This is a genomic window from Pseudomonas sp. P5_109, from assembly GCF_034009455.1.
In the GTDB taxonomy this organism is placed as follows: Bacteria; Pseudomonadota; Gammaproteobacteria; order Pseudomonadales; family Pseudomonadaceae; genus Aquipseudomonas.
This window is the reverse complement of the sequence record NZ_CP125380.1, coordinates 842,672-900,342: the sequence shown is the minus strand read 5'-3', so window position 1 is coordinate 900,342 and position 57,671 is coordinate 842,672. Positions and strand designations below refer to the sequence as shown.

47 protein-coding genes, 2 tRNA genes and 1 other RNA gene (2 of these 50 running past the window's edge) are annotated in these 57,671 nt (G+C 58.0%); 17 read left to right on the top strand and 33 right to left on the bottom strand.

Going from position 1 to position 57,671, the window contains the following annotated elements; translation table 11 throughout:
• The 13 genes from truB to rlmE all read right to left on the bottom strand — a co-directional run.
• On the bottom strand, positions 1–424 hold the start of the coding sequence (gene truB / locus QMK54_RS03855) for a tRNA pseudouridine(55) synthase TruB (protein ID WP_223590049.1). The gene continues 494 nt to the left of window position 1, outside the view; 424 of the gene's 918 nt are visible here — the first part of the coding sequence; it begins with the start codon at positions 422–424; the stop codon falls past the left edge of the window.
• 3 nt (positions 425–427) lie between these two features.
• Positions 428–829, bottom strand: a complete 402-nt coding sequence (gene rbfA / locus QMK54_RS03850; protein WP_007973108.1) for a 30S ribosome-binding factor RbfA — start codon at positions 827–829, stop codon at positions 428–430.
• A gap of 159 nt (positions 830–988) precedes the next feature.
• Positions 989–3,514, bottom strand: a complete 2,526-nt coding sequence (infB, locus tag QMK54_RS03845; protein WP_223590047.1) for a translation initiation factor IF-2 — start codon at positions 3,512–3,514, stop codon at positions 989–991.
• A gap of 27 nt (positions 3,515–3,541) precedes the next feature.
• Positions 3,542–5,023: a transcription termination factor NusA gene (nusA, locus tag QMK54_RS03840; RefSeq protein ID WP_007900474.1), complete on the bottom strand. Its 1,482-nt coding sequence runs from the start codon at positions 5,021–5,023 to the stop codon at positions 3,542–3,544.
• A gap of 59 nt (positions 5,024–5,082) precedes the next feature.
• Positions 5,083–5,541 carry a ribosome maturation factor RimP gene (rimP, locus tag QMK54_RS03835; RefSeq protein WP_064387885.1) on the bottom strand — a complete coding sequence of 153 codons (459 nt, stop codon included), beginning with the start codon at positions 5,539–5,541 and terminating at the stop codon, positions 5,083–5,085.
• Between the two features lie 138 nt (positions 5,542–5,679).
• Positions 5,680–5,756, bottom strand: a tRNA-Met gene (locus QMK54_RS03830).
• Between the two features lie 97 nt (positions 5,757–5,853).
• Positions 5,854–5,939, bottom strand: a tRNA-Leu gene (locus QMK54_RS03825).
• 22 nt (positions 5,940–5,961) lie between these two features.
• Entirely contained in the window at positions 5,962–6,345 is a 384-nt protein-coding gene (gene secG / locus QMK54_RS03820) for a preprotein translocase subunit SecG (RefSeq protein ID WP_017336473.1), read from the bottom strand.
• A gap of 4 nt (positions 6,346–6,349) precedes the next feature.
• Positions 6,350–7,105 carry a triose-phosphate isomerase gene (gene tpiA / locus QMK54_RS03815; RefSeq protein ID WP_223590044.1) on the bottom strand — a complete coding sequence of 252 codons (756 nt, stop codon included), beginning with the start codon at positions 7,103–7,105 and terminating at the stop codon, positions 6,350–6,352.
• A 66-nt stretch (positions 7,106–7,171) separates the two neighbouring features.
• Entirely contained in the window at positions 7,172–8,509 is a 1,338-nt protein-coding gene (gene glmM / locus QMK54_RS03810) for a phosphoglucosamine mutase (protein ID WP_110657833.1), read from the bottom strand.
• 16 nt (positions 8,510–8,525) lie between these two features.
• The gene (folP, locus tag QMK54_RS03805; RefSeq protein ID WP_110657830.1) at positions 8,526–9,377 is read right to left on the bottom strand and encodes a dihydropteroate synthase; all 852 of its coding nucleotides are present in this window, start codon (positions 9,375–9,377) and stop codon (positions 8,526–8,528) included.
• 8 nt (positions 9,378–9,385) lie between these two features.
• Complete coding sequence (ftsH, locus tag QMK54_RS03800) at positions 9,386–11,296, bottom strand: ATP-dependent zinc metalloprotease FtsH (RefSeq protein ID WP_015093436.1); 1,911 nt, start codon at positions 11,294–11,296, stop codon at positions 9,386–9,388.
• 202 nt (positions 11,297–11,498) lie between these two features.
• On the bottom strand, positions 11,499–12,128 hold the full coding sequence (gene rlmE / locus QMK54_RS03795; RefSeq protein ID WP_110657828.1) for a 23S rRNA (uridine(2552)-2'-O)-methyltransferase RlmE: 630 nt from the start codon (positions 12,126–12,128) through the stop codon (positions 11,499–11,501).
• A gap of 101 nt (positions 12,129–12,229) precedes the next feature.
• Here rlmE and QMK54_RS03790 point away from each other — a divergent pair, with 101 nt between their 5' ends.
• Positions 12,230–12,538: a YhbY family RNA-binding protein gene (locus QMK54_RS03790; RefSeq protein WP_007942889.1), complete on the top strand. Its 309-nt coding sequence runs from the start codon at positions 12,230–12,232 to the stop codon at positions 12,536–12,538.
• Positions 12,539–12,547: 9 nt separating this feature from the next.
• Here the strand turns inward: QMK54_RS03790 and QMK54_RS03785 are convergent, their stop codons facing one another.
• The 8 genes from QMK54_RS03785 to grpE form a co-directional block, all read right to left on the bottom strand.
• Positions 12,548–12,952 carry an MFS transporter gene (locus tag QMK54_RS03785; protein ID WP_320402886.1) on the bottom strand — a complete coding sequence of 135 codons (405 nt, stop codon included), beginning with the start codon at positions 12,950–12,952 and terminating at the stop codon, positions 12,548–12,550.
• Positions 12,953–12,980: 28 nt separating this feature from the next.
• Positions 12,981–13,457, bottom strand: coding sequence for a transcription elongation factor GreA (gene greA, locus QMK54_RS03780; RefSeq protein ID WP_056728592.1), 477 nt, complete (start codon positions 13,455–13,457; stop codon positions 12,981–12,983).
• Positions 13,458–13,459: 2 nt separating this feature from the next.
• A complete protein-coding gene (gene carB / locus QMK54_RS03775) occupies positions 13,460–16,681 on the bottom strand; it encodes a carbamoyl-phosphate synthase large subunit (RefSeq protein ID WP_110657824.1) in 3,222 nt (1,073 codons plus the stop codon).
• A gap of 115 nt (positions 16,682–16,796) precedes the next feature.
• Positions 16,797–17,933, bottom strand: a complete 1,137-nt coding sequence (carA, locus tag QMK54_RS03770; protein WP_110657822.1) for a glutamine-hydrolyzing carbamoyl-phosphate synthase small subunit — start codon at positions 17,931–17,933, stop codon at positions 16,797–16,799.
• A gap of 259 nt (positions 17,934–18,192) precedes the next feature.
• On the bottom strand, positions 18,193–18,996 hold the full coding sequence (dapB, locus tag QMK54_RS03765; RefSeq protein ID WP_110657820.1) for a 4-hydroxy-tetrahydrodipicolinate reductase: 804 nt from the start codon (positions 18,994–18,996) through the stop codon (positions 18,193–18,195).
• A gap of 10 nt (positions 18,997–19,006) precedes the next feature.
• Positions 19,007–20,131 carry a molecular chaperone DnaJ gene (gene dnaJ, locus QMK54_RS03760; RefSeq protein WP_110657818.1) on the bottom strand — a complete coding sequence of 375 codons (1,125 nt, stop codon included), beginning with the start codon at positions 20,129–20,131 and terminating at the stop codon, positions 19,007–19,009.
• A 296-nt stretch (positions 20,132–20,427) separates the two neighbouring features.
• A complete protein-coding gene (gene dnaK, locus QMK54_RS03755) occupies positions 20,428–22,344 on the bottom strand; it encodes a molecular chaperone DnaK (protein WP_110657816.1) in 1,917 nt (638 codons plus the stop codon).
• 102 nt (positions 22,345–22,446) lie between these two features.
• The gene (grpE, locus tag QMK54_RS03750) at positions 22,447–23,013 is read right to left on the bottom strand and encodes a nucleotide exchange factor GrpE (RefSeq protein WP_056728221.1); all 567 of its coding nucleotides are present in this window, start codon (positions 23,011–23,013) and stop codon (positions 22,447–22,449) included.
• Positions 23,014–23,253: 240 nt separating this feature from the next.
• Between grpE and recN the strand changes: the two genes are divergently transcribed.
• Positions 23,254–24,927: a DNA repair protein RecN gene (gene recN, locus QMK54_RS03745; protein WP_320402094.1), complete on the top strand. Its 1,674-nt coding sequence runs from the start codon at positions 23,254–23,256 to the stop codon at positions 24,925–24,927.
• A 75-nt stretch (positions 24,928–25,002) separates the two neighbouring features.
• On the opposite strand, the gene fur is transcribed toward recN, so the two are convergent.
• Positions 25,003–25,407, bottom strand: coding sequence for a ferric iron uptake transcriptional regulator (gene fur / locus QMK54_RS03740; RefSeq protein ID WP_003197684.1), 405 nt, complete (start codon positions 25,405–25,407; stop codon positions 25,003–25,005).
• Between the two features lie 97 nt (positions 25,408–25,504).
• On the opposite strand from fur, the gene QMK54_RS03735 reads away from it, so the two are divergent.
• The gene (locus QMK54_RS03735) at positions 25,505–26,032 is read left to right on the top strand and encodes an outer membrane protein assembly factor BamE (protein ID WP_110657812.1); all 528 of its coding nucleotides are present in this window, start codon (positions 25,505–25,507) and stop codon (positions 26,030–26,032) included.
• 61 nt (positions 26,033–26,093) lie between these two features.
• Here the strand turns inward: QMK54_RS03735 and QMK54_RS03730 are convergent, their stop codons facing one another.
• From QMK54_RS03730 to QMK54_RS03720, 3 genes are read right to left on the bottom strand one after another with little or no spacing between them, the layout of a single operon-like run.
• Positions 26,094–26,408: an RnfH family protein gene (locus tag QMK54_RS03730; RefSeq protein ID WP_110657810.1), complete on the bottom strand. Its 315-nt coding sequence runs from the start codon at positions 26,406–26,408 to the stop codon at positions 26,094–26,096.
• Positions 26,401–26,835, bottom strand: coding sequence for a type II toxin-antitoxin system RatA family toxin (locus QMK54_RS03725; protein WP_046038689.1), 435 nt, complete (start codon positions 26,833–26,835; stop codon positions 26,401–26,403). Before QMK54_RS03725 ends, QMK54_RS03730 begins: the two co-directional genes overlap by 8 nt.
• Before the next feature lie 7 nt (positions 26,836–26,842).
• Positions 26,843–28,246 carry a sodium-dependent transporter gene (locus QMK54_RS03720; protein WP_320402093.1) on the bottom strand — a complete coding sequence of 468 codons (1,404 nt, stop codon included), beginning with the start codon at positions 28,244–28,246 and terminating at the stop codon, positions 26,843–26,845.
• Between the two features lie 118 nt (positions 28,247–28,364).
• Here QMK54_RS03720 and smpB point away from each other — a divergent pair, with 118 nt between their 5' ends.
• Positions 28,365–28,847: an SsrA-binding protein SmpB gene (gene smpB, locus QMK54_RS03715; RefSeq protein ID WP_027619335.1), complete on the top strand. Its 483-nt coding sequence runs from the start codon at positions 28,365–28,367 to the stop codon at positions 28,845–28,847.
• A 139-nt stretch (positions 28,848–28,986) separates the two neighbouring features.
• Here the strand turns inward: smpB and QMK54_RS03710 are convergent, their stop codons facing one another.
• Positions 28,987–29,754 (bottom strand): FCD domain-containing protein, encoded by a 768-nt coding sequence (locus QMK54_RS03710; protein WP_110657593.1) that lies wholly within the window; start codon positions 29,752–29,754, stop codon positions 28,987–28,989.
• Positions 29,755–30,015: 261 nt separating this feature from the next.
• On the opposite strand from QMK54_RS03710, the gene QMK54_RS03705 reads away from it, so the two are divergent.
• The 13 genes from QMK54_RS03705 to QMK54_RS03645 all read left to right on the top strand — a co-directional run bounded on the left by QMK54_RS03705 (position 30,016) and on the right by QMK54_RS03645 (position 44,470).
• Positions 30,016–31,710 (top strand): lactate permease LctP family transporter, encoded by a 1,695-nt coding sequence (locus QMK54_RS03705; RefSeq protein ID WP_320402092.1) that lies wholly within the window; start codon positions 30,016–30,018, stop codon positions 31,708–31,710.
• A 151-nt stretch (positions 31,711–31,861) separates the two neighbouring features.
• A complete protein-coding gene (locus QMK54_RS03700) occupies positions 31,862–32,686 on the top strand; it encodes a (Fe-S)-binding protein (protein ID WP_110657597.1) in 825 nt (274 codons plus the stop codon).
• On the top strand, positions 32,683–34,137 hold the full coding sequence (locus QMK54_RS03695) for a LutB/LldF family L-lactate oxidation iron-sulfur protein (protein WP_320402091.1): 1,455 nt from the start codon (positions 32,683–32,685) through the stop codon (positions 34,135–34,137). Before QMK54_RS03700 ends, QMK54_RS03695 begins: the two co-directional genes overlap by 4 nt.
• Positions 34,137–34,808: a lactate utilization protein gene (locus QMK54_RS03690; RefSeq protein WP_320402090.1), complete on the top strand. Its 672-nt coding sequence runs from the start codon at positions 34,137–34,139 to the stop codon at positions 34,806–34,808. Before QMK54_RS03695 ends, QMK54_RS03690 begins: the two co-directional genes overlap by 1 nt.
• Positions 34,805–37,615 (top strand): FAD-binding and (Fe-S)-binding domain-containing protein, encoded by a 2,811-nt coding sequence (locus QMK54_RS03685; protein ID WP_320402089.1) that lies wholly within the window; start codon positions 34,805–34,807, stop codon positions 37,613–37,615. Before QMK54_RS03690 ends, QMK54_RS03685 begins: the two co-directional genes overlap by 4 nt.
• Positions 37,616–37,816: 201 nt before the next feature.
• Entirely contained in the window at positions 37,817–38,089 is a 273-nt protein-coding gene (locus QMK54_RS03680) for a hypothetical protein (RefSeq protein ID WP_223590032.1), read from the top strand.
• A 229-nt stretch (positions 38,090–38,318) separates the two neighbouring features.
• Entirely contained in the window at positions 38,319–38,597 is a 279-nt protein-coding gene (locus QMK54_RS03675; protein WP_223590028.1) for a hypothetical protein, read from the top strand.
• A gap of 94 nt (positions 38,598–38,691) precedes the next feature.
• Positions 38,692–39,085, top strand: a transfer-messenger RNA (tmRNA) gene (gene ssrA / locus QMK54_RS03670).
• Between the two features lie 188 nt (positions 39,086–39,273).
• Positions 39,274–40,530, top strand: a complete 1,257-nt coding sequence (locus tag QMK54_RS03665) for an integrase domain-containing protein (RefSeq protein ID WP_320402088.1) — start codon at positions 39,274–39,276, stop codon at positions 40,528–40,530.
• A gap of 966 nt (positions 40,531–41,496) precedes the next feature.
• Complete coding sequence (locus tag QMK54_RS03660; RefSeq protein WP_320402087.1) at positions 41,497–42,897, top strand: YfjI family protein; 1,401 nt, start codon at positions 41,497–41,499, stop codon at positions 42,895–42,897.
• On the top strand, positions 42,881–43,240 hold the full coding sequence (locus QMK54_RS03655; RefSeq protein WP_223554126.1) for a hypothetical protein: 360 nt from the start codon (positions 42,881–42,883) through the stop codon (positions 43,238–43,240). Before QMK54_RS03660 ends, QMK54_RS03655 begins: the two co-directional genes overlap by 17 nt.
• Entirely contained in the window at positions 43,218–44,198 is a 981-nt protein-coding gene (locus QMK54_RS03650; RefSeq protein WP_223554151.1) for an integrase domain-containing protein, read from the top strand. Before QMK54_RS03655 ends, QMK54_RS03650 begins: the two co-directional genes overlap by 23 nt.
• Entirely contained in the window at positions 44,195–44,470 is a 276-nt protein-coding gene (locus QMK54_RS03645; RefSeq protein ID WP_223554128.1) for a hypothetical protein, read from the top strand. The genes QMK54_RS03650 and QMK54_RS03645 overlap by 4 nt, the downstream gene beginning before the upstream one ends.
• 58 nt (positions 44,471–44,528) lie before the next feature.
• Here QMK54_RS03645 and QMK54_RS03640 read toward each other — a convergent pair whose 3' ends face one another.
• From QMK54_RS03640 to zorD, 7 genes are all read right to left on the bottom strand, one after another.
• The gene (locus tag QMK54_RS03640; protein WP_223554130.1) at positions 44,529–45,245 is read right to left on the bottom strand and encodes a M48 family metallopeptidase; all 717 of its coding nucleotides are present in this window, start codon (positions 45,243–45,245) and stop codon (positions 44,529–44,531) included.
• Complete coding sequence (locus tag QMK54_RS03635; RefSeq protein WP_223554132.1) at positions 45,245–48,397, bottom strand: type I restriction endonuclease subunit R; 3,153 nt, start codon at positions 48,395–48,397, stop codon at positions 45,245–45,247. The genes QMK54_RS03640 and QMK54_RS03635 overlap by 1 nt, the downstream gene beginning before the upstream one ends.
• Positions 48,398–48,415: 18 nt before the next feature.
• The gene (locus QMK54_RS03630) at positions 48,416–50,389 is read right to left on the bottom strand and encodes a DUF262 domain-containing protein (RefSeq protein WP_223554134.1); all 1,974 of its coding nucleotides are present in this window, start codon (positions 50,387–50,389) and stop codon (positions 48,416–48,418) included.
• Complete coding sequence (locus tag QMK54_RS03625) at positions 50,382–51,791, bottom strand: DUF262 domain-containing protein (RefSeq protein ID WP_320402086.1); 1,410 nt, start codon at positions 51,789–51,791, stop codon at positions 50,382–50,384. The genes QMK54_RS03630 and QMK54_RS03625 overlap by 8 nt, the downstream gene beginning before the upstream one ends.
• The gene (locus QMK54_RS03620) at positions 51,788–52,942 is read right to left on the bottom strand and encodes a restriction endonuclease subunit S (RefSeq protein WP_223554138.1); all 1,155 of its coding nucleotides are present in this window, start codon (positions 52,940–52,942) and stop codon (positions 51,788–51,790) included. Before QMK54_RS03620 ends, QMK54_RS03625 begins: the two co-directional genes overlap by 4 nt.
• On the bottom strand, positions 52,933–55,416 hold the full coding sequence (locus QMK54_RS03615) for a type I restriction-modification system subunit M (protein WP_223554139.1): 2,484 nt from the start codon (positions 55,414–55,416) through the stop codon (positions 52,933–52,935). The genes QMK54_RS03620 and QMK54_RS03615 overlap by 10 nt, the downstream gene beginning before the upstream one ends.
• A gap of 445 nt (positions 55,417–55,861) precedes the next feature.
• Positions 55,862–57,671 carry the 3' portion of a type I Zorya anti-phage system protein ZorD gene (zorD, locus tag QMK54_RS03610; protein ID WP_223554140.1) on the bottom strand. The gene runs 1,439 nt beyond the window's last position, so the window shows 1,810 of its 3,249 coding nt (coding positions 1,440–3,249); its start codon lies beyond the right edge, outside the window; it ends in the stop codon at positions 55,862–55,864.

The window sequence follows — 57,671 nt, the reverse complement described above, 5'->3', positions numbered from 1 at the left end:
CACGAGCCAGCTTGTACAGCGGCTGGCCATCGCGCTTGAGCGCCGAGTACATTGGCGGTATCTGACTGATTTGCCCACGAAATTTCGGCAGCACAGCTTCGACTTCGGTGCGACCAACGGTCACCGGACGTTCCTGCAAAACTTCACCCTCGGCATCCGCCGTGGTGGTGGTCTTGCCCAATTGCGCCAGGGTTTCATAACCCTTGTCGGAATCGAGCAGGTATTGCGAGAACTTGGTCGCCTCGCCGAAGCACAGCGGCAACACGCCGGTGGCCAAGGGATCGAGACTGCCGGTATGACCTGCCTTTTCGGCGTTCAGCAACCAGCGAACCTTCTGCAAGGCCGCGTTGGAGGTGAACCCCAGCGGCTTGTCGAGAAGGATAATGCCGCTGACGTTACGACGGATACGTTTGACCTGAGCCACCGATTACTCCTTGGTGTCTTCGGCTTCTGCCGCAACCGGATGCTGATTGTCTTCAGCCACTGCGCGCTCGATCAATGCCGACAGGTGCGCGCCACGCACGACGCTTTCGTCGTAGTGGAAGTGCAGCTGTGGAACGCTGCGCAGCTTCATCTCGCGAGCCAGCTGCATGCGCAGGAAACCGGCGGCGGAGTTGAGCACCTTGATGCTTTGTGCGATTTCCTCGGCGCTGTCCTGCCCCATCACGGTGATGAAGATCTTGGCGTGACCGACGTCACGGCTGACTTCCACTGCGGTAATGGTGACCAGGCCGACGCGCGGGTCTTTTACTTCACGACGGATCAGTTGTGCCAGCTCACGCTGCATCTGATCGCCGATGCGTTGGGTACGGCTATATTCTTTTGCCATGTCCTGTTACCTGTTACTGCCCCACGGTGAAACCCGTGAGGTCTGAAAGCGGCAAACGCCCGGCCTGACAAAAGCCAGACCGGGCGTTGCGTTTAGAGTCCTGGTGGCGAGCTGCGCACTTGCATGCGGCTACCCGTCACGGCTCTTGAAGTGCGCGAATTAGAGGCTGCGAGCAACCTGCACCTTCTCGAAGACTTCGATCTTGTCACCGACCTTGACGTCGTTGTAGCTCTTCACGCCGATACCGCATTCCATGCCGGCACGTACTTCGGAAGCGTCATCCTTGAAGCGACGCAGGGATTCCAGCTCGCCTTCGAAGATAACGATGTCTTCACGCAGTACACGGATTGGACGGTTACGGTGAACAACACCTTCGATAACCATGCAACCGGCGATCGCGCCAAACTTCGGCGAACGGAACACGTCACGCACTTCGGCGATACCCAGGATGTTCTCGCGAACGTCGCTGCCGAGCATGCCGGTCAGGGCTTTCTTGACGTCTTCGATGATGTCGTAGATCACGTTGTAGTAACGCATATCCAGACCTTCCTGCTCGACGATCTTGCGCGCACCGGCATCGGCACGCACGTTGAAGCCGAACAGTACAGCGTTGGAGGCCAGAGCCAGGTTGGCATCGGATTCGGTGATACCACCGACGCCGCCACCGACCACACGCACTTGCACTTCGTCGTTACCCAGGCCGTTCAAGGCACCGTTCAACGCTTCCAGCGATCCACGGACGTCGGATTTGAGGACGATGTTGAGCGTCTTCTTCTCTTCCTGGCCCATGCTTTCGAAGATGTTTTCCAGCTTGCCTGCGTGAGCACGAGCCAGTTTGACTTCGCGGAACTTGCCTTGACGGAACAGAGCCACTTCACGGGCTTTCTTCTCGTCGGCAACCACGCTCATCTCGTCGCCAGCGTCCGGGGTACCGTCCAGGCCGAGGATCTCGACAGGGATGGCCGGACCGGCTTCCTTGATTGGCTTGCCGTTCTCGTCGAGCATGGCGCGAACGCGGCCATAGTTCGAACCGACCAGGACCATGTCGCCCTGGCGCAGGGTACCGTCTTGAACCAGAACGGTAGCCACCGGGCCACGGCCCTTGTCCAGGCGGGACTCAACCACTACGCCACGACCAGGAGCCGATGGAGTTGCAGTCAGTTCCAGGACCTCGGCTTGCAGCAGTACCGCTTCGAGCAGTTCGTCGACGCCAGTACCCATCTTCGCCGAAACCGGTACGAATGGCGTGTCACCACCCCACTCTTCCGACGTCACGCCGTGTACCGACAGTTCGCTACGAATGCGATCGAGGTCAGCACCTGGCTTGTCGATCTTGTTCACAGCCACGACCAGCGGAACACCCGCAGCCTTGGCATGCTGAACAGCTTCGATGGTCTGCGGCATTACGCCGTCGTCCGCTGCAACCACCAGGATCACGATGTCGGTCGCCTTGGCACCACGGGCACGCATTGCGGTAAACGCGGCGTGACCAGGGGTATCGAGGAACGTCACCATGCCACGGTCGGTTTCAACGTGGTATGCACCGATGTGCTGGGTGATGCCGCCGGCTTCGCCAGCTGCAACCTTGGCACGACGGATGTAGTCGAGCAGGGAAGTCTTACCGTGGTCAACGTGGCCCATTACGGTCACGACTGGTGCACGGGAAACTGCCTCGCCTTCAAACTTCAGGGACTCGGCCAGGGAATCTTCCAGGGCGGTGTCGCTGACCAGGGTCACTTTGTGGCCCAGCTCTTCGGCAACCAACTGGGCAGTTTCCTGATCCAGTACCTGGTTGATGGTCGCTGGAGTACCCAGTTTGAACATGAACTTGATGATTTCAGCAGCCTTCACCGACATCTGTTGAGCGAGGTCGCCAACAGTGATGGTTTCGCCGATCTTCACTTCGCGCACGACAGGGCCGGTTGGGCTCTGGAAACCGTGGGCGTTACGCTTCTTCAGCTTGGCCTTGCCGCGACCACCACGACGGAAGCCATCGCTTTCTTCGTCGGTAGTACGTGGGGCAACGCGTGGCGCAGGCGCCTTTTCCTTGACCGAAGCACGATGCGGAGCGTTTTTGCGCTCGCCATCGCCGCTACCGCGACGATTGTTGTCGTCGGCACGTGGCTTGTCCGGACGACGCTGTTCGTCACGCTTGCGAGCGTCTGCCGCAGGAGCCGGAGCAGCTGCCACAACCGGTGCGCTTTCACGCACAGGTTCGGCTACCACAGCAGGCGCTGCAACAGGTTCGGCTGGAGCGGTCTGCGCAGCAGCAGGCTGGCGACGCGCTTCTTCTTCGGCGCGACGCTTGGCTTCTTCTTCAGCCTTCTGACGTGCAGCATTTTCTACTGCGCGACGTTCATCCAGTTCACGCTTGCGCTCGGCTTCGATTTCTTCCGGGCTGCGCTGTACGAAGACTTTCTTCTTGCGTACTTCAACGCTGATGCTTTTGCTGCCAGCAACCCGCAGGGTGCTGGTGGTTTTACGCTGCAGCGTAATCTTGCGTGGTTCTTCCACTTTCGCCTTGTGGCTGCTTTTCAAGTGAGTCAGCAACGATTGCTTCTCACTGTCAGTCACACTTTCTTCGGCGGCGGTGTGCGGCAGACCTGCCTCACGCATCTGCTGCAACAGGCGCTCTACCGGTGTTTTGACCTCATCGGCCAGTTGTTTCACCGTGACTTGCGTCATGCACTTCTCTCCTCAGGCCGCGCCTAATTACTCGAACCAGTGGGCTCGGGCGGCCATGATCAACTTGCCGGCACGATCATCGTCAATGCCGTCGATGTCGAGCAGGTCGTCAATAGACTGCTCGGCCAGGTCTTCGCGGGTAATTACGCCGCGCACCGCCAGTTCCATCGCCAAATCCTTGTCCATACCCTCAAGCGAGAGCAGGTCTTCGGCCGGATGGGCGTCTGCCAGCTTTTCCTCAGTAGCGATGGCTTTGGTCAACAAACGATCCTTGGCACGAGCACGAAGCTCGTTGACGGTTTCTTCGTCAAAGCCGTCGATGTTGAGCATTTCTTCCAACGGTACGTAGGCAATCTCTTCCAGGCTGGTGAAGCCTTCATCTACCAGCACCTGCGCCAGGTCTTCGTCGACTTCCAGCTCGTCGATGAAGTTGCGCAGGATGTCGCCGGTTTCTGCTTGCTGCTTAGCCTGGATGTCCGATTCGGTCATCACGTTCAGGGTCCAGCCAGTCAGCTGGCTGGCCAGACGCACGTTCTGACCACCGCGACCAATGGCCTGAGCCAGATTGTCTGCGCCAACGGCGATGTCCATTGCGTGGGCATCTTCGTCAACAATAATTGCCGCAACCTCGGCCGGGGACATGGCGTTGATCACGAACTGAGCCGGGTTGTCGTCCCACAGAACGATATCAACACGCTCACCGCCCAACTCACCCGACACTGCCTGGACGCGCGAACCGCGCATACCGATGCAAGCGCCCTGCGGGTCGATGCGTTTGTCCTTGGAGCGGACGGCGATCTTGGCGCGGGATCCCGGATCACGGGACGCAGCCATCACTTCGATCAGGCCTTCGGCAATTTCCGGCACTTCGATGCGGAACAGCTCGATCAGCATTTCCGGCGCGGTACGCGACAGGATCAGCTGCGGGCCGCGGTTCTCTGTGCGGATTTCCTTGAGCAGCGCACGCAAACGCACGCCAACCCGGAAAGTTTCGCGAGAAATGATGTCTTCACGGGCCAGCAACGCTTCAGCGTTGTTGCCCAGATCAACGATCACGTTGTCGCGGGTGACTTTTTTCACGGTGCCGGAGATGATTTCACCCAGGCGCTCGCGATAAGCGTCAACAACCTGAGCGCGCTCGGCTTCGCGAACTTTCTGCACAATGACCTGCTTGGCAGTCTGTGCAGCGATGCGCCCGAACTCGATGGACTCGATTTTCTCTTCGACGACGTCACCGACCTTGGCGCCAGGGTGCGTTTCAGCAACCTTGCTCGGCCAGGTTTCGATGGCCGGATCGTCCAGGTCTGCTTCCTCGACGACCGTCCAGCGACGGAAAGTCTCGTAGGCACCCGTGTGGCGATTGATTTCCACACGCAGATCAACTTCGTCTTCGAAACGCTTTTTGGTCGCAGTGGCCAGGGCCAGCTCCAGCGCTTCAAAAATAACGTTTGCCGGTACACCCTTTTCGTTGGATACCGACTCAACAACCAGCAGTACTTCTTTGCTCATCGTACGCCTCGCCTTTCGCAAGCCATTGGATCCGCGGGATCCGCAGTATCTGGCACGCCTCAGTCAAAACTGGGAATAATGTTGGCCTTGTCGATCATATCGATCGGCAACAGGAACTCGTGGTCTTCCACCTGCACCACGACATCCTGCTCTTCTACGCCGCGCAGAAGGCCCTGAAAGTTGCGTCGTCCTTCAAAAGGCGAGCGCAGCTTGATCTTCACTTGTTCACCGGCAAATTTTGCAAACTGCTCAAGAGTGAACAGAGGGCGTTCCATGCCAGGCGAGGAAACTTCAAGGGTGTACTCAACGGTGATTGGATCTTCAACATCCAGCACACCGCTGATCTGACGGCTGACGATGGCACAATCGTCCACCAGCACGCCGCCCTCTTTATCGATATAAACGCGCAACATCGAGTGACGACCCTGAGCCGAAAACTCGATACCCCAGCATTCATAGCCTAGGGCCACGACCACCGGGGCCAGCAAGGCCTGCAACTCTTCTAGCTTGCTCGACACCTGAACCCCCTAGTGCATGTATGTGCATGCTATGCAAAATAAAAAAATGGGCGAAACGCCCATCCTTGAAACGCCGTCGAACAGCGGCGTAGAAAGTGTCCAGCTAACAAAAAGCCCCTTAAAAGGGGCTCCTTAAACTGGTTGCGGGGGCCGGATTTGAACCGACGACCTTCGGGTTATGAGCCCGACGAGCTACCAGACTGCTCCACCCCGCGACAAAGCTGGGGCGGAAGTATACGACCGATCCCCTACAGGGTCAATGTAACCTTCCACCTGCAAGAAAGCCCGCAACAGCGGGCTCTCCTGACTAATTGGTACCGAGAAGGGGACTCGAACCCCTACACCCTATGGGCACAACCACCTCAAGGTTGCGTGTCTACCAATTCCACCACCTCGGCAATACTACGTTTGAAACCCTTCTTACTTCTGCTCTTGAGCTGGAGGTACGTCAGTCGCTGGAGTAGCCGACTTTTGCTCTTGAAGCACCGGGACATCATCAGAAGCCGGTTGTTGCTTTGGAACTTCCAGTACCGCTGGGTTTGGCAGACCTACTTGAGTCAGCTGGTGAGCCTTCTCTTTAGCAAAGTAACCTAACCCCAAGCTGGTTATGAAAAAACCTGCGGCAAGTATAGCAGTAAACTTACTAAGAAAGGTAGAGGAACCTTGGCTTCCGAACACAGTATTTGAAGCACCTGCTCCGAAAGACGCGCCAGCGTCCGCACCTTTACCCTGCTGCAGCAAAACCAGAGCTACTACGCCCAATGCACCCAGCAGATGAAAAACGACTACGACTGTTTCCAGCATTTTTTCAGTTTCCCGCGGCGCGACAAATCGCACCGAACTCATCTGCATTCAGGGAAGCCCCACCAATGAGACCCCCATCGATATCCGGCATGCCGAACAGTTCGACCGCATTGGCCGCCTTCACGCTGCCGCCGTATAGAAGCCGCACACCTTGTGCGACCTCAGAATTCTCTGCCGCCAACTGAGCGCGAATGGCTGCATGCACATCCTGCGCCTGTTGCGGCGTTGCAGTCAGCCCGGTACCAATGGCCCAGACCGGCTCGTAAGCGATCACTGCCTTGGCAAAGGCACCGACACCCAGCTCCTCAATGATACTGCCAAGCTGACGCGAGACAACCTCAAGAGTCTTTCCAGCTTCACGCTGCTCAAGGGTTTCCCCAATGCACAACACCGGAATCAAGCCACATGCCTGTGCCGCTGCGAACTTGCGAATCAGCACCGCGTCCTGCTCGCCCATAATCTGGCGGCGTTCGGAGTGCCCGACAAGTACCAGGGAACAACCTGCATCCACCAACTGACTCGGTGCAACTTCACCGGTCAACGCACCTTGTCCGGATTCCACCGCAGCATTCTGCGCGCCGACCGAAATCGACTTTCCTTCCAGGCCATCAATCACTTGATTGATATGCAGGAAAGGCGGGAATACCGCGACATCAACACCGCTCGGCAAGGCCAAGTCACGAAGGCCGTTGATCAGCTCAGCGACGCTGGCGCGGGTACCGTGCATCTTCCAGTTACCAGCTACCATAGGGCGACGCATGCTGTACCTCGTCGGTCAAAGTGGGCGCAGATGTTACCCAACACAATCAAGGCTGGCAAGCCGAATTCAGGCAGAAACTTCAGTAACCAGTTTTGCCAGCTCTTCGGCATAGCCGCGAACCAGGGTTTCGTCTTCGCCTTCGACCATGACACGCACCAGCGGCTCGGTACCGGACTTGCGCAACAGCACACGCCCCCGACCTGCCATGGCCTTGGTCACACGCTCGCTGGCTTCCTTGACCGACGGGTGTTCGAGAGGGTTTGCACCGCCACCGAAACGCACATTGATCAGCACCTGAGGGCACTTGCGCAACGCCTGACGCGCTTCAGCCAAACCTTGCCCGCGGGTTTTCAACGCCATCAGCACCTGCAACGCGGCAATAATCGCATCACCAGTGGTGGTGTGATTGAAGCAAACGATATGACCCGAATTTTCGCCACCGACCAGCCAGTTGCGCTCCAGCAGATCAGCAATCACATAACGGTCACCCACATTGGCGCGAACAAAGGGGATCGCCAGGTCGGCCAAGGCCAACTCCAGCCCCAAGTTGCTCATCAGCGTACCGACTACACCACCTTGCAGCTTGTCTCGCTCATGCAGGGCGCGAGCAATGATGAACAGCAACTCATCACCATCGACGATGGCTCCCGTGTGATCCACCATCAACACCCGGTCGCCATCACCATCGAAGGCGATACCCAGATCGGCGTGCTCAGCCAGCACAGCCGCCTGCAGCTGCCCCATATGGGTCGAGCCGCAGTTGTCATTGATATTCAAACCATTGGGCTGCGCGGACAAGACCACGACCTCGGCACCCAACTCACGAAACACACTCGGCGCCACTTTATAGGTCGCACCATGGGCGCAGTCGATCACAATCTTGAGGCCGGTAAAGCTGGTACCGGTCGGCACACTGCTCTTGCAGAATTCGATATACCGACCCGAGGCGTCATTGATTCGCGACACCTTGCCGATCTTGCTCGACTCAACCACAGTCATCGGGGTATCGAGCAGCTCTTCGATCATGTGCTCGACTTCATCCGGTAGCTTGGTGCCCTTGCCGGAGAAAAACTTGATGCCATTGTCATCATGCGGATTGTGCGAGGCACTGATGACGATGCCCGCTTCGGCATGAAAGGTACGCGTCAGGTAGGCAATCGCCGGGGTTGGCATCGGACCAAGGAGCATGACATCGGCACCCGCCGAGGTCAGCCCTGCTTCAAGCGCAGACTCGAACATGTAGCCGGAGATACGGGTGTCCTTGCCTACCAATACCTTGCAGGCGCCCATCTTGCGGAACGCCATACCTGCAGCCCAGCCGAGCTTGAGCATGAAATCAGGAGTAATCGGGTATTCACCGACACGCCCACGAATACCATCGGTACCAAAATATTTTTTGCTCATAAGTGCTCCATCATTCTTATTCGGCTGATTCCACTGCGGCGATCATCCGCACCACATCCACTGTTTCGGCTACATCATGGACGCGCAATATACGCGCACCTTTCGCCGAAGCCAGCGCTGCGAGCGCCAAACCACCATACAGCCGGTCTCCCACCGGACGATTCAATGCCTGACCAATCATGCTCTTTCGCGAAACCCCGACCAACAGGGGCCGCCCCAAGGCATGCAGGGCTTCCATATGCTTGAACAAGCTTAGGTTGTGCTGCAAGGTTTTAGCGAAACCAAAGCCGGGATCAAGAATGATCCGCTCAGCGGCAATTCCCGCCAATGAACATTGATGCATGCGCTCGGCAAGAAACTCACCGACCTCCCTTGTAACGTCCTGGTACTGCGGATCGTCCTGCATATCGCCGGGCTCCCCCAGCATATGCATCAGGCAAACCGGCAAGCCAGTGGCCGCCGCCGCATCCAGGGCACCATCGCGACGCAACGAACGTACGTCATTGATCAATCCGGCGCCCAGGCGCGCGGTTTCACGCATGACAGCCGGCGTTGAGGTGTCGACCGAGATGATGACGTCCAGCTCGCGAGCAATGCGCTCGACGATGGGCGCCACGCGCTCCAGCTCCTCCAGGGGCGACACCGCCCTGGCGCCAGGCCGGGTGGACTCGCCACCGACATCGATCAGCGTCGCGCCGGCCGCCACCATGGCTTCGGCGTGGCGCATGGCCGCGTCGAGCTGGCTGTATTGGCCACCATCGGAGAAAGAGTCAGGAGTGACATTGAGAATACCCATGACATGCGTCTGGGCCAAATCAAGAACCCGGTTGCCGCAAGGCAACCGGGTCGAGGACTGAACAGAAGTCATTTCAAACCTTATACGTCAGCAGCAGGACCGCCGATCGGTGTTTCCGGACGCTCGTCCTGCACCACCGGAGGGGTGCCGGAGGTACCTGTGCCACCCGACCAGTCGCGCGGCTCGCGCGGCGTACGCCCTGCCATGATGTCGTCGATCTGCTCGGCATCGATGGTTTCGTACTTCATCAAGGCATCGGCCATCGCGTCGAGCTTGTCACGGTTGTCCGTGAGAATCTGCTTCGCCGTGCCATAGCACTGATCGATGATGCTGCGCACTTCGGAGTCGATCAGCTTGGCTGTCTCACCGGAGAAGCTCGCACTCTGACCGCCACCGCCGCGACCAAGGAACACTTCGCCTTCTTCTTCGGCATACATCAACGGACCGAGTTTTTCCGAAAGACCCCACTTGGTCACCATGTTCCGCGCAATCTGGCTGGCGCGCATGATGTCGTTGGAAGCACCGGTGGTCACGCCATCGAAGCCCAGGGTCATTTCTTCAGCGATACGACCGCCGTACAGCGAGCAGATCTGGCTGATCAATGCACGCTTGGACAGGCTGTAACGGTCTTCTTCCGGCAGGAACATGGTCACACCCAGCGCACGACCGCGCGGGATGATCGACACCTTGTACACCGGATCATGCTCAGGTACGACACGACCCACAATGGCGTGGCCCGCTTCGTGATAAGCCGTGTTCTGCTTTTCTTTCTCGGACATGACCATGGATTTGCGCTCGGCGCCCATCATGATCTTGTCTTTGGCCAATTCGAATTCTTTCATCTCGACGATGCGCTTGCCGGCACGGGCAGCGAACAACGAGGCCTCGTTCACCAGGTTAGCCAGGTCGGCACCGGAGAAGCCTGGAGTACCACGAGCGATCACGGCCGGGGCAACGTCGTCGCCCATCGGCACTTTGCGCATGTGAACCTTGAGAATCTGTTCGCGACCACGGATGTCCGGCAGACCCACAACAACCTGGCGGTCGAATCGGCCCGGACGCAGCAGCGCAGGGTCCAGTACGTCAGGACGGTTGGTCGCGGCAATCACGATGATGCCGTCGTTCATTTCGAAGCCGTCCATCTCGACCAGCAACTGGTTGAGAGTCTGCTCGCGCTCGTCGTGACCACCACCCATGCCAGCACCACGATGGCGACCGACCGCATCGATTTCGTCGATGAAGATGATGCATGGAGCGTGTTTCTTGGCCTGCTCGAACATGTCACGAACACGGCTGGCACCGACACCGACGAACATTTCGACGAAGTCGGAACCGGAAATGGTGAAGAACGGTACTTTGGCTTCGCCGGCGATAGCCTTGGCCAGCAAGGTTTTACCGGTACCTGGAGGACCAACCATCAGCACGCCGCGAGGAATGCGACCACCCAGGCGCTGGAATTTGCCCGGATCGCGCAGGAACTCGACCAACTCACCGACTTCTTCCTTGGCTTCGTCGCAACCGGCAACGTCAGCCAGGGTGGTTTTCACCTGATCCTCGGAGAGCAGGCGCGCCTTGCTTTTACCAAAGCTCATCGGCCCGCCCTTGCCACCGGCACCGCCCTGCATCTGCCGCATGAAGAACATGAACACGGCGATGATCACGAGGATAGGGAAGCTGGCGACCAGAAGCTGAGTCCAGATGCTTTGCTGCTCAGGCTGCTTGCCTTCGACCACGACGTGGTTATCCACCAGGTCGCCGATCAGGCCGTTGTCCTGGATCGCCGGGCGAATGGTCTTGAAGCTGTCGCCATCGTTGCGCTTGCCGGTAATCACGTAGCCATCAACCGCGACGCGCTCGACCTTGCCATCCTTGACCTGCTGGATGAAGTCGGAATAGTTGAGGGTCTGCGGCTCGTTAGGGCTGGAGAAGTTGTTCATCACCGTCACCAGGACAGCCGCGATGATCAACCACAGGATCAGATTCTTTGCCATATCGTTCAATTAACTACCCTCTGAAGCAAGCTCCGCTACTGGCGCGCGCTTCGCATGATATTCACCGGCCTAACTTACTACATTACCTACGACTTGGCAGGCGCCGTCTGTAACCCTTTGTGAAACACTTTCTACACAATATTCGCTTATGCACGCGAGGCGAAATACGAAAAACCTATCGCCCCGGCCAAAAAAGCTCGTTTTATTCACTGCGACCGCGATAGCCCCAAGCCAGCATGTATTGCTCGCGAGAGCTGCCACGAGAAGAATCCGGCTTGATCATCTGGATCTTGTCGAATTTCTTACGGGCGTCCTTCAGGTAAACATCGAAACCTTCACCCTGAAAAATCTTGATCACGAAATTACCACCAGGCTTGAGTATCCGCTCCGCCAGGTCAAGCGCCAGCTCACACAGGAACATGGCTTTGGGCATGTCCACTTCAGGCGTACCACTCATATTGGGGGCCATATCGGAAATCACAAGGTCCACCTGCGAATTACCCACGGCCTCAAGGATCCGAGCGAGCACTTCGTCCTGGGTGAAGTCACCCTGAATGAAAGTTACGTCCGGAATGCTGTCCATTTCCAGGATGTCCGAGGCGATCAGACGCCCCTGACCACCGATCAGCCGACTGGTAACCTGCGACCAGCCACCGGGCGCTGCACCCAGGTCGACAACGCTCATGCCCGGACGAATCAGTTTGTACTTCTCCTGGATTTCGAGAAGCTTGTAACTCGCCCGCGAGCGGTAGCCGTCCTTCTGCGCCTGCTTCACATAGGGATCATTGACATGTCTTTTCAGCCACTCAAGGCTTGTCTTGGAACGCGCCATTGGGCACCTCGATGATAAGGGTCGTGATTAGTTGGGCGGAGTCACGAACCCTCGGGTAAAATGGCCGCCATTTTACAGAATCCAGACGAAAGGGTCAGATTATGCCGCTCACTCAAGAGCAGAAGAAACAGTACAAATCCATTGGCCACCATCTGAAACCAGTTTTGATTGTGGCAGATAATGGTTTGACTGAAGGTGTGTTAGCCGAACTCGAACGCGCTTTGGCGGATCACGAGCTGATCAAGATCAAGCTCAACATCCTCGATCGTGAATCGCGCCTGGCGTCCATTGCAGAGCTCTGCAAGGTCGGCAAAGCGGACCTGGTCCAGGTCATCGGCAAGATGGCACTGATCTACCGCAAGAACTTCAGCGTCAACAAGCAGCTGTCGAACGTCCATCGTTTCAAGTGATGGCAAGGGTCAGGGGTGTGCTTCGCGCACCCTGCCACTCCATCCCGGCACCGGCTGCAACACCAGCACCAGCCCGGAAAAGCCCAGAACAAGATAGCTGAACGTCTGCCAACGCAGCGCACCCGGCCAACCGAAACGCACCGCGAAGTACATCGCGCACGCACACAGCGCCATCAACAGCAGTTGTCCGCGAATTTCTCGCCATAGACTGACAAGGCCCTCGGTCTTGATCAGCACCAAAGCCTGAAAAATCACACACGCCGTAGCGAATCCCACTACGAGTGCATTGAGCGTGCCTGCGATTTCATCGATCAGCAGCGGCGCCAGGCCAATTAGCCCCAGCACCGGCAACAGACCAATCTGCAACAGCCACAAGCCGCCGACCCACAACATCTGGGCCAGCTGCCAAAGCATGGCGCCCGCACGAAGCGGGCGCCGGCCTTCAGATGTGACGAACTTCGACAATCTCGTACTCGATAACGCCACTTGGCGTTTTCACCGCAACCACATCGCCCTCTTCCTTGCCGATCAAGGCACGAGCCAAGGGCGAGCCGACTGAAATCTTGCCAAGTTTGAAGTCAGCTTCATCCTCACCCACGATGTGGTAAGTGACGCTTTCATCAGTCTCGACGTTGGCGATTTCGACGGTGGTGCCGAAGATAACCTTGCCAGTGTGAGGAATGGTCGTGACGTCGATGATGACCTGATTCTGAATCCGGCCTTCGATGTCACGAATCCGCGCCTCGACCATACCCTGCTGCTCGCGAGCAGCGTGGTATTCGGCGTTTTCCTTCAAGTCACCCAACTCGCGGGCCGTACCGATGTCCTGGCTGAGCTTCGGACGAACGACCTTGGTCAGGTGAGTGTGTTCTTCTTCCAGGGCGCGAGCGCCCTGAACGGTCATTGGGTACTTCGTTATGCTCATGCCTTCAATCCTGCGTGTAGATCCTGCAAGCGGCGTACGGTCTTCTCGGGACCGAACTTCAGCGCTTCGCAGATGGCTTCGCCAGCAGCAATGGTGGTGGTGCAGTAGATCTTGTGCTGCAGGGCGTTGCGACGAATGGAATAGGAGTCAGCGATCGACTGACGGCCTTCGGTGGTGTTGATGATCAGGGTGACTTCGTCATTCTTGATCATGTCGACCACGTGCGGACGACCCTCGGTCACCTTGTTAACGCGGCGTACTTTCAGGCCTGCAGCTTCAATCAGCTTGGCAGTACCGGCAGTGGCGACCACTTCGAAGCCCAAGTTGATCAGATCACGGGCCACGCCCGCAACCAGTGGCTTGTCGTCGTCACGCACGCTGATGAACGCAGTACCGCCGGTCGGCAGCACTTCGCTGGCGCCCATCTGGGCCTTGGCGAATGCTTCACCGAAGGTGTCGCCCACGCCCATCACTTCACCGGTGGACTTCATCTCTGGGCCGAGGATCGGGTCAACGCCAGGGAATTTGGCGAACGGGAACACCGCCTCTTTCACGCTGTAGAAGTTCGGAATGATTTCCTTGGTGAAGCCGATTTCCTTCAGGGTTTTACCGGCCATGACGCGAGCCGCGATCATTGCCAGGGAAACACCGATGCACTTGGACACGAACGGTACGGTACGGGAAGCGCGCGGGTTGACCTCGATGACGTAGATGTCGTCGCCTTGCAGCGCCAACTGTACGTTCATCAGGCCGATCACGCCCAGTTCCAGGGCCATTTTCTTGACCTGTTCGCGCATCTCGTCCTGGATGTGCGCCGGCAGCGAGTACGGCGGCAGCGAGCATGCGGAGTCACCGGAGTGAACGCCAGCCTGTTCGATGTGCTGCATGATCGCGCCGATCACCACGTCTTTGCCGTCGCAGACCGCATCGACGTCCATTTCGATCGCGCAGTTGAGGAAGTGGTCCAGCAGCACCGGGCTGTCGTTGGACACTTGAACCGCTTCGCGCAGGTAGCGCTTGAGTTCTTCTTCTTCGTAGACGATTTCCATCGCACGACCGCCCAGTACATAGGACGGACGCACCACCAGCGGGTAACCGATCTTGCTGGCGGCACGAATCGCTTCGTCTTCGCTGCGCACGGTAGCGTTTGGCGGCTGACGCAGGTTCAGGCGCTGGACCATCTGCTGGAAGCGCTCGCGGTCTTCAGCACGGTCGATGGCGTCAGGGCTGGTGCCGATGATCGGCACGCCGGCGGCTTCCAGGGCACGCGCCAGTTTCAGCGGGGTCTGGCCGCCGTACTGGACGATCACGCCTTTTGGCTTCTCGACGCGAACGATTTCCAGCACGTCTTCCAGGGTCACTGGTTCGAAGTACAGGCGATCGGAGGTGTCGTAGTCGGTGGAAACAGTTTCCGGGTTGCAGTTGACCATGATGGTCTCGTACCCGTCATCGCGCAGGGCCAGTGCCGCGTGTACGCAGCAGTAGTCGAACTCGATGCCCTGGCCGATACGGTTAGGACCGCCGCCCAGGATCATGATCTTGTCGCGACCCGATGGCGCGGCCTCGCACTCTTCCTCGTAGGTCGAGTACAGGTAAGCGGTATCGGTGGCGAACTCGGCAGCGCAGGTGTCGACGCGCTTGTAGACCGGGAAGATTTCCAGCTTGTGACGGTGAGCACGCAAGCTCTTCTCGGTGACACCCAGCAGCTTGGCCAGGCGCATGTCGGAGAAGCCTTTGCGCTTGAGACGGAACATCAGGTCGCGGTCGATGCTGGTCAGGCCCAGGGTCTTGACCTTCTCTTCTTCCTTGATCAGGTCTTCCATCTGCACCAGGAACCAAGGGTCGATCATGGTCATGCCGAAGATGTCTTCGACAGTCATGCCGGCGCGCATTGCGTCCGCCACGTACCAGATACGCTCGGCGCCCGGCACGGTCAGCTCGCGCTTGAGCACGCTCATGCTTTCCGGATTGCTCAGATCAACCTTCTCGTCCAGGCCGCAAACGCCGACCTCCAGACCGCGCAGGGCTTTCTGCAGGGATTCCTGGAAGGTACGACCGATGGCCATGACTTCACCGACCGACTTCATTTGCGTGGTCAGGCGGGCGTCGGCTTTCGGGAATTTCTCGAAGGCAAAACGCGGCAGCTTGGTCACGACGTAGTCGATGGACGGTTCGAAGGACGCCGGAGTCTTGCCGCCGGTGATGTCGTTCGACAGCTCGTCGAGGGTGTAGCCCACGGCCAGCTTGGCCGCGACCTTGGCGATCGGGAAACCGGTGGCTTTCGAAGCCAGTGCCGAGGAACGCGATACACGCGGGTTCATCTCGATCACGACCATGCGGCCAGTGTTCGGGCAGATACCGAACTGCACGTTGGAACCGCCGGTTTCAACGCCGATCTCACGCAGTACCGCCAGGGAGGCGTTGCGCAGGATCTGGTATTCCTTGTCAGTCAGGGTCTGTGCCGGTGCCACGGTGATCGAGTCACCGGTGTGCACGCCCATCGGGTCGAAGTTTTCGATGGAGCAGACGATGATGCAGTTGTCCTTCTTATCGCGGACAACCTCCATCTCGTACTCTTTCCAGCCGATCAGCGATTCGTCGATCAGCAGCTCTTTGGTCGGCGACAGGTCCAGACCACGGGCGCAGATTTCTTCGAACTCTTCACGGTTGTAAGCGATACCGCCACCGGTGCCGCCCATGGTGAAGGACGGACGGATGATGCACGGGAAGCCGAGCTTCTCGAGGACCGCATTGGCCTCTTCCATGCTGTGGGCGATACCGGAACGCGGGCACGCCAGACCGATGGATTTCATCGCCTTGTCGAAACGCGAGCGGTCTTCAGCCTTGTCGATGGTGTCAGCGTTGGCACCGATCATTTCTACGCCGAACTTCTCCAGAACGCCTTCGCGCTCCAGGTCCAGGGCGCAGTTCAGAGCGGTCTGGCCACCCATGGTTGGCAGCAGCGCGTCCGGACGCTCTTTCTCGATGATCTTGGCAACGGTCTGCCACTTGATCGGCTCGATGTAAGTAGCGTCGGCCATGGCCGGGTCGGTCATGATGGTGGCCGGGTTGGAGTTCACCAGGATGACGCGGTAACCCTCTTCGCGCAGGGCTTTACAGGCCTGGGCGCCGGAGTAGTCGAATTCGCAGGCCTGGCCGATTACGATCGGGCCAGCGCCGAGAATAAGGATGCTTTTAATGTCTGTACGTTTTGGCATGGGTTTGTCACTCAAATCCGCAGGTCAGTCGGCAAGCCGTCTTGTTCAATCTCTGACTTGAGGGGGCCACCGGCATCGGGACCGCCCTCAAGCCTTGCTACATCAAGGCGAGCGATCAGCGTCGCTTGGCCATCTCGTTGATGAAGCGATCGAACAATGGCGCTACGTCGTTCGGGCCAGGGCTGGCTTCCGGGTGACCCTGGAAGCTGAAGGCGCTCTTGTCGGTACGCTCGATACCTTGCAGGGTGCCGTCGAACAGCGATTTGTGAATCGCGCGGACGTTGGCTGGCAGGGTCGCTTCGTCTACCGCAAAACCGTGGTTCTGGCTGGTGATCATCACCACACCGCTGTCCAGGTCCTGGACCGGGTGGTTGGCACCGTGGTGGCCATGGCCCATTTTCAGGGTCTTGGCGCCGGAGGCCAGGGCCAGCAGCTGGTGACCGAGGCAGATACCGAAGACCGGGATCTCGGTTTCCAGCACGTCCTTGATCGCCTGGATCGCGTAGTCGCAAGGCTCCGGATCACCAGGGCCGTTGGACAGGAACACGCCGTCCGGCTTCAGGGCCAGTACGTCGGCAGCAGGGGTTTGCGCCGGCACGACGGTCACGCGGCAACCGCGCTCGACCAGCATGCGCAGGATGTTCACCTTGACGCCGTAGTCGTAGGCAACCACGTGGTATGGCAGCTCGGAGGCGTCGATGGTCGCGTGGCTGTCGGTTTTCAGATCCCAGACGGTCGAGCGCCACTCGTACTTCTCTGTGGTGCTGACGACCTTTGCCAGGTCCATGCCCTTGAGGCCAGGGAAACCCTGGGCGGCGGCGATGGCGGCTGCTTCGGAAATGTTGTCACCGGCCATGATGCAGCCGTTCTGCGCGCCTTTTTCACGCAGGATGCGTGTCAGGCGGCGGGTGTCGATACCGGCGATGGCCACAACGTTGTTGGCCTTCAGGTAGTCGGACAGGGACATCGTGTTACGCCAGTTGCTCGCAACCAGTGGCAGGTCACGGATGACCAGGCCGGCAGACCAGACGCGGTTGGACTCGGCGTCTTCCGGCGTGGTGCCGGTGTTGCCGATGTGCGGGTAAGTCAGGGTAACGATCTGTTGGGCGTAGGAAGGATCGGTAAGGATTTCCTGATAGCCGGTCATTGCGGTGTTGAACACCACCTCACCAACGGTCTGACCGTCGGCTCCAATGGCTTCGCCGCGAAAAATGCTGCCATCAGCAAGGGCGAGTATGGCTGGCTTAGTCAAGAAGACCTCCCGTAAATAAAGCCTGAAAGGGCGATCGCAGGTTGTAAAAAAGCGGAGTGACGTATGGACACGTCACCCCGCTTCTTCACTGAATTATTCTGCGCGCTTTTAGTGGACACACTAAAGCTGTAGCTTACAGAAAAAGGCCTTTTTGGTCTACCGCCAATGAGCCTTAAAGGCTGGAGAATGCGACAGGACGTCGCTTGGCGGAACAAAACCGGGCTCAAACGCTGTGCGCGAGCCCGATTTCGGGTGCATCTTAACGCAGATCGAGCACGTCTTGCATGTCGTAAAGGCCAGGCTCGCGCCCCTCCAGCCACAACGCAGCACGTACCGCGCCCTTGGCGAAGGTCATGCGACTGGACGCCTTGTGAGTGATCTCGACACGCTCGCCATCGGCGGCGAACAGCACGGTGTGGTCACCAACGATGTCACCGGCACGCACCGTGGCGAAACCAATGGTCTCGCGATCACGAGCGCCGGTCTGGCCCTCACGGCCATACACCGCCACCTTCTTCAGATCACGGCCCAGCGCATCGGCAATCACTTCACCCATGCGCACGGCAGTGCCGGACGGCGCATCGACCTTATGCCGATGGTGAGCTTCGGTGATTTCGATATCGACATCGTCGCCCAACACTCGAGCGGCCGTGTCGAGCAACTTCAGGCACAGGTTGACGCCGACACTGAAGTTGGCCGCGAAGACAATCGGAATGTCCTTGCCCGCTTCCGCCAGCAGCTGCTTTTCTTCAACGCTGAAACCGGTGGTACCGATGATCATCGCCTTGCCGTGCTTACGGCAGAAAGCCAGGTTCTTCAGGGTCACCGTCGGGTGCGTGAAGTCGATCAGCACGTCGAACTCGTCGACCACCCGAGCCAGATCACCAGACAGAGGCACGCCGATACGACCCAGCGCTGCCAACTCACCGGCATCCGCGCCGACCAGCGTGCTGTCGGGACGATCCACCGCCGCCGTCAGACCGGCGCCCGGGGTTTGCTGCACCGCTTCAATCAGGGTCTTGCCCATGCGCCCGGCGGCGCCCATCACTGCAATACGTCGCATGCCCGTCTCCTTACAAATCGCCGAAGAAGCGCTTCACGCCTTCGAACCAACCGGTGGTTTTTGGCGAATGGCTGTTGTCGTCCGCCAGGGAGCTACGGAACTCCTCGAGCATTTCACGCTGGCGACGGCTCAAGTTGACCGGCGTCTCGACCGCCACACGGCACATCAAGTCACCCGCACCACCGCCACGCACCGGTGCAACGCCCTTGCCGCGAACGCGGAACTGCTTGCCGGTCTGGGTCCCCTCAGGGATCTTCAGCTTGACCCGGCCATCAAGGGTCGGGATCTCCAACTCGCCACCCAACGCCGCATCGACGAAGCTGATCGGCACTTCGCAGAACAGGTGCTTGCCGTCGCGCTGGAAAATCGAGTGCTCGCGCACGTTGATCACCACGTAGAGGTCGCCAGTCGGGCCACCCTGGGCACCCGCCTCGCCTTCGCCGGACAGACGAATGCGATCACCGGTATCGACACCGGCCGGCACTTTCACCGACAGGGTCTTGTACTCTTCGACACGACCTTCGCCGTGGCAGGAATCGCACGGATCGGAAATGATCTTGCCTTGGCCATGGCAGCGCGGGCAGGTCTGCTGCACCGAGAAGAAGCCCTGCTGCATGCGCACCTGACCGATACCGCCGCAAGTCGGGCAAGTCACCGGAGCAGAACCTTTCTTGGCACCGGAGCCGTCGCAAGGCTTGCAGTTGACCAGCGTCGGAACGCGGATATTCACGGTCGTGCCGCGTACCGCTTCTTCCAGGTCCAGTTCCAGCGTGTAGCGCAAATCGCTGCCGCGCTGAGCGCCGCCACGGGAACCGCCGCGACCGCCACCGAAGAAATCGCTGAAGACATCGCCAAAGATGTCGGAGAAGTTCTGGCCGCCGAAACCGGCACCGCCACCACCCATGCTCGGGTCGACACCGGCATGACCGTACTGGTCGTACGCCGCGCGCTTGCTGGAATCGGACAGCACTTCGTAGGCCTCGTTGGCCTCCTTGAACATCTCTTCCGACGCCTTGTCATCGGGATTACGGTCCGGGTGGTGCTTCATCGCCAGGCGACGGTAGGCCTTTTTCAGGTCCGCCTCGCTTGTGCCTCGCTCAACACCCAATACTTCGTAATAGTCACGCTTTGCCATAAGTCTTTGCACTCTTGAGGACGTCCGGCAAAACCCTCCTGAGTTTGCCGAACTCGCTGAGCCCCAATACAGGCCCGGACCCAACTCACGTCAATTCAACGATCCTGGTCTTTGTTTCAAATTGGCACTTACAGCTCGGAAAGCAGGAGCATTCCCGGCCATGCCAGCAGCACGCGAACACTGTCGCATGCTGTAAAAATTCGCGTATTCCAGATACGCCAACGCGGGAGCAAGCTCCCGCGCGGCGACATCCTACCAGTCACCGCCTAAAGGCAGTCAACCGGCCGACCAACAACTTACTTGTGGTCTTTGACTTCTTCGAACTCGGCATCGACAACGTCGTCAGCCTTTTCAGCCGATTCGCCCTGCGGTGCAGCGCCTTCAGCAGGCTGAGCCTGTTCGGCGTACATCTTCTGCGCCACTGGAGCGGAGACTTTCGACAGCTCTTCAACCTTGGCGTCGATAACAGCCTTGTCGTCGCCTTTAACGGCGGCTTCCAGGGCAACTACGGCAGCTTCGATTGCAGTCTTCTCTTCAGCGCTCACCTTGTCGCCAGCATCGGCAACCATTTTGCGCGTCGAGTGAACCAGTGCGTCACCCTGGTTGCGGGCAGCGGCCAGCTCTTCGAACTTGCGGTCTTCCTCGGCATTCGCCTCGGCATCACGCACCATGCGCTCGATCTCTTCGTCGGACAGGCCGGAGTTGGCCTTGATCACGATCGACTGAGTCTTGCCGGTAGCCTTGTCCTTCGCACCTACGTGCAGGATGCCGTTGGCGTCGATGTCGAAGGTCACTTCGATTTGTGGCACGCCACGTGGTGCTGGTGGAATCTCGGCCAGGTCGAACTTGCCCAGGGACTTGTTCTGTGCGGCTTGCTTACGCTCGCCTTGCAGCACGTGGATGGTCACGGCGCCCTGGTTGTCGTCGGCAGTCGAGAACACTTGCGATTTCTTGGTAGGAATCGTGGTGTTTTTCTCGATCAGCGCGGTCATCACGCCACCCATGGTTTCGATACCCAGGGTCAGCGGGCTGACGTCGAGCAGCAGAACGTCTTTCACGTCACCGGCCAATACCGCGCCCTGGATAGCAGCACCCATGGCAACTGCTTCGTCCGGGTTGACGTCCTTACGAGCTTCTTTGCCGAAGAACTCGGTTACCAGCTTCTGAACCAGTGGCATACGGGTCTGACCGCCTACCAGGATCACGTCGTTGATCGCGCCAACGTCGATGCCGGAGTCTTTCAGAGCGATGCGGCAAGGTTCGATGGTGCGCTGAACCAGGTCTTCAACCAGCGCTTCGAGCTTGGCGCGGGAGATTTTCACGTTCAAGTGCTTAGGACCGGTGGCGTCTGCAGTGATGTACGGCAGGTTCACGTCGGTCGACTGAGCGGAAGACAGCTCGATCTTGGCTTTTTCAGCGGCTTCTTTCAGGCGCTGCATGGCCAGCGGGTCACCCTTGAGGTTCATGCCGCTTTCTTTCTTGAACTCGTCGACGAGGTAGTCGATCAGACGAATGTCAAAGTCTTCACCGCCCAGGAACGTGTCACCGTTGGTGGCCAGTACTTCGAACTGGTGCTCGCCATCGACTTCGGCGATTTCGATCACGGAAACGTCGAAAGTACCACCGCCCAAGTCGTAAACGATCACGGTGTGATCGCCCTTGGCCTTGTCCATGCCGTAAGCCAGAGCGGCTGCGGTTGGTTCGTTGATGATACGTTTCACGTCCAGGCCAGCGATGCGGCCGGCGTCTTTGGTCGCCTGACGCTGGCTGTCGTTGAAGTAGGCCGGAACGGTGATCACCGCTTCAGTCACGGTCTCGCCGAGGTAATCTTCGGCGGTCTTCTTCATTTTCTTGAGGATTTCAGCCGAGATTTGTGGCGGCGCCATTTTCTGGCCGTTCACTTCAACCCAGGCGTCGCTGTTGTCAGCCTTGACGATCTTGTAAGGGACCATCTGGATGTCTTTCTGCACGACTTCTTCGTCGAAGCGACGACCGATCAGACGCTTCACCGCATACAGGGTGTTATGCGGATTGGTCACAGCCTGACGCTTGGCCGACTGGCCAACCAGGATTTCGCCATCGTTGGCGTAAGCGATGATCGACGGCGTGGTACGCGCGCCTTCAGCGTTTTCAATAACTTTTGCCTTGCCGTTTTCCAGCACGGAGACGCAGGAGTTGGTAGTCCCCAGGTCGATACCGATAATTTTGCCCATGTTCACTCTCCCGAAACTTTGGATTTGGTTGCCGCAGCAGTGGTGGCTAACTGCGGTAGCACTTAAACGCTTGACTTATAAATGGGGGCCTTGCGGCGGATTTCAAGCCTGCTCGTCAATCGAAGGCGAAACCGGCGCAGGCGCCTTGCTGACCACGACCATCGCCGGGCGCAGCAGGCGACCATTGAGCTGATAGCCCTTCTGGAACACCTTAAGAACGCTGTTCGGCTCGACGTCGGCGCTTTCCTGCATGGCCATTGCCTGATGGTGAACGGCGTTGAACGGTTCGCCATGCGGATCGATCGCTTCAAGCTGATAACGCTTGAGAGTGTCGTGGAACATTTTCAGGGTCAGCTCGATGCCTTCGCGCATCGGACGAATGCTTTCGTCGTCCGGGCTGGACAGTTCCAGGCCGCGCTCCAGGCTGTCGACGATCGGCAGCAGGTCGCTGGCGAACTTTTCCAGCGCGAACTTGTGAGCTTTCTCTACATCCTGCTCGGCGCGACGGCGGACGTTCTGCAGATCGGCAGCTACACGCAAAGCCTGATCCTGAGCGCCTGCCAGTTGCTCTTCGAGCACTTGTACACGAGCCGCCAGGTCATCACCCGATGCCTCGGGCGCCTGGTTGGCGTCTGGGTTTTGCGTATCCACTGTCTGTTCGTCAGCCATAGATTTCTCCTTTCAATTTCGTCCGCGAGCTCAACTCGCGCTTCTGCCCAGCTATATGGGGCCGCAAAATCCGGCTTCAAGGGGCGCCGATGATTAACCCTACAAAAAACAACTGCATTGTCATTCCCGGTCGCGATAAGGCTTTCGTCGGACCGAGCGAATCGAGCTAACAAGGGGCATTGTCAGCCAGAAACAAAACACTGTATAAATAACCAGACCTAACACCTGGGAGCGGCCCATATGCTGGTGCACCTGTCCGTACACAACTACGCCATCGTTGAACATCTCGATCTCGAACTCGATCGCGGGATGAGCGTGATCACCGGGGAAACCGGCGCGGGCAAGTCGATCATGCTCGACGCGCTGGGCCTGACCCTGGGCGATCGCGCCGATAGCGGCGTGGTCCGCCCCGGCGCCGACAAGGCCGACATCCTGGCCACCTTCGATCTGGCCGATATTCCGGAAGCCAGCACCTGGCTGGCTGAACGCGACCTCGAAAGCGACGGCCCGTGCATTCTGCGCCGCGTGATTACATCGGAAGGACGCTCGCGGGGCTATATCAACGGCACGCCCTGCCCGCTTGGCGACCTCAAGGCGCTGGGCGAGTTGCTGATCGACATTCACAGCCAGCACGAACACCAATCCCTGCTCAAGACCGATACCCACCGTCGCCTGCTGGACGAATATGCTGGCGCGACGGACCTTGCCCGCCAGGTTCAACTGGCCGCCCAGCGCTGGCGCCAGACCCGCCAGGAACTGGATCGACTCTCCAATTCAGGCGATGAGCAGCGTGCCCGCCATCAGTTGCTCAGCTATCAACTCGAAGAGCTGGAAAACCTGGGCCTTGGTGACAATGAACTTGAGCAGCTTGAGCAGGAACACAAGAACCTGACCAACGCAGAAACCCTGCTGGGTATCTGCCGGCAGGTCGTAGAACAGTGCAGCGAAAGTGATTCCGGCAATGTACTGAACGCACTCACTGCAAGCCTCAACCGCTTGTCCAGTGTGAATAATTCGATCGGCGCTCTCGGCGAGGCCAGCAGCCTGCTGACCAGTGCGCAGATCCTGGTTGAAGAAGCCGTCGGCGAGTTGAACCGCTTTCTCGACAACTTCGACGCCGATCCGGCGCGCCTTCAATACCTTGAGGAACGGCTCGATGCGATCTATACGATGGCCCGCAAGCACCGCATCCAGCCGACCGAAGTTGCCGAGATGCAACAGAAACTGCTGGATGAAATCGAAACCCTGAACGCTAACGACGAATCCATCGAGCGCCTGAGCGATGAGCTGGCCTCATACGCTCGGCATTACCAGGAAAAGGCTCGCGAACTGAGTGATCTGCGCCACCAAGCCTCGAACAGCCTGGCCAGCGCCGTGGAACAGGAAATCCAGCGCCTGGGCATGCCCGGCGGGCGCTTCACCATCGAACTGCGCCCGAACAGCAGCGCCGAACTGCTACCAAATGGCCTGGAACAGGTAGAACTGCTGGTCAGCGCCAACCCTGGCCAGCCGCTGAAGGCCCTGGCGAAAGTGGCGTCCGGCGGCGAACTGTCGCGGATCAGCCTGGCGATTCAGGTGATCACCGCACAGACCTCCCGCGTACCGACCCTGGTGTTCGACGAAGTCGACGTCGGCATCGGCGGCCCGACAGCAGAAATCGTCGGCCAGTTACTGCGCAGGCTCGGCGAGCGCGGGCAGGTGCTGACCGTGACCCACTTGCCGCAAGTGGCAGCGCAAGGTCATCAGCATCTGTTTGTGCATAAAGTGCGTGGCGAAGATGCCACTCGCACGGCCGTTTCCAAACTGAGCAAAAACGACCGCGTCGAAGAGGTCGCACGAATGCTGGGGGGCATCGATCTCACCAAGGAGTCCCTGGCTCACGCGAAAAAAATGGTGGTTGCCGCAAAAGCTTGAATAACGGCAGAAAGCACGAAGGCGACCCTGGGGTCGCCTTCGCTCGTTTCGCGAACGGATGTTCGCGCGACATGCTTACTTTTTCTTGCGCACGTACAGCACCAGATTGTGATCAACCATCTCGAAGCCATACTTGTCGACGATTGCTTTCTGAAGCCGCTCGATTTCTTCGTCGAAGAATTCGATCACTTCGCTGGTTTCGACGTTGACCATATGGTCGTGATGCTTTCCGTCGTCCAGTTCGAAGACCGCATGGCCTCCGTCGAAGTTGTGCCGCACCACAAGGCCAGCTGCCTCGAACTGGGTCAGAACACGGTAAACCGTGGCCAGACCGACGTCCTCACCAGCCTCCATAAGGGCCTTGTAGACATCCTCGGCACTCATGTGGCGTTGCTCGGCGGAATCGAGCATTTGCAGAATTTTGACCCGTGGCAGGGTCACTTTGAGGCCGGCTTTGCGTAGTTCGCTATTTTCAACCATGGTCAGCTTTCTCGCGATGCTGCTTCGCAGCTTCTCTTAATGCGGGTATGATCGGCGTTTACGTTGTCCCAGCCAAGATAGTGGAAGTCGCCCACCGATGCAAAACACCAAGCTCTTGCTAACCAGTTTCACCTTTGTGGGACTGCTCGCACTCGCCGGTTGTTCATTCCCCGGGGTTTACAAAATCGACATCCAGCAGGGCAATGTCGTCACGCAGGACATGATAGACCAGTTACGCCCGGGAATGACCCGTAAGCAAGTACGGTTTATCATGGGCAACCCTCTGCTGACTGACACGTTCCATGCCGATCGCTGGGATTATCTGTACAGCCTGCAACCAGGTGGCGGTGAACGCCAACAGGAACGCATTAGCGTTATCTTCAACCCAAATGATCAGCTTGTCAGCCTCTCTGGTGATTTCATGCCAGGCGTAAGCCGTGACGAAGCCATTCTTGGCAAGGATAGCGGCACGACAGTGGCTGCCCCGGCAGAAAACGTCGAGAAGCCAAAGCCGGAAAAACCGGTCAAGCCAGGCTCGTTGCTGGATCAGATCCAGAAGGACGTCGACGGTGTAGAAACCGTTCCGGTCCCGACGCCGCAACCGCTGGAAACTTCGCCGCAATAATTTGTGGCGCATTAAAAAGCCCGGCATGTCCGGGCTTTTTATTGTCTGGCGTTCAAGCCACTCACTGATTCCGCGCTTTGGCCTCGGCAGCCTTTGCCGCCCGCAGTCGGCGCACCTCTTTCGGATCGGCCAACAGGGGCCGGTAAATCTCGATACGATCCCCTGCCTGAACTGCCCGACTCTCTGGATCGGCGACAACCTTGCCGAAGATCCCCACGGCGCAATGGGTCAGATCCAGCTCCGGAAACTCCTCAGCCACGGCTGACCTGAGCAAGGCCGCCCGCACTGTCGTCCCGGCAGGCACCGTCACCGTCAGCAGTGCCTGACGGTCTACAGCCGCATAGACCACCTCGACGTCAATCATGACCTCAACCATGTATCTGCTTGGCGCGTTGGCAGAACGCATCCACCAGGGTATTGGCCGCCTGATTGAACAGCGGCCCCAAAGTGGCGCGAACCAGCGGCCCAGCGTAATCGAACGACAGATCAAGGCTGATCTTGCAGGCCTTGTCGGTCAGCGCCTTGAATACCCAGATGCCATGCAATTGGGTGAAAGGGCCCTCTTCGAGGTTCATTTCGATCGACTGCCCCGGAACCAGCGTGTTGCGCGTCACGAAATGCTGGCTGAGGCCCCCCTTCGCCACGCCGACGCTCGCCCGCATATGCTCAGGGGAGCTCTCCAGCACTTCGGCCGACGAGCACCACGGCAGAAACTCCGGATAACGCGCCACGTCGTTGACCAGGTCATACAGCGCTTGTGCCGGGTACGGCAGCAAAGCCGAACGTGAAATGTGTGTCGTCATGTCAGCGTCACTTCCACAGCTGGGCGGCAAACACTACAAGAATGCCGATGGGCGCCACATAGCGCATCAAGAACAAGGACAGGCCAAACAGCGCAGGGTTGCGGATCGACAGCTCGTCGCGCACCGCTTCACGCCCCATGATCCAGCCCGCAAACACCACGAAACACAAACCGCCAAGCGGCAACATGAGTCGCGAGGTGAAGAAATCGATCACGCCAAAGAAGTCGAGACCGCCGGTTGCTCCCCATTGGTAGAGGTGGAACACCCCGCCTTCGTTCACGAAGAACTTGGCCTCCTTCCAGATATTGAAGGAAAAAACCGTCCCCAGGCCGACAAACCAGCAACTGAAAGCCAACCAGAAGGTAACCCAGGCACGACTCACTTTAGTGCGCTCGACCAGGTAGGCCACCATCGGCTCAAGCAGGGAGATCGCCGAACTCCAGGCCGCCACCGCCACCAACACGAAGAACACCACGCCCATCAATTGGCCGAATGCCACGTTACCGAAGGCAAACGGCAGGCTGACGAACATCAACCCAGGCCCTTCGCTCGGATTCAGGCCTGCCGCGAAAACAATCGGAAACAATGCCAGGCCGGCCACCAGGGAAACGAAGGTATCGAGCAATGCTACGCCGACGACCGTCCCCGAAATCGACGAGCTCTTCGGCATGTAGGCGCCGTAGATCATGATCGAGCCGACGCCCACGCTCAGGGAAAAGAACGCGTGCCCCATTGCCGGCAACAAGCCGTCCAGGACCTTTTCCGGATGGAAGTCGAACATGAAATGCACGCCTTCCATGAAATGCCCGGTGGTCATGCTGTAGCCCAGCAGCACCAGGATCATCACAAACAGCAGCGGCATCATGATGCGCAGGCTGCGCTCGAGCCCGGCGACCACCCCCTTGGCAATTACCACCGCAGACAACAGCATGAAAATCGTGTGCCAAAGTGTCAGGCGCCATGGGTCGGCGATCACGTTGCCGAAGTAAGCCCCCACCTGATCCGGCGTTACCCCCTGGAAGTCGCCCCGCCCCATATCAATGATGTAATCCAGCGACCAGCCGCCCACCACACTGTAGAACGACAGTATCAGCAACGCCGTGATCATCCCGGCAAACGCACCCCAGGACCATTTGGCCGAGTGCCCTGCCTCGATCGCCAGTGTCTTCAAGGCATTCGCCGGACTCTGCCGGGCACGCCGGCCGATCAGGGTTTCGGCCAGCATGACCGGCACGCCGATCAGCGCGATGCAGGCCAGGAACATCAGCACGAAGGCACCGCCGCCATAGACGCCGACCATGTACGGGAATTTCCAGATACTACCCAGTCCCACGGCCGAACCGGTCGCGGCGAGTATGAAGACCCAGCGGCTAGCCCAACTGCCGTGGACAGAAACCTTGTCTGTCGACATCGTTATCACGCCCAAGCGTTCAAAAAAGAGGCCGCATTGTCCGGGATTCAATCAACCTGCTCAAGCACGTAGCAACCCCATAGCCGACTCTGTTGTAACTCCCTATAATGCCGCCCCTATGGCTAAACAGAAGAAACACCCAACAGGGACCATCGCGCAAAATAAAAAGGCGCGACACGATTACTTCATCGAACATCGGTTCGAGGCTGGTCTGGTCCTGGCCGGCTGGGAAGTAAAAAGCCTGCGGGCAAGCAAGCTGCAACTGGTTGACAGTTACGTGCTGCTCAAGGATGGCGAAGCCTGGCTGCTCGGCAGCCACATTACGCCCCTGACGACCGCCAGCACCCATGTCATCGCTGACCCGGTCCGCACCCGCAAGCTACTGCTCAACCGGCGCGAGCTGGAAAAGCTGTCCGCTGCCGTGCAGCAAAAGGGTTACGCCTGCGTGTGCCTGTCCTGGTACTGGAGCAAGCACATGGTCAAGTGCGAGATCGCACTGGGCAAGGGTAAGAAGGAATACGACAAGCGCGATACCGAGCGCGAACGCGATGCCGGTCGCGAATTGCAGCGAGCGGTGCGCAACAAGGGCAAGGAAGATTAATTCCACTCCTTGAAATCGCGATCGCCAGCAAGCCGGCTCCTACAGACCCCAGCCCGTCATGAATTCAACGGTGGGCCACAAACCTGTAGGAGCCGGCTTGCTGGCGATTGCGTTTGAACTGCCAACGCATGCACCCTGATTACATCCCCCTGCGCCGCTCCGCCCGGGCCATGCGCTGTACTTCCTGACGCACTTCTTCCAGCACCTCCTGCACATACAGAATGTGTCGACTGGAAACTTCCCGCGCCTGCTCTGCATGACCTTCGATAATCGCCTGATACAACTCCCGATGCTGCGTGATCAGCATGTCGCGGGTTTCAGTGCGCTGCTTGTACATGCCGCCGATGTTGGTCACCACGTTGCGCTTGAGCAGGTCGAACAGCCCGCGAATGGTGTGCAACAAAACGGCGTTATGACTGGCCTCGGCAATCGCCAGGTGAAATCTGGCGTCCGCCGCCCCCTCTTCGGCACGACTCACTTCTTCGTGACGCGAGTAACAGTCCTGTAATTCGTTGAATGCCGCGGTCAGCCGCTCGCGATCCACATCAGTGGCACGCAGCGCCGCGTAGTAGGCGCAGGACGCCTCCAGCGTATGGCGAAACTCCAGCAGATCGCGTTGCGCCTCGGGATTGCTTTCCAGCAACTGCAACAAGGGGTCACTGAAGGTCGTGCCCAGCGATTCCACCACATAGTTGCCGCCGCCCTGGCGACTGACCAGCAGGCCCTTGGCGGTCAGCTTCTGAATGGCTTCGCGCAACGAAGGGCGTGACACGCCAAATTGTTCGGCCAACGCGCGCTCGGCCGGCAAGCGCTCACCCGCTTTCAGCGTGCCCTCGAGGATCATGCCCTCAAGCTGCTCGACAATATCGTCAGACAGACGGCGCTGACGAATCTGATCAAACCCCATAACTCGATTACTCCACGACCCGACGGCTCGCCGGGGCTCTATTCTGGCCTATCGGCGCCGCGCCAGCACCTGCCACAGCGCATTGGGTCATACCAGGCAGACGACCTGCGCACTTTGCATTCGACAAAAGTTTTAGGGCGGCAAATTGACACACCGCCTACAAGGCTTTTACCCTAGCCAACAGCGATTGTAAATTGGTCTTACCAATTATCCAAGAACGCTGATCAGTGCCTGACCAACAACAATTAGGGGCCACCCCATATGCAAACCTGGCAACAGCTCTATACCCCGCTCGGCAGCCTCGGACTGTCCGCACTCGCAGCCGTCATCCCCATCGTGTTTTTCTTCCTGGCCCTGGCCGTGTTCCGTCTCAAAGGACATGTGGCCGGCAGCATCACCCTGGCTTTGTCGATCCTGGTGGCGATCTTCGCTTTCCAGATGCCGGTCGATATGGCATTCGCCGCCGCCGGGTATGGCTTCGCTTATGGCCTGTGGCCGATTGCCTGGATCATTGTGGCAGCGGTGTTCCTCTACAAACTGACGGTCAAGAGTGGCCAGTTTGAAGTCATCCGCAGTTCGGTCCTGTCGATCACCGATGACCAGCGCCTGCAGGTCCTGCTGATCGGCTTCTGCTTCGGTGCCTTCCTCGAAGGCGCGGCCGGTTTTGGCGCACCGGTGGCGATTACCGCGGCCCTGCTGGTAGGACTTGGCTTCAACCCGCTGTACGCCGCCGGCTTGTGCCTGATCGCCAACACCGCGCCGGTAGCCTTCGGCGCCCTGGGCATTCCGATCATCGTTGCCGGCCAGGTCACCGGCATCGACGCGTTCAAGATCGGCGCCATGACCGGTCGCCAACTGCCGCTGCTGTCGCTGTTCGTGCCGTTCTGGCTGGTGTTCATGATGGACGGCCTGCGCGGCGTGCGGGAAACCTGGCCGGCAGCCCTGGTGGCCGGCTTGAGCTTTGCCGTGACCCAGTACTTCACCTCGAACTTCATCGGTCCGGAACTGCCAGACATCACCTCGGCCCTGGCCAGCCTGATTTCCCTGACCCTGTTCCTGAAAGTCTGGCAACCGAAACGCGCCGCAGGCCAACACATTGCCGGCGCCGTCTCGGCCTCCGTGGTGAGCGCCAGCGTCGGTGGTTTCGGCCAGAAGCGCACTACCATGGCTTCGCCCTACAGCCTTGGGGAAATTTTCAAGGCCTGGTCGCCGTTTTTGATTCTCACCGTACTGGTCACCATCTGGACCCTGAAACCGTTCAAGGCCATGTTCGCCGCCGGCGGTTCGATGTACAGCTTCGTGTTCAACTTTGCGATCCCGCATCTTGATCAAATGGTGATCAAGGTCGCACCGATCGTGGCTACGCCAACCGCCATTCCAGCGGTGTTCAAACTGGACCCGATTTCCGCCACCGGCACTGCGATTTTCTTCTCGGCGCTGATCTCGATGCTGGTGCTCAAGGTCACCTTAAAAACTGGTCTGACCACTTTTAAAGAGACCTTCTACGAACTGCGCTGGCCGATCCTGTCCATCGGCATGGTGCTGGCGTTTGCCTTCGTGACCAACTACTCGGGCATGTCCTCAACCATGGCCCTGGTACTGGCGGCGACGGGGGCGGCGTTCCCGTTCTTCTCGCCGTTCCTCGGCTGGCTGGGCGTGTTCCTCACCGGCTCCGATACTTCGTCCAACGCCCTGTTCAGTTCGCTGCAAGCGACCACCGCACACCAAATCGGTGTCAACGACACCTTGCTGGTGGCAGCCAATACCAGCGGCGGCGTGACCGGCAAGATGATCTCGCCACAATCGATCGCTGTGGCCTGCGCCGCGACAGGCCTGGTGGGCAAGGAATCGGATCTGTTCCGCTTCACCCTCAAGCACAGCCTATTCTTTGCAACGATTGTCGGCTTGATCACGTTGGCCCAGGCCTACTGGTTCACCGGCATGCTGGTCCACTAAGGACTACAGGCAAAACGGTAAAAACCGACACCGGGCCACGCCCCCGGCGTCCGCAATCCACACCCCGGTCTGTAAGGCTGCTGAAAGCTTCCGGCTCTATATTCAGCGGCCTCAACAGACGAATAACCGGGACCACCCGGAGACACGCCTGATGAGCGAGCTTTTTTACAACGCTGTGCCGAATGCGACCCGTGTCGCCCCGCCACTGCCCGAGCCTCGGCAATACCCCAGCGAGAAACCGTCACGGGTCTACCTGTTCGGGACCTGCGTGGTCGATTTGTTCTACCCCGAAGCCGGGATGGACGCGATCCACCTGCTTGAGCGCGAAGGCATTCGTGTCGAGTACCCGCAAGGGCAAAGCTGCTGCGGCCAACCGGCCTACACCTCGGGTTACACCGAACAGGCGCGGACCGTGGCGCGCTCGCAACTGGCGTTGTTTGCCGGAGATTATCCGGTGGTGGTGCCGTCGGGCTCTTGTGCCGGGATGTTGCGCGAGCACTATGCCGACTTGTTCAAGGACGAGCCGCAGACGTTGAAACAGGTTCAGGCGCTGGCTGCCAGAACCTTTGAGCTGGCCGAGTTCCTGTTGTTTGTCTGCAAGGTGCAGCTCAAGGACAGCGGCGCGCCGGTGAAAGTGGCGTTGCACACTTCGTGTTCGGCACGCCGCGAAATGAATACCCACCTGCACGGCCGCGAGTTGTTGTCGCAGTTGAGCAATGTGGAGCGGGTCAATCACGATCACGAAAGTGAGTGCTGTGGCTTTGGCGGAACATTCAGCGTCCGTATGCCAGACATTTCCGGCGCGATGGTGGCTGACAAGACCCGGGCATTGAAGGAATCCGGCGCGCACAAGGTGTTGAGTGCCGACTGCGGCTGTTTGATGAACATCAACGGCTCCCTGGAAAAACAGCAGGAAGCGTTGCGCGGTCAGCATCTGGCCAGCTTCCTCTGGCAGCGTACCGGAGGTGCCCGATGAGCACTTCCGCGATTATTCCTACGGTTGCCGTAGAAGAAGATTTCCGCACCCGCGCCCACAACGCGCTGGGTGACGCGCAATTGCGAGGCAACTTTCGCAAGGCGATGGATTCACTGATGAGCAAACGGGCAGCGGCGTTCAGCGATGCCCATGAAAGAGAACATTTGCGCGCGCTGGGCAATGCCGTCCGCGCCCGAGCGTTATCCAAGTTGCCCGACCTGCTCGAGCAACTTGAACAGAACCTGACCCGCAATGGTGTGACAGTGCACTGGGCGGAAACGGTGGACGAAGCCAATGGCATCGTCCTTTCGATCATCCGCGCTCACGAGGGGCGGCAAGTGATCAAGGGCAAATCGATGGTCAGCGAAGAAATGGAGATGAACCATTTCCTCGCTGAACAGGGCATTGAATGCCTGGAATCGGACATGGGCGAGTACATCGTCCAGCTCGACCACGAGAAGCCTTCACACATAATCATGCCGGCAATCCACAAGAATGCCGGTCAGGTCGCGTCCTTGTTCCACGACAAACTTGGCGTGGAATACACCAAGGACGTAGACCAACTCATTCAAATCGGCCGCAGAGTCCTGCGGCAGAAATTCTTTGAAGCGGACATCGGCGTCTCCGGTGTCAACTTCGCCGTGGCCGAAACCGGCACCCTGCTGCTGGTGGAAAACGAAGGCAACGGCCGCATGACGACCACCGTACCGCCCGTGCACATCGCCGTCACCGGTATAGAAAAAGTCGTGGAAAACCTGCGCGACGTGGTGCCGCTGTTGTCGCTGCTGACCCGCTCGGCCCTGGGCATTCCGATCACCACCTACGTCAACATGATCTCGGGCCCGCGCAAGGAACATGAACTCGACGGCCCTCAAGAAGTGCACCTGGTATTGCTCGACAACGGTCGCAGCCAGGCCTTTGCCGACAGCGAATTGCGCCAGACCCTGAACTGCATCCGCTGCGGCGCCTGTATGAATCATTGCCCGGTCTACACCCGAATCGGCGGCCATGCCTATGGGGAGGTTTACCCCGGCCCTATCGGAAAAATCATCACCCCGCACATGGTCGGCCTGGCGAAAGTTCCGGATCATCCGAGCGCCTCTTCGCTGTGCGGTGCCTGCGGTGAAGTCTGCCCGGTGAAAATCCCGATCCCTGCTCTGTTGCGGCGCCTGCGGGAAGAAAACGTCAAGGCCCCCGACAGCCCCCATCAAGTGATGCGCGGCCAGGGCAGCAAGTATTCGCGCAAGGAACGATTCATCTGGAACGCCTGGGCGAAGCTCAACAGTTCGCCGACGCTGTATCGCCTGTTCGGTTTCTTCGCCACCCGCTTGCGCGCCCTCACACCGAGTAATGTCGGCCCGTGGACGCAAAACCATAGCGCACCGAAACCCGCCGCCCGCTCACTGCATGACATGGCCCGCGAGCATTTGGCCAAACAGGGAGATCGTTGATGAGCGCCAAGCAAAACATCCTCGCCAAACTGCGTAAAAGTCTGACAGGCACCACACCGGTAGCCGACAACTTTGATGTCGATCTGGTGACCCAGCCTTACACCTACGCACCTGAACAACGCATTGCGCAACTGCGCAAACTGATGGAAGCGGTGCACACGGAAATCCATCTGACGTCCGGCGAAGAATGGACGGTGCTGCTGGCGCAATTACTGCGCGACCGCCAGTTGCCCAGTCTGTTGATCGCACCGACAACGCCCCACGGTCAACGCATCACACAGCACTGGGCGAATAATCCCGGCCTGCCAACGCTCAAAGCCTACGACCGCCCGGTTGAAGAATGGAAAGCCGAGCTGTTCAACGACACCCCGGCGAGTCTGACTACCACTCTCGGTGCCATCGCTGCGACGGGTAGCCTGATCATGTGGCCGACGCGAGAAGAGCCACGCTTGATGAGCCTCGTACCACCGGTGCATTTCGCCCTGCTCAAGGCCAGCGAAATCCGCGACAACTTCTATCAGGTGCAACAGGAGTTCGAATGGGCCCAGGGCATGCCGACCAACGCGTTGCTGGTGTCCGGCCCGTCGAAGACCGCCGACATCGAGCAAGTGCTGGCGTACGGCGCCCACGGTCCGAAAGACCTGGTGGTGCTGATCCTGGAGGACCAATGAGTCTACCGGCCGCGTTCCTGCGTGATGCACAGCAACTGATTCCCCAAGAGCGACGCTTCGACGACCCGCTGTCGACCCTGGCGTTCGGCACCGATGCCAGTTTCTATCGCTTGATTCCGCAACTGGTGATCCGCGTCGAGTCCGAAGACGAAGTGGTGGCGCTACTGCAACTGGCGCAACGCGATCAAGTCCCGGTGACTTTCCGTGCCGCCGGCACCAGCCTCTCTGGTCAGGCCATCAGCGACTCGGTACTGATCGTGCTTGGGGATAACTGGAACGCACGCGAAATTCGCGGGCAAGGCACACAGATTCGCCTGCAACCGGGCGTGATCGGTGCCCAGGCCAACGCCTGGCTGGCACCGTTCGGACGCAAGATCGGCCCGGACCCGGCATCGATCAACGCCTGCAAGATCGGCGGTATCGTCGCCAACAATGCCAGCGGCATGTGCTGCGGCACCGCGCAAAACACCTATCACACCCTGGCCGGCATTCGTCTGGTGCTGGCCGATGGCAGCCGCCTCGATACTGAAGATGCCGCCAGTGTCGCGGCGTTTCGCCAAAGCCACGCCGCCCTGTTGGAACGCCTGGCGACCCTCGGGCGCGAGACCCGCGCCAACGCCGAACTGGCTGCGAGAATCCGCCACAAATACCGTCTGAAAAATACCACCGGCCTGTCGCTCAATGCCCTGGTGGATTTCGACGAGCCTGTGGATATCTTGAGCCACTTGCTGGTGGGCTCCGAGGGTACGCTCGGGTTCATCAGCGCGGTGACCTACGACACAGTGATCGACCACCCGAACAAGGCCTCGGCCCTGATTGTGTTCCCGGATGTCGAGACCTGCTGCAACGCGGTCACCGTGCTGAAAAGCCAACCGGTATCGGCCGTGGAACTGCTGGACCGCCGCAGCCTGCGCTCAGTGCAGGACAAACCCGGCATGCCGCCTTTCGTACAGCATCTGTCGAAGAATGCCTGCGCCCTGCTGATCGAATCCCGCGCCGCATCTTCCACCTTGCTCCAGGAACAACTGGCGCAGATCATGGCGTCGCTGAAGGCATTCCCGGTGGAGAAGCAGGTCGACTTCACCGAAGACCCGCAGGAAAACGCCCGTCTCTGGGCCATCCGCAAAGACACCTTCCCTGCCGTCGGTGCCGTGCGCAAGACCGGCACCACGGTGATCATCGAAGACGTCACCTTCCCGGTCGAACAACTGGCCATCGGCGTCAACCGCCTGATCGAGCTGTTCGACAAACATCACTACGACGAAGCGATCCTTTTCGGACACGCGCTGGAAGGCAATCTGCACTTCGTCTTCACCCAAGGCTTCAACAACCCGGAAGAAGTCGCACGCTATCAGGCGTTCATGGACGACGTGGCGCAACTGGTGGCTGTGGAGTTCGGCGGTTCGCTGAAAGCCGAACACGGCACCGGGCGCAACATGGCGCCGTTCGTCGAGCTGGAATGGGGTAGCGATGCCTATCAGTTGATGTGGCAACTCAAGCGCTTGCTGGATCCCAACGGCATTCTCAACCCGGATGTGGTGCTCAGCGAAGACCCACAGATCCACCTCAAGCACCTCAAGCCCTTGCCGGCCGCCGACGAGATTGTCGACAAGTGCATCGAATGCGGCTTCTGCGAACCGGTCTGCCCGTCGAAAGGCCTGACCCTGAGTCCGCGACAGCGCATCGTGATCTGGCGCGACATTCAGGCGAAGAAACGCGCCGGCATCGACACCACCGAACTCGAAACCGCTTACGAATACCAGGGCATCGACACCTGCGCCGCCACCGGCCTGTGCGCACAACGCTGCCCTGTAGGCATCAATACCGGCGAGCTGGTGAAAAAGCTGCGCGGTCGCAAGGCAACGCATACGAAAACCGCCAACTGGCTTGAAGGAAATTTCGCCACGGCGCTGCAAGGCGCGCGCTTCACCCTGCATGTAGCCAACGGCGCCCGGATGCTGCTGGGGGCACCGCGACTGGCAAAGCTTTCCGCAACCGTGAGCAAACTGTCCAAGGGGCAAATCCCGCAGTGGACCAACGCCATGCCCCAGCCTGAACGGCCGATTCGCTTCAGCCCGGCGATCACCGATGAGCGCCCGCGGGTGGTATACCTGGCCGCGTGCGTATCACGGGCCATGGGGCCGGCAGCAGGTGACAAGGAGCAAATGTCCCTGCACGACAAGACCCGAGGCCTGCTGGAAAAGGCCGGCTACCAGGTGGTTTTCCCGGACAACCTCGACAACCTGTGCTGCGGCCAGCCATTCGCGTCAAAAGGCTACGTCGAGCAAGCCGAGCACAAACGCCAGGAGTTGATTGGCGCCTTGCTGCACGCCAGTCGCGGCGGGCTGGATCCGATCTACTGCGACACCAGCCCGTGCACCTTGCGCCTGGTCCAGGACCTGAGTGAAAGCCGTCTGGACCTGTATGACCCGGTGCGCTTCATTCGCACACACTTGATGGATCGCCTCGACTTCACACCACAGCAAGCGCCGATTGCGGTGCACGTCACGTGCAGCACTCAACACCTTGGCGAAAGCCAGGCGCTGATCGATCTGGCGCGAAAATGCAGCAAAACCGTGGTCATTCCTGAAGGCATTCACTGCTGTGGCTTCGCCGGCGACAAGGGCTTCACCACGCCGCAGTTGAATGCCCACTCGCTGCGCACGCTCAAGGACGCGGTGCAACAATGCAGCGAAGGCATTTCCACCAGCCGCACCTGTGAGATCGGTCTGACGCAACATGGCGGCATTGACTACCACGGGCTAGTCTATCTGGTGGACCGCGTTACCCAGGCTAGGGTGCCCTGATAGCAGGATCTACAGGAAGGTGCATAGATGTACCTTCCTTAACGCTACATTCGGAATCGACAGCTCTACAGTAAAAAAACAGAACCCTGATGTGCCGCTGCAGTCCACTGATCAAGTCCCGCCAATGCGGGACCTTCCCAAAACTCGGTAGACCGATTTGATGGCCAGCAATGCCTGGTCCTTCAGTTCAAGGAGAAACACATGAATCGTTCTGTGCTGTTAGGTTTGTTCGTTGCTGCTTCCATCATGGCTTCCACTTCGTTTGCTGCAGAAGACCTTTGCGCGGTCAACCTGAAAACCATCGAAAACGGTAAGGCACAGATTCCTCCGGAAATGGCTGACCAGGTAAAGGCCTCCGTCGAACAAGCCAAAGTCGACCAGGCAAAAGGCACCACGGAAGGTACTAATGATTGCATTGCCGAGACCAACGACATCATCAAGGCCGTCACCGACTCGAAAAAAGGCGGGAAGTAACTCAGCTCAGGGCCAACCTTAGGGTTGGCCTTCTTGGCTCCGCAACCGGGAATTCAGAACCCGGCGGCGTCCAATACGAAGCAAACCAAAACCCGCCAATTGCGGGTTTTGTTGCATCCGGGGTCTGGAAATGTGTAACCGCGCACTGTGCGGCAGATTTCTAAAAAAACGAATTCTTGCGTTGAATCGGGGTCTTTGAAACATGCCCCATCAGTTCAAGGAGACATCCATGAAACGTACCGCACTCGCTGCTCTGTTCATTTCTGCAGCCATGTTGGCCTCTCCTGCATTTGCCGCGGACAACAACCTTTGCACGAGCAAGCTGCAAGAGCTCAAAGGCAAAGTGAACGCCCTGCCGGCGACCGCCGGAAACACCGCCATGGAGATCAAACGACTGATGTCCAGCGCCGAAGCCTCACAAGCCTCCGGAGACGACAAAAAATGCGTCACCGAGGCCACCCAGGCATTGGCACTCGCTGACAGACAGAGCAACGAAGCAAACCCATGATCTGTGGTGGCCAACCTTCGGGTTGGCCTTCTGGATCACGTTGACGTACACTGTGCAGGCTTGTTGCTCACTTGATTCACAGAGCACCAGGCTCGGGGCCGTTTTGGATTCGACGCCGGTTGCGAAACTTTAGGTGCATGCCGAGTTGGTAACAGAACTCGTAAATCCACTGTTGCAACTTTCTATAGTTGCCAATGACGAAACCTACGGGGAATACGCTCTCGCTGCGTAAGCAGCCTTAGCCCTTCCCTTCTGGTACCTTCGGGTCCAGCAATCATCAGGGGATGTCTGTAAACCCAAAGTGATTGTCATATAGAACAGAATCGCCGTGCAGTACGTTGTGGACGAAGCGGCTAAAACTTACACAACTCGCCCAATGCACCCTGCCCGTCGGGTCGCTGAGGGTTAACTTAATAGACACGGCTACGCATGTAGTACCGACAGCGGAGTACTGGCGGACGGGGGTTCAAATCCCCCCGGCTCCACCAAATGATCAAACAAAGACGTCCACGGACGTCTTTTTTTGTGCCTGTAATCCAGTGAAATCAAGGGTTTGTAGCTCTTTTGAGGGCCACAATGGTTTTTTGGGTTCCAGCCATCCCGGTATTCCCGGTGGTATTCCAGCCTACCTGCGACTAATCTTGGGAATACCAAAAGGTGTCATGGAGCTCCTCCCATGTGCGCTCAAACAGCTCGCCTCTCCGACCGCCAGCTCAAGGCGGTCAAGCCCAAAGACAAGGACTACGTCCTCACGGATGGCGACGGCCTCCAGCTCCGAGTCCGGGTCAACCGCTCGATGCAGTGGAATTTCAACTACAGGCATCCGGTCACCAAGAATCGAATCAACATGGCGCTCGGCTCCTATCCCGAGGTCTCTCTGGCGCAAGCTCGGCGGAAAGCGGTTGAGGCTAGGGAAGTACTTGCGCAGGGGATCGATCCCAAAGCTCAGCGCAATGATCTCGCGCAGGCCAAGCTAGCCGAGACGGAACATACGTTCGAGAAAGTAGCTAGCGCCTGGTTCGAGCTGAAAAAGGACTCGGTCACGCCGGCCTATGCCGAGGACATCTGGCGCTCACTCACGCTGCACGTTTTTCCGAGCATGAAATCGACTCCGATCTCGGAAGTCAGCGCACCGATGGTGATAAAGATTTTTCGGTCCATCGAAGCCAAAGGCAGCTTGGAAACCGTGAAGCGGCTTAGCCAGCGCCTCAACGAGATCATGACCTACGGGGTCAATTCGGGAATGATTTTCGCGAACCCGCTAAGCGGGATTCGGGCGGTATTCAAGAAACCGAAGAAAGAAAACATGGCGGCGCTACCACCCGAGGAGCTTCCTGAACTAATGCTGGAAATAGCGAACGCCAGTATCAAGCGCACTACCCGCTGTCTAATCGAATGGCAGTTGCACACCATGACTCGCCCAGCCGAGGCGGCGACTACTCGTTGGGCAGACATCGATTTTGAAAGGCGTGTCTGGACCATCCCGCCGGAGCGGATGAAGAAGCGCCGCCCGCACAGCATCCCGTTGAGCGATCAAGCCATGTCATTGCTGGAGATACTGAAGTCCCACAGTGGTCATCGGGAATACGTCTTCCCGGCAGACCGAAACCCTCGTACTCATGCCAATAGCCAGACCGCCAACATGGCGTTGAAACGCATGGGTTTCCAGGACCGCTTGGTCAGCCACGGCATGCGCTCGATGGCCAGCACCATATTGAATGAACATGGGTGGGACCCGGAACTCATCGAAGTGGCGTTGGCGCACGTCGACAAGGATGAGGTGCGCAGTGCCTACAACCGAGCCGACTACATCGAGCGACGGCGGCCGATGATGGCTTGGTGGAGCGATTACATTCTGAAGGCGTCGACCGGCAATCTCTCGGCCAGCGCGATGAATGTGGCTAGGGATCGGAACGTAGTACCCATCCGATAGGACGGCGACAACGGCGACACTGGCGACAGACCGCGTGCCATCTACATCCTTGTCGTATGAGCGGATGGCGACAGTCGCCAATTCGCCTCGATTATAGCTTCTCCGGCTAAGCCCGTGAGCATGGGGAGGCTTCGCATCCCCATGCTCACGGGCTAACACTAGAAAAGCGACAAACGGCCACTTTGCCACTGACAGCCACCGACCTCCAAAGCACGCCAGAGGAGGAATCTGGCGCATTTCCATGTGCCCCTTACCAATTGACCCGTGCCGCGGTGACCGGTAGAACGAAGGTTCAAAGCGCTGCCTTAGGCAGCAACCCAGATGACCAGAGCCTTCAAGGTCATGCCGCTAACCCGGTGGTTCATCCCAAAGTGCGATTCGCGCCCGGAGGCTCGCACGGTCATTCGCCAGAATGATGGACGCCCTCTAAACAATCCGCCTAGTGCGGCTGCCCGCTAACCCTTTAGCCCTGCAGCAACGAACCTGCTCGGCCAACGTTTTGCGCCAACCGTTCGCCCGTCTCTTTTTCCAGAAAAGAGACGGGCGCTCCTACCACTGCTGCAGCCCTCATCGCACATGGCTTTGCGGCAATTCCCCTCGTGACAATCGGCGTGACAAACGCCGCTATCACCAGCAACAGCGCTGCAGATGATGGTGCCGCAGACCAAGGAATGGACTGCACCTGGCTGACAGTCAGGCATGCCCCGGTCATCGCATCACTGCCTTCACCTGACTCAGGATCTCGCGGTGCCGGTCTCGTCAGCCAGTGCAGCCTCCACCCGCCCACTTCTACGGAAGTGTTCAGGAGGCCAGATCATGAGATGCCCAAGCTCCCGGCCGTAAGGAGCCGTCAGTCCCGCGTTAGTGGACAAACCTCACAGGTCGCAGGGGCCTTGATCCCTGATAACACTCAACAACCGTGGCGGGATGAGTGAGGACAAAGTTGATCATCTCAGGAGAATAGCGATGCAACTGTGCGAAGCGTTCGAGCCCCCACAACCCTTGCTGGAATACCAGCAAGCGCCACTGCCCTACCCGGTCGAAGCACTCGGGGATCTGTTGGGCCCCGCGGTCGAACGCTTGGCCGAGGTGATCGGCGTGCCCCGCGCCATGGCTGCACAATCGGTGCTGGCAAGCGCTGCTCTGGTAAGCCAGGGTCATGCCAATATCCAACTCGACGGCCGAACTTATCCGCTGTCCCTTTACCTGCTGACGGTGGCGTCTTCGGGTGATCGCAAAAGCGCGGTGGATCATCTGGCACTGAAGACGGCACGCGACTGGGAACGACAGCAGTGGACCATGTATGCGGAAAAGCTCAAAGCATATCGCGCCGCTACCAGCACCATGGCCAAACCAAAAACCTCAAAGAAACATGCGGATCCGGAAGGCAGCGAACTATCTGAGCCAGTCCCGCCGAGGCTGATCATTGCCGAACCCACCATTGAGGCCCTGATCAAAAGCCTGTGCCATGGTTTGCCCAGCATGGGCTTGTTCAATGATGAAGGTGGCCAGTTCTTGGGTGGCAGCACCATGAGCAAAGAGAATCTGCTCAAGGCGATTACCACCTTGTCTAGTCTGTGGGATGGCAGTCCGATCGACCGGGCTCGCTCCATGGCCGGGGAAAGCCTGCGAGCCTATGATCGCCGCCTCAGCCTGCATTTGATGCTACAGCCTTATTTGGCCAACCAGCTACTCAAAGACCCGGCGATCAATGGCCAAGGCATCTTGGGCCGCTGCCTAATCAGCTGGCCCGAACGCCTGGTCGGTCGGCGTTTGTACAAGGCAGTCGACTTGACACGAGATGCCAAGGTCCAGCGCTACCAAATGCGCATCACCGCCCTGCTGGATAAGCCATTGTCGCTACACAAAGACGGTTCACTTAACCTCGCTAGGCTGGAACTGACGCCCAGCGCTCGCACTGCCTGGATTGATATTCACGACACCATCGAATGCCAGTCCGGCGAATTCGGTGAGCTGGCGGGCGTCCAATCCGTCGCAGGAAAAGCGGCGGCCAATGTGCTGCGCATCGCCGGTGTACTCGCGGTAATTGAAGATGCGAGCGTAGTGAGTGAGGCCCATATTCAACGCGCCTCAACGCTGATGGATTACTACCTGGCGGAGATCCAACGCCTGACCGAACAAGAGCCAATCAACACTTTACGTGAGGAAGCGGATCGACTGCTGCGCTGGTTGACGCAAAAAGGTTGGACCCAATTCACTATCCGCGATCTCAATCGCAACGGCCCTCGTTTTGCACGCAAGAGCAGCCATCACACCGCAACACTGCTCGTCGAGCTGATCACGCATAACTGGCTGAACAGTCGCGATGCCAAAACTTTCGAGGTCCGCCATGTTTCGCCTCAATGACGCGGTGCGCTGCTACCAGGCGCAACATCACTCGCAATCAGAAACACGGAGTGTCGCCGCTTCTGTCGCCACCTTGTCGCCACGCGCCAGGCCAGGAATGACGCGGGTTGTCGCCACTGTCGCCGCTGTCGCCACACCACCTATTGCCCCCGCCGACATCGCCCTGCTGATCGAGCAACTGCGTGAGGAAGGGGCACTGCTGGAACGCCAGGAGAACGCCCTCCTGATCCGCCCGACACACTGGCAGCAGGTGGACAGGCTCAGCCCCCACTGGAAAGCCCTGCTGCTCTTTCTGCAAACAAACGGAAACGGTGATGACGATGGCACTGGTCGGTCGGCGTGATGGTCGCAACTTTGGCTATGGCCGCCAGATGAGCTACGCCGGCCCACAAGCGCTCAGGGATCTGTTTGCCGGTGGCCACTTCGCAACAGTCAGAGCGCATAGCGATCGCTGGCAAGCGTTTGTGCGTTGGTGTCGGTCAGATGACGGCCCCGGTTACAACGATGCGCGCCGGATCGATCACCGGACGCTGCAAGACTACGCTGCGTATCTGCGCCAGCAGATCCAGCAAGGCGAACTCTGCATCGCCACCGCGCAGAACCGTCTGAGCAGTGTCAACCGCACCCTCGCCGCGCTGCGCGGTGATCAGGACGTGAGGATCGCCAGTCCGAGTCAAGCGTTAGGCCAGCAGCGCTCGAGCGTACGCACCCGCGCGCCGGATGGCCAAGACCATCAACAGGTGCGGCGAGTACTCGAGGCGCTTGGCGAACGGAAACATGAGCGGGTGGCCGCGATTATCCTATTGGCCCGAGTAACCGGCATGCGCCTGCGCGAAGCGATTTTGGCTGACCTGCCACGCTTGTACCGCGAAGCCGAACACTTAGGCCGCATCAATATCCAAGACGGCACCAAAGGCGGCCGCTCAGGCGCTTCCGCACCGCGATGGATTGTGTCCAATGAAGAGGTGAAAGCGGCGCTGCAGTTTGCTCGTCATGCCTCGCCGACCGGCAGCCGCAACTTGCTGGCCCGAGACGAGAGCTACGCCGTATTCCTGCAACAGACCGTGCTCCCTGCCCGCGAAACGCTGCATGAACACGGACTGAAGGGTTTTCATGAACTGCGAGCGGCCTACGCTTGCGAGCGTTACGAGCAGCTCACGGGCCATGCCGCCCCGGTCAATCGTGGCCACTGCTATCGCATTGACCGCGATCTTGATCGACTGGCGCGCCAACAGATCAGCCTTGAGCTTGGGCATAACCGGATCGATGTGGTTTCGGCCTACATTGGAGGTCGAACGTGACCAAGCCCTTCGATATGGCGCTGTTCCTGAGCGGCGTACTGACTGGCTCGAAGGCCACCCAGCAACGACACCTACGGCAAGCCCGAATCATGCAAGCTGCCATTCAACAGCGATGGCAGCGAGATAATCCTTGGACCTGGCAGCTCAAGCATTTGCGCTGGTTTCTCACTCAGCACCTGAAACACAATACCGACGCCACCCGGTATTACTACCGACTCACAGCGATATTGCTTTGGAAGCGATTAGGGAGAGCCCGAGAGCTGCTGATGTGATACTCGACGAGTCCAAGCCTAGCCCACCAGTCGCACTTACAATCGGGCTAGTACAGCCTCACTCTTTCCAAACCTCAGCAGCCAGCGGCAACTCATTCAGCTCGGCGCGAGCCTCGCGCCAGGTTGGGAAATGCTCCCCGAGGATGGAGATAAAGCGCTCATTGTGGGTGGGCTCAAGCAGGTGAACCATCTCGTGGACGATCACGTACTCAAGCAGGTCTTTCGGCTTCTTCACCAACTCGGTGTTCAGTCGAATGTTCCCTGCTTGATGGTTACAGCTACCCCATTTTGTTTTCATTCGCTGCAGGTAATAACCAGCCACCTTAACCTTCAGCTTGCGCTCCCACTTCCTGATCAACACTGGCACCACGGCGTGCAGTTGCAGCTTCTGCCATTCATGTATAACTTCGGCGCGCTTATGCGCATCGCTGCCAGGGCGAACAGTTAAGGTGATGCGTTTGTGGTCGAGCACCACCGATGGCTTGGCGTCCCGGTGGTTAACCACCATCAGGTAACGTCGCCCCCAAACATAGTGGCTTTCTCTTTCCACAAACTGACGTGGTGCCTCACGTGCCTGCGTTTCCAGTTTGCTCTGCTGCTCGCGAATCCAGCCCAGCCTGGAAATAGCATATGCCCGAGCAACCTCAAGCCGTGTGTTTGTTGGGGCGACTAACGTTACCCGCCCCTCCGGCGGGTGGACGCTCAGGTGGACATTCTTGATGTCTTTCCTGGTCACTGAAATTGAAATATCGCCCAGCTCAATAATCTCGTTCATCAATAGCCCGGTTGGTTCTTGATAATTTCGAATATTGCCGAAGTCGCTACACGGTCACGTCCCATCAGAGGGAACAGCGCATTAAGAACCTGCGCTTCCCGTGCAGGGTCTCCTCGCCAGGATGCCGGTGCCGAACCGCGCATGGCTAAATCAAGATCCAGAGCCAGTTTCACTTTTGCCCCTTCGTCTTTCGGGCACTGGAAGGTGGTCGTTGCAATGCTGTCGAGGTTGTTGAACAGTACAGTGGCTTCCCGGTGGCCGTTAAGTGCAGCTGGAGAGCTTCCTGGTCCCTTCTGTGCCAGCTGCTTGACCAGCGCCTCGGCCTTGCGCAAAAACTCCTCGTAAGCGGCAGCATCTTCACGACTCTGTTTGATCAGATCCTCAAGCAACTGCGACATACCCTCGTAGAACTTCGGATCCGTCAATTGCTCACGAATAATGGTCTTGCGCACGTTGTTGATAATGCCTTCGGCAATCGCACCCTTGGAAAGCGTGCCCTTGGCGTTGAGCTTTTTGGCGATGGCATCGTGAACGCCAGTCTGAACGATCAGCTCAACCAGCGAGAAATTATCGACCGTGCTCATCGGGTCGGCAGGGTCTGCCTGAATATAGGTATTGAGCAGATGCCGCATGTCCGATTCGAATGGCTTGATATCCAACTCTTCGCCGGAATGTTTCTTTATCGCCTCACGCAGGTCAGCATAGAACTGCACTTCAGTCTGCAGCCTGCCGGCTTCAGTAGCCGTGTAACCGGCTTCGGTCAGGTTCTGCGCCAAGTCGGCAAACGCCCGCACAAATGAAGCCACCATCTTATAGAAGGACACCCGCAGTGCTTCGGTCTCATCCAGCGCATTGGCGTTAGCGGCGGCACCACAGAAGTAGTGGATAAACTGTTCAACCTCACGCGGCGGAACCACGGGGGCGCACAAATAACTCAATGCCTCACGGGCAGCGTCCAGCTGCTTCTTGCCCTCGACCAGCCAATTCTTCAGCTCAACGTTGTTGCTGCCCCCGCTGCCTGCGTCGACATCCAGCTCGTCAGAGGTGTACACCGAAATGGCGTCTTGCACGTCGCCGAACAGCTCTTTGAAGTCGACGATATAGCCAAAGTCCTTGTCATCACCGTCGAGCCGGTTGGTGCGGCAAATAGCCTGGAACAGGTTATGGTCCCGCAGCTCGTTATCCAGGTAGATGTAGGAGCAACTGGGCGCATCGAAGCCAGTCAGCAGTTTGCTGACCACGATGAGTAGCTTCAGGTTGGCCGGTTCTTCAATGAAGCGACGTTTGGTCTCTTCTTCATAAGCAGTGGTGGTCTGGCCCGGCTTCAGCACGTACTGCGTGTAGGTATCGAACTTGTAACGCTCATCGCTTTGTGCCGGCTCGCGGGAGATCGAGTTGTGGTTCGGCTCGTAGGACGTGATGATGCCGCAGTAAGGGCCGAACGAGGTGGTCTCAAACAAACGGAAGTAATGACAGGCATCGTAGATGCTGGCTGCCACCAGAATGGCGGTACCCCGGTCGTTGTTCAGCCGTGGCTTCAGGCTGAAGTCCTCAATGATACTGGCGATGATGCGCTGCTTGCGCTCACCGGCGCTCATAAGCGCTTCCATAGTCGCCCAGCGCTTGCGCAAGATCGACTTCTGGTAGTTGTTCAATGTTTTGGTTTTCTGCTCGAACCAGGCATCGATGGCCTTTTGCGAGGTCAACCGCTGCGGTACGTCGCGCGCTTCGTACTTGAGGTCCAGCACCACCTTATCCGCCACGGCTTCGTGGAATTTGTAGGTGTGGATGTAGGTGCCGAACACATCGCGCGTAGTCTGTTTGTCCTTGCGCAGCAGCGGTGTACCGGTAAAGCCAATAAACAGGGCATTGGCCAGCCACTGCTTCATTTGCTTGTTCATGTCACCGCCTTGGGTGCGGTGGCATTCATCCACGAATACATAGAAGCGCCCATGCATAGGCGGCGACGGCACGCTCAGATCTGGCTCAAACTTGTGCAACAGCGCACAGAGCAGGCGCGGCGAGGTAGCGGAAAGCTTCTGCACAAGATCGGCACGAGAGGTAATACGTGGCGAGGGCGAATCCTTGCCGATTACCCCGGCATTGCGCATGACCCCGGATATTTGCTTGTCCAGCTCATCGCGATCCGTGATGACCAGAATGCGCGCATCAGGATCATGCTCAAGCAACCACTTGGCGATCAGCACCATCAGAATGCTCTTGCCACTGCCCTGGGTATGCCAGATAACCCCACCCTCTTGCCGCCGAACCCGCTCCTGCGCGGCCTTCACTGCGGCGTATTGATGCGGGCGCGGCACTTTCTTGATGCCCGCATCGAAGATGATGAAGTTGCGGATCAGGTCGAGCAGACGCGACTTCTCGCACATCTGCGCCAGGGGGCCATCCAGCAAATAACCGGACTGCGCCGCGTCTGCACCAGGTATCACGTCATAGCGGGCAGGCATCTCGCGCTGAGTGTTCAGCTCGTCTGACTCTGGTTTTGCCGCCGAAGCCTTCCACTCGACAAAAAACTCGGCGCGAGTAGTCGCCGTGCCGTATCGCAAGCCCTGAGAGTCACTGCCAGCGAAGACCAACTGCACCGTACTGAAGAAACCTTTGTTGAAGATTTCCTCCTGGTTGGTGATCAATTGGTTAATGCCATCGGCCACTTCCACCGAACTGCGCTTGAGCTCAATCACGCCAATGGCGATACCGTTCAGGTAAATCACCAGATCAGGGCGGCGCTCATGGCCACCGCGCAAGGTCACTTCCTCAGCAATGGCGAAGTCATTGCCCTCAGGATGCTCCCAATCAACCAAATGCACCGTTTCGTGGGCCTGCCCAACGGCGACCTGTACCGGCACGCCGTAACGCAGCAACTGGTAGGTCCGCAAGTTGGCCTGATACAGGGTGATACCAGTGGCATCAACTGCGGCCATCAACTTTTGCAACGCCGCCGATATCTGCGCATCGGAGTAGCCCCGCTGCTTCAGGTTCGCCTGCAGCAGCTCGACTTCAATGTTGCGGTTTTGCCCACGCTTGCTCCACTCGCCCAGGTAGTCGTAGCCGAGACAATCAGGCTGCGTCTTGTCTGTAAACAAGGCCAGAACACGATTCTGGGTGCGGCGTTCGGAGCGAGGTTGTTGAGTCATAAGGTGCATCCTGCAGGTTTACTCGGTTTCGTGTTGGCTGGCGAGACTGTTGAGCAACACGTGATTCATTTGCTTGAAATGCTCGCGTATGGCGATGTCATCCCAAGGCTTAGTCTCCATCATCAAGTACTGTTTAACGCTATCGATGGAGTTTTTCAGATAAAACTCGCTCTTCGCCGAAGGCATGAAATTGCTCAGGCGAGAGTTCTTGCTGTGGCTGATCAGGCATAGATTACCGAACGAGTTGAGCGTGTCAGTGTCGAGCTGAACTTGTCCGTCCAATGGATGCTGCGGGTAATAATGCTCCACCGAACTACGGAAGGTGAATTCGTAGGATTTAACCCGCTCGCTTGCCCCGTGCTCAAGCCAAAGCAGATAGTCCAGGAAGTTGAACACCAGGTTGTTTTCGATATTGCCGAACCTCAACCGCGACTCAAACGCCGCTGCTGCAATGCTTTCGCGGCGTGCCTGACAGACACCCTGGTTCGTATAGATCATCGCAAAGTATTCCAAACCTTTCTCTGCAGCCAGAAAGCGGTCAAAGACAAATGCCTTGGCTACCGACTCCATGTGCTGCAGATAGGCCTGAGCCTCAACTTGCCTGGCCTGAAACAGGTAATGCAGCGCCGCATTCAGCCAATGCTTGTAAACCAGCGTAGGCGTGGAAACATGAAACGCCGACAGCAGCATCAGGATGCGACGGTTGATGCCTTCGCTGCCTTCTTCTTCGCCGAAGGTGTTCACATAACTACCGCGACCCGCTCCGCCAGCCTTGCCCCCGTCATTCCATTTGAAGCGTTTAAGGCTCCAGCCATCCGCGCCTTTGATGAACTCGCGTTTGATCACATACTGGTCAAACAGATACTTGCAGCGCAGCAGGCTAAAGGTAAAACGCTTCACTGCCGCAACAGGGTCCGGCTCCTTGAGCACATGGGTTTCAAAGGTATCGAGCAGGCGTTTGTCATCCAGAGGGATGTCCGCTTGCGTAGCGACACGCAGTACATGCAACAGGAAGTTCGGAAAGTTGATCACCGTGTTGAAGCGATCTGGTGCCTCATCACTTGTCTCTTTCAGCTCGTCTCCAACCGGTGCCTTGGCAATGATTTGATCAAGGGTTAACGCACAGCCTTCCCTGGTGGTCGTTTTTTGCGTACGGTGCAGCGCAACCCGAAGTGCATCAAAGTCTGCAAGCTCAAAAGTCCCCCAATCCTTTTCACCAAAGAGGCTGCTGCGCTGATCGGGCGTGAAGCCCATTTGCACATAGCGCTCCATGTTGGCGCAGGCTTCCCAAACAGCATGCAGGCAGTTCTGACTCTGCTCGCAGTCTTGCAGTTGCTCCATCATCCGCGCCTTGAGCACCTCGTGCTTTTCAAGCTGCTCACCGCGATTATTCATGATCTCGAAGTAATGGTTCAGGTCCGTATCCGCCGGCACTTTCACCCGCATGATTTGCACATAGCGAAACAGGTAGTCGGCAAACTGCTGAGGCGAAACGTCCTTTTCCTTCAGCTTTTGCGGCAAGACTTTCTGGATAAGCCGATAGCCATTGAGGATGCCGGTATTGATCTGCTTTTCAGCCAACACCTCGACAGGGTCGTCGTTAAATTTCCCTTCGAAGATGGCCGCAAACGTCGCGCGCGAATGCTCGCGGCTATCGAAGTGGATACTCAGGTTCGAATACCAGGCAAGATCGACCAACCGGGTATTTTTCAGATACGACGTCAGCAGCGAGAGAGTCGTCAGACGCTGTTGGCCGTCAATGGTTTCAAACACCGGTGTTTTGCTGTCCGGGCGCTTATACACCACCAGCGTGCCAATGTAGTAATTGCGCGCTTCACCGCCATCTTTCGGCAAGTAGTCGATCACATCCTGAATCAGCTGCGTGATCTCCCCTTCCTCCCAGGCGTAATTACGCTGATACATCGGGATCACGTACTCAACATTACCGCTGAGCAGCGCCTTGATGGAAAGCTGGCTGATTTCGCTACTCATAATATTTCATCGTCTTGAACAGGGCCTCGATCTCATCAGTCCTGGTTGAATTGATGCCGCTAAATACCCGCAGGCTGCAGTTAATAAAGTCAGCAGGGCGAGTGGCTTCCTTGATCAGCCTGAACAGGTTGTTCTTGAGCACGTAGTTATCCATGCTGGCCAGCTGCACCACCTGCATCTGCAGGCGCAGGCTGTAGGCCCAGATGAAAATCTTCTCGATGGCCCGGGAGATGTCCGCGTGGCCGAACTTGTCGATGTAATAGATCAGCAGGCAATCGAACATCGCACGCACGTAACAATCACCGGTGCGGGTTCTTGCCGGGTAGCTATTGAGGGTTTTCATGATTTCTTGTGCAAAACCATCCAACCCAGCCGTACCGACCAGTTCATGCCCATACCAGGACTCGGCGCAGATCCGCGCTACCTTGTCCTGATAGTGGCTGATCAGCTCAAAAAAGCGCCGACCATTGATGATGATCTGATCCAGATGGAAGGGAAAACCAAGCTCGCGCGAATCGATCTTGCGCTCGTACTGCCCGTTGTAGTGATCGACAAAATGGTGGGCGATGCGCAACTGCTCCACATAGGGGTAGCTGGCCACCGTGTCGATGTTCACGCCCTTGAACAAGTCGCCGTCATCCTTGCTGAAGTAACGCGCCGAAACCCCTTTCGACCAATTGCGGATGCGGTACAGGTACTGCGAGAACAGTGTAGCCAGCTCCTCGGTGTCACTGTTTTCCCAATGCGCCACTGTCGCCGCCTTCAATGGCTCGTCACGCGGGCTGAACTCACGCAAATGGTAAGCCTTGAGCAGATCATGGGGCTCCAGATCCCGGCCCCGCGCATTCTGCGAGTCGAAGAACTGGAAGGCTTCCGATACGTCGTTAAGCGCCACGGCAACGACCTGACACTTGTTCAGGAAGAAATCGATGTGCGCCTCGGTGAAGTCCGCACGGGAAACGATGCGGGCCACCTCAAGGTAATTGCTGTGGATGTTCATCTGCGAAATTTCGCTGGTAAAGCTGGGGTTGACCATCGCGTGCTCAAGCTTGAGCAGACGCTCTTGCAGGTCATTGCGTTTGAGCTTCTCTTCTTTGTTCCGCTGGATCAGCGCACGGGCCGCCAGCAGCAGACTGATAGTGCGCTGCTGGCCATCGACGATGTTCTTGGTCCCAGCTTCGTGGTGAAACACGATGGTGCCCAAGCGGTAGGCGGACTTGTCCTTGTGGATGGCGATATCGGAGAACAGTTGGTTGATGTTCTTGCCGGTCCACTTGTAGGGGCGCTGGTATTGTGGGATATCCAGTGCAGAGTCCATGAGCAGTTCGTAAACGCTGATGATCTTGCTGGACAGTTCAGTAGCCTGCAGCGGTTGAGGCGCTTCCATGCTCAGGTTGGTCATAGCAGTCGGGTTCTTCCGGTTAGCAGTTCTTGCATCATGCCTTGCTTGAGGGTGCGGGTTTTGGTTAGGCGCTGCTCCAGCGTAGCCAGTTCGGCGTCGATATCGGACAGCACGGCGGCGATGGCGGTTTGTTCAAGACAGGGGGGTATTGCAACCTCGAATGAATGCACGTCATTTCGGTTCAGCGTTGGAACCCCTGATCCAGTAGCGAACCGTTCGAAGTTAATTTCCGTGTAAAGGTAGAACACATAGCGAGGATCGTTGCCCCTGAAAGAAGTAACCCAAAGTGCGGTGTTGTGCGGCCAGAAAGGACCATCAACAAACGTCACGTTCCCAATGGTGCCGGAACGCCCTGTAACCACTCCAGGCCCCTGCACTTGGGCTTGAGCGTGGTGGTTCATCACCCCATTGGAATACACAACAGGATAAGGTCCAGGCCGGAGGCTCGGATTGGGTAAGTCAAAGCCACGTTGCAATGGTGCAATGTCGCCAATCCGCTTCATCTCCCACTTGCCATGGAAACCGGGGAGGCGGGTTTGGCCGGTGAGGAGTTGTTGCATCGCGGCCTGTTTGAGGTCGCGCTTCTTGGCGATAAGCCGCTCCAACGCACCCAGTAACGCATCCACATCCCCTAACGCCGTCGCGATGGCATGTTGTTCGGGGAGTGGGGGAACTGAGATTTTGACATCCGAGATCGGACCGAGATTGATTTTCTTCGGTATGGCCGATTGCAGGGAATGAAGCTCAATCTCCTTCTTAAAAACCGCCGAATTTGAGTATTGCGCGACGAATGCAGCAGAGGCTCCATGGACTTTCAGTAGTGCAAGGCTGACATAGAAGCTCGCTCTTACGTCCCAGTCAATGAGCTTGCAGTCTCCAATTGAGCCGATCCGGGTCATGAGAATATCCCCCTTCTCGATCTTGAATGAACGAGTAAGGAAGCGATGCTCCTTCTCCGAAATAAACTTGGTGTTCGCGAAGTCTCCACTCGTAACGTGTTCGACGCTGAAAAAAGGCACGCCGCTGGCCACATATTTTGGGGTTTGATGCGTTCCATCTCTGACCGTCGCTAGATCACCGAGACGTTTCACGTCCCAATCCACCGGGATAACCCCAATCTCCGTCTGCTTGTAGCCGGGCTTCACTGCCATACCGCCCCCATCTTTTTCAGATGCTCTTCCACGCGACTGGCAAGGGTGGCAACTTCATAAGCAAGCTGTGGCAACGGGGTGGCGTAGCGCTCACTCAGCTCACGAATACGCCCGGTCAGAGTCTGGGAAACGCGTTCCAGTTCGCCCTGTACGGCGATGGCCAGTGTAGACAGCCACTTATCGTCGACCACCAGGGTCTTGATCTCGCCCTCGATAAGCTGCGGGTATTTAGCGTGGATCTTGTTGTCCAAATTTTCCTCAGCCTTTTTGAGTGAGGCTTTAAGGGTGCTTTGCTGATCAATCAAGGCGTCGAATTCAGCCAATACCCTGAACTCTTCCTCATAATCCGGATCTTGCCCAATCTCGCGTTGACGTGCCTTGATCGTTTTGGCGGTGACCTTCTGCTTGTCACCCTCGCCTTCGATCACTTCGCTAAGCGAGCCATCCTCACCGCTATGTTCTTCAAGCATTTCGCCCATGCTCTGCTCAACGCTGGCCAGTTGGGCCTCGAGATCTTCAATGGCACTGCGCTCGGCCTTGAAGTAACGGGCAATCAGAATCTCGACCGGAATCAGGTCAGACTTGAAGCGACGTTTGCCTTGGCAATAGTCATGCTTCTCGGTCCAGGCCAGCTTGTTGTTCTTGTCCATTACCCTGACGATTTCACGCACTTTGGCACCGGACATCCAGCCGTCGGCGCTGATCAGGTAGCAGTCGTCCTGCATGGTCTGAGTCCAGTAGTCCATGAGGTGCTGGTAGATGTCGTAATAGTCGAGCAAAGGCGCTTTGGCGAAGGCGCTGAGCAGGTCTTCAGACAATGTAGCGATCAACGTCTTGGGGTGGCTGCTGGCTTCATCGGCAGCGAAGCCTTTCAGTTGTGGAGTACTTCTTTCCAGCCACTGGTTGAACAGCGTATCCACATCGGACTTGAAGTCGTTGAACTGTGGGTGAGCGAAGATGACCGACTTCACCTCGCGACTAATCAGTTCGAAGTAACCGGGGTGGCTGGCCCGCTTGAACAGGGCCGCGCGCAGGGCAGGCATGACCTGCCAGTAGCTATCGAACGCATCGATATCACGCTCGGGAATGCCACCGCGCAAATGGCCTTCGATATCCTGAATGTCCTCAGGCTCGGTACTGTCGATATAGCGTGGCAGGTTGAGGTTGAAGTCGTTCTTCGGATCGCTGATTTCGTCGAAGGAGACCATGCGTGCGTAACGCGGCACATCTGCCATTCGGGTAAAGACATCGACGATCTTGTGTACGTCCTGATCGCGCAGGCTGTTCTTCGGGCCGTCCTTGATAAAGCCCTTGGCGGCATCGATCATGAAAATGCCTTTGCGTGCGCTGGCGTTCTCCTTGTCCAGCACCAGAATGCAGGCGGGAATGCCGGTGCCGTAAAACAGGTTGGCCGGCAGACCGATAATGGCCTTGAGGTAGCCAGAGCGCACCAGCTGCTCACGGATCACGGCCTCGGCATTGCCGCGAAACAGCACGCCGTGGGGCAGAATGCAGGCACCTTTACCGGTACTTTTCAGCGAACGGATGATGTGTAGTAGAAAGGCGTAATCGCCCTGTTTGGCCGGCGGCTCACCCCAGACAAAGCGCTGATAGGGATCGTTGGCTGGCGTCAGGCCGACACTCCAGGTCTTGACCGAGAACGGCGGGTTGGCCACCACATAGTCATAGGTGCGCAGCTGTTCGCCCTCCTTGAACTTCGGCGAGGACAACGTGTTGCCCTGCAGAATGTTGGCGGTCGGGAAGTCATGCAGAATCATGTTCATGCGGGCGAGACCGGCGGTGGTCACGTCCATCTCCTGCCCTTCCAGGGTGATGTGCCTGCCGGCCTGGTCGGCCACTTTCAGCAACAGAGAGCCTGAGCCGCAGGTAGGGTCATAAACAGTCGTAGCAGCCACGGCATTCGCCGGGCTGATGCCAATAACCTTAGCGATAATGCGGCTGACCTCGGACGGGGTGTAGAACTGCCCCTTACTCTTGCCACTTTCGGTGGCGAAGTGGCGCATAAGGTATTCGTAGGCGTCACCGAGGATGTCGTCGTTGTCAGCACGGTTCTGCGAGAAATCGAGCTCGGGTTTCTGGAAGATGGCCACCAGATTGGTAAGTTTTTCCACCATATCCTTCCCCTCACCGAGTTTATTCGGATCGTTGAAGTCAGGGAAATCACTGCGAGCAAGCCGGGAGTTGGCATCGATTAGCGGTTGGATGATCTGTGTGTTGATCTTGTTGCCAATGTCGGCATTGCCCTTGAGAGCAATCATGTCTTTGAAGCTGGCGCCCGGCGGGATGTTGACCGGTGGCGCGAAGTCATCCGAATTGCCGTACTTGTCGGAGATGTACTTGATGAACAGCATGAACAGGACGTAGTCCTTGTACTGGCTGGCATCCATCCCACCGCGCAGCTCGTCACACGAGGCCCAGAGGGAAGAGTAAAGATCGGATTTCTTGATAGCCATTGGCAATCCTAGCTGGGTAAGGAGTAAGTGCGCAGGCGATGCCCGTTGCGCGCTCGGGAAATACCCGTAGCGTCAGCGCAAAACAGAGGGGCAACAGACATTTATAGCGAAGCGGTAGTCTTACCTGCGGTTAACTAGCGAACCTTATCGACTTCGGTTTCATCGGGCCAGCATATCGACCCTATTTTTGGTCCCTGTCCAATATCACCAGTGAACTACCCATGGTGTCGTAGACGGTGGGGGGGTCGCATTGGACTCCGCGAACAGTAAGCCGCTGCGCTTTCGGTGCCAACACTGGACGTGCGCACAGGTAAATAATCCACGCAGAAGTTACTGGCGCTACTGCGCCAGCTCGCTGGATCTAACGTTTTTGCAAACTCAGGGACGAACGACCTGTGCCAATAATTGACAGATCGCTGAGCATTGATGTTTTCCAAATCGGCCCTCACCGCGCTTCCAGCAACGCCTCAAAATCCGAAGCCTGGATGTCCGAAGCCCCACTCAACATATCCCGCGCCAACGCTCGTCGCTTACTTAGCAGCTCATCCAGCGTCGCCTCGAACGTCGGCATCGCCGCATCCCGCACCGTTGGGTAGTACACATACACATCCTTCTGCTGCCCAATCCGATAGGCCCGATCCGTCGCTTGATCTTCCTTGGCCGGGTTCCAGCAACGGGTGAAGTGAATGACGTGGTTGGCAGCCTGCACATTCACTCCAAAACCGACGGCGATGGTCGACAGGATGATGACGGCAAAGCCCGGTAGTTCCTGGAATTGGTCAATCAGCTTCTGCCGGCTATTGGCGCTCTGGCTGCTGGTACTGGTATCGCCATTGATGACGGTCGCCCGAAAGCCGAAATGCTCCTGGATCGAGTGCTGCAACTCCCGCTGGATATCGCGCAACTCGGTAAAGACGATGACCTTGTCACCGGTTCCAGCTCTTTTGATCGACTCAAGCGTATGCATCAACCACTGCAGCTTGGGCGAGTTGTCACGCAATCGCTTGTCGGGTTGGACGCTATACGGGTGGGCGCAAATGAGCTTGAGCTTGTGCAGCAACCCGAGCATGCCGGAGGTCTTTTGATCGAGCTGTTCTTCGATCTGCTGCTTCTGGCTGTATGCGGATATTTCGGACAGGTACAGATTGCGCTGCAAGGCGTGCATGCTCAGTGAACGGCATGCCGTGTCTTCGATTTTGGCAGGCAGGTCTTTGGCAATGTCCTGTTTGGTGCGCCGCAAAGTCTGCGGATCGATAAGCCCACGCAGGCGCTCCAGGGCAACCGTATCGCGCTCCAATGTGGCTTCGATGGGGCGCTGATACTCACGACCGAACTGGTTCAAACCGCCCAGAAAACCTGGCTGAATGAAGTCGAAAAGGCACCAGAGATCGATCAGGGTGTTCTCGACAGGCGTACCGGTGCACGCCACTCGAAACCGTGCGGGAATGGCTTTGATTGCTTGCGAGACCAATGCCGCAGGGTTCTTCAGCTTCTGAGCCTCGTCGCACACGACGATCGACCATTGCTGGCGCGCCAGGGAAAACTCCTGATCGCGCAGTGTCTCGTAAGTCGTCAGGACGATTCGGGCGCCGCCCATCCAACCTGGGCGCAGCAAATTCTTAATGCCTTTTGCTTTCAAGTCAGCAGGAATTTCTTCTTTCTTGAACTTCACCGCACTCAAGGCTGAGCCATACAGCTTCAGAACTGGCAACGCGTCTGCGAAGAAGAACCGGTGAAGCTCTCGTTCCCAGTTATCGAGCAACGAGACTGGGGCGACGATCAGTGTTGGCTGGTCCTCTGGGTACTGTTCCAGATACCAGACCAGAAAGGTGAGCAGCTGGATCGTTTTTCCCAGCCCCATGTCATCTGCGAGCAGGCAACCCGACACGTCGGAGGGGGACAAGCGGAACAAATGCTGCAACCACGCGACACCTTGAAGCTGGTGCTCACGCAAGACGACCTCAGGTTTGAGCAGGTTGGGCAACTCTGGCGTTGCATCCAAAGCGGCGCGTAAGGCTGCCTGACGAATCTGAACGTAGGTCGGTTCGTCAATGTTATGGCCGATTTGCAGTACAGCGCGGCCAACCTTTTCCTGCTGCTGGACCAGGCCAGTCTCGACAGGGGCGATCTTCCTGGACCAGGCATCAAACAGTTGCTCGGCGGCGGCAATCGAGAGCGGTGTTTCGGATTCCGGCAAACAGACCGTCTCATCACCGGCGGCGCGGGCTTCGTCCAGTCGCTGCTCAAACGCTTCA

What these genes read in the sequence shown, in the direction of transcription:
- rbfA (WP_007973108.1), bottom strand. Translation starts at nt 829, where the DNA reads ATGGCAAAAGAATATAGCCGTACCCAACGCATCGGCGATCAGATGCAG.
- infB (WP_223590047.1), bottom strand. Translation starts at nt 3,514, where the DNA reads ATGACGCAAGTCACGGTGAAACAACTGGCCGATGAGGTCAAAACACCG.
- nusA (WP_007900474.1), bottom strand. Translation starts at nt 5,023, where the DNA reads ATGAGCAAAGAAGTACTGCTGGTTGTTGAGTCGGTATCCAACGAAAAG.
- secG (WP_017336473.1), bottom strand. Translation starts at nt 6,345, where the DNA reads ATGCTGGAAACAGTCGTAGTCGTTTTTCATCTGCTGGGTGCATTGGGC.
- tpiA (WP_223590044.1), bottom strand. Translation starts at nt 7,105, where the DNA reads ATGCGTCGCCCTATGGTAGCTGGTAACTGGAAGATGCACGGTACCCGC.
- glmM (WP_110657833.1), bottom strand. Translation starts at nt 8,509, where the DNA reads ATGAGCAAAAAATATTTTGGTACCGATGGTATTCGTGGGCGTGTCGGT.
- folP (WP_110657830.1), bottom strand. Translation starts at nt 9,377, where the DNA reads ATGACTTCTGTTCAGTCCTCGACCCGGTTGCCTTGCGGCAACCGGGTT.
- ftsH (WP_015093436.1), bottom strand. Translation starts at nt 11,296, where the DNA reads ATGGCAAAGAATCTGATCCTGTGGTTGATCATCGCGGCTGTCCTGGTG.
- rlmE (WP_110657828.1), bottom strand. Translation starts at nt 12,128, where the DNA reads ATGGCGCGTTCCAAGACAAGCCTTGAGTGGCTGAAAAGACATGTCAAT.
- QMK54_RS03790 (WP_007942889.1), top strand. Translation starts at nt 12,230, where the DNA reads ATGCCGCTCACTCAAGAGCAGAAGAAACAGTACAAATCCATTGGCCAC.
- QMK54_RS03785 (WP_320402886.1), bottom strand. Translation starts at nt 12,952, where the DNA reads ATGCTTTGGCAGCTGGCCCAGATGTTGTGGGTCGGCGGCTTGTGGCTG.
- carB (WP_110657824.1), bottom strand. Translation starts at nt 16,681, where the DNA reads ATGCCAAAACGTACAGACATTAAAAGCATCCTTATTCTCGGCGCTGGC.
- dapB (WP_110657820.1), bottom strand. Translation starts at nt 18,996, where the DNA reads ATGCGACGTATTGCAGTGATGGGCGCCGCCGGGCGCATGGGCAAGACC.
- dnaJ (WP_110657818.1), bottom strand. Translation starts at nt 20,131, where the DNA reads ATGGCAAAGCGTGACTATTACGAAGTATTGGGTGTTGAGCGAGGCACA.
- dnaK (WP_110657816.1), bottom strand. Translation starts at nt 22,344, where the DNA reads ATGGGCAAAATTATCGGTATCGACCTGGGGACTACCAACTCCTGCGTC.
- grpE (WP_056728221.1), bottom strand. Translation starts at nt 23,013, where the DNA reads ATGGCTGACGAACAGACAGTGGATACGCAAAACCCAGACGCCAACCAG.
- recN (WP_320402094.1), top strand. Translation starts at nt 23,254, where the DNA reads ATGCTGGTGCACCTGTCCGTACACAACTACGCCATCGTTGAACATCTC.
- fur (WP_003197684.1), bottom strand. Translation starts at nt 25,407, where the DNA reads ATGGTTGAAAATAGCGAACTACGCAAAGCCGGCCTCAAAGTGACCCTG.
- QMK54_RS03735 (WP_110657812.1), top strand. Translation starts at nt 25,505, where the DNA reads ATGCAAAACACCAAGCTCTTGCTAACCAGTTTCACCTTTGTGGGACTG.
- QMK54_RS03730 (WP_110657810.1), bottom strand. Translation starts at nt 26,408, where the DNA reads ATGGTTGAGGTCATGATTGACGTCGAGGTGGTCTATGCGGCTGTAGAC.
- QMK54_RS03725 (WP_046038689.1), bottom strand. Translation starts at nt 26,835, where the DNA reads ATGACGACACACATTTCACGTTCGGCTTTGCTGCCGTACCCGGCACAA.
- QMK54_RS03720 (WP_320402093.1), bottom strand. Translation starts at nt 28,246, where the DNA reads ATGTCGACAGACAAGGTTTCTGTCCACGGCAGTTGGGCTAGCCGCTGG.
- smpB (WP_027619335.1), top strand. Translation starts at nt 28,365, where the DNA reads ATGGCTAAACAGAAGAAACACCCAACAGGGACCATCGCGCAAAATAAA.
- QMK54_RS03710 (WP_110657593.1), bottom strand. Translation starts at nt 29,754, where the DNA reads ATGGGGTTTGATCAGATTCGTCAGCGCCGTCTGTCTGACGATATTGTC.
- QMK54_RS03705 (WP_320402092.1), top strand. Translation starts at nt 30,016, where the DNA reads ATGCAAACCTGGCAACAGCTCTATACCCCGCTCGGCAGCCTCGGACTG.
- QMK54_RS03700 (WP_110657597.1), top strand. Translation starts at nt 31,862, where the DNA reads ATGAGCGAGCTTTTTTACAACGCTGTGCCGAATGCGACCCGTGTCGCC.
- QMK54_RS03695 (WP_320402091.1), top strand. Translation starts at nt 32,683, where the DNA reads ATGAGCACTTCCGCGATTATTCCTACGGTTGCCGTAGAAGAAGATTTC.
- QMK54_RS03690 (WP_320402090.1), top strand. Translation starts at nt 34,137, where the DNA reads ATGAGCGCCAAGCAAAACATCCTCGCCAAACTGCGTAAAAGTCTGACA.
- QMK54_RS03685 (WP_320402089.1), top strand. Translation starts at nt 34,805, where the DNA reads ATGAGTCTACCGGCCGCGTTCCTGCGTGATGCACAGCAACTGATTCCC.
- QMK54_RS03680 (WP_223590032.1), top strand. Translation starts at nt 37,817, where the DNA reads ATGAATCGTTCTGTGCTGTTAGGTTTGTTCGTTGCTGCTTCCATCATG.
- QMK54_RS03675 (WP_223590028.1), top strand. Translation starts at nt 38,319, where the DNA reads ATGAAACGTACCGCACTCGCTGCTCTGTTCATTTCTGCAGCCATGTTG.
- QMK54_RS03665 (WP_320402088.1), top strand. Translation starts at nt 39,274, where the DNA reads ATGTGCGCTCAAACAGCTCGCCTCTCCGACCGCCAGCTCAAGGCGGTC.
- QMK54_RS03660 (WP_320402087.1), top strand. Translation starts at nt 41,497, where the DNA reads ATGCAACTGTGCGAAGCGTTCGAGCCCCCACAACCCTTGCTGGAATAC.
- QMK54_RS03655 (WP_223554126.1), top strand. Translation starts at nt 42,881, where the DNA reads ATGTTTCGCCTCAATGACGCGGTGCGCTGCTACCAGGCGCAACATCAC.
- QMK54_RS03650 (WP_223554151.1), top strand. Translation starts at nt 43,218, where the DNA reads ATGGCACTGGTCGGTCGGCGTGATGGTCGCAACTTTGGCTATGGCCGC.
- QMK54_RS03640 (WP_223554130.1), bottom strand. Translation starts at nt 45,245, where the DNA reads ATGAACGAGATTATTGAGCTGGGCGATATTTCAATTTCAGTGACCAGG.
- QMK54_RS03635 (WP_223554132.1), bottom strand. Translation starts at nt 48,397, where the DNA reads ATGACTCAACAACCTCGCTCCGAACGCCGCACCCAGAATCGTGTTCTG.
- QMK54_RS03630 (WP_223554134.1), bottom strand. Translation starts at nt 50,389, where the DNA reads ATGAGTAGCGAAATCAGCCAGCTTTCCATCAAGGCGCTGCTCAGCGGT.
- QMK54_RS03625 (WP_320402086.1), bottom strand. Translation starts at nt 51,791, where the DNA reads ATGACCAACCTGAGCATGGAAGCGCCTCAACCGCTGCAGGCTACTGAA.
- QMK54_RS03620 (WP_223554138.1), bottom strand. Translation starts at nt 52,942, where the DNA reads ATGGCAGTGAAGCCCGGCTACAAGCAGACGGAGATTGGGGTTATCCCG.
- QMK54_RS03615 (WP_223554139.1), bottom strand. Translation starts at nt 55,416, where the DNA reads ATGGCTATCAAGAAATCCGATCTTTACTCTTCCCTCTGGGCCTCGTGT.